Genomic DNA, 57671 nt, shown 5'->3' with positions numbered 1-57671 from the left:
ATACCCCTTTTTCTGCCCCTTCTCGATCATCTCCGCGATAAACTCAATAAACCGGGAGCGAACCCGTTCAATCTCAACAAGGACGGCATCGTCGATACCGCTTGAGATTTCATTGAAGATAATATGGGCAAGATCGCTGTGCTGGAGGTACAGCCGGACAATGGAGGTCACCAGAAGCTGAAAGTGCTCGGGAAAGGGAAGGTCGGACACCAGTTCCGTCCGAATCTGCCGGACGATGCCCTCCATCCCTTCGGTGACGGTGGCGGCAAAAAGAAGGCTCTTGCTGGAGAAATTGTAATACAAGGTCCCCTTGGCCACATTGGCCATGAGGGCGATCTCGTCCATGCGTGCCTGATGGAACCCCTTTTGAGAGAATATGGTGGCGGCGGCGTTAAGTATCTGCTTGCGTTTGATGCTGGTTTTCCCGGAATCCATGGTCCTCCGATGCGTTTGGCTCGTGGTTGCGTCCCTCACCCGGACAATTTATGCCGTCAAATATCCCGGCTAATTCAACGCCTTGAAAAGCGTTCTGTTTTTTTTGTAAAGCGTTTTAAACACCTTGAACTGCCGATCGTACATGGGCTTGAGTTCGGCCCGGGGCTCGTAGGTTTTGGCCACCTTGATCAACGGCTTGGCCGCGGAAAAAGAGGGCATGATGCCCAACCCCACGGCACAGACCACAGCCGCACCGGCAGCACCGCTGTCCTGGGGCTGTGACACGGCCTCGATGCGACGCCCCGTCACGTCACTCATGATCTGGCACCACACCTCGGACCGGGCGCCGCCCCCCACGAAACGTACCGTCTCCTGCTTTGGAATCCGGGACTCCATGGCCTCCAGCATCCACCGCTTGTGAAAGGCCACCCCCTCGAGCACGGCCCGGATCATCTGGCGTTTGCCCGTGTTCATGCCGATGTTGAAAAAAATACCCCGGGCTCGGGTATCCTCCTTCGGCGCCCGGTTGCCGTGGAGCCAGGGGGTAAAAAGAAGGTTTCCCGCGCCGGGCGGGGTCTCGTCCACGGCCCGGTTCATGAGGGCGTAAAGTTCAGCCGGGTCCACGCTCTCAGCATCCATACCCCTCTCCTTCAGGTAGACCCCGATGGCATCCACGGCCAGGTGATCCCTCACCCACTGAAGGCAGGCTCCGGAGGTCTCCTGTTCGGCCACATAATTGTAATGGCCGGGGATCGCCCCCAAGATCGCGGCCATAAAGTGGGCGATGTCCACATACCGCTTGCCCACGTTGGAGACCACCCACCCGGAGGTTCCCACATAGATGTGGGTGTCATAAAGGTCCAGGCACCCGGAGCCGATGGTCGTCAGGGTCACGTCCCCGCCCCCGCCGAACACAGGGGTCCCGGAACAGAGCCCGAGCTCCCGGGCAGCCCGCTCAGAAAGCCCCCCCACCACATCCGTTGCCCCCACCACCTTGGGCAGGTGGGCCATATCCACCCCGAAGGTCCTGCACAGACCTGGGTGCCACCCCTCTTTTCCCCTTCGCGTATCGTACACAAAGGTGATGTGGGCGGAGTCCGGGGTCATGGCGCACTCACCCGTGCAGCGCAGGATGAGATAATCCTTGACGTCCAGCCACTTGTGGACCCGTGTGAAGAGGTCCGGCTCGTGGTCCTTTACCCAGTGGTACTTCCACAAGGGGTCCTTGGCCGTGGCCGCGACGCCCCCTGTGATGCGCAGGGTGTTCAGCAGGGCAAAGGCGTTGATGCCGCTGATGCGGAACAGGCCCCTTCGAAGGTACCGGTCGATCTGCTCCGTGGCCCGCCCGTCAAGATAGACCATGGGGTTGCGCAGGGCGTCTCCGTGTCTGTCCACCACAACGGAACCCTGCATCTGGCAGCAAAAGGAAATCCCACGGATCCCGGAAGGGGGCACCCCGCCTTTGGAAAGGACCGCCCGGGTGGATTGGCACAAGGCATCCCACCACTCCTCCACGCGCTGCTCGGCCCCTCCGTCCTCCGTCACGTACAGGGGGTACTCGGCCACCTCGGAGGCCACCTGGGTCAAGGTCTCACCAATACGGTACAGGCAGGTCTTGCAGCCCGTGGTTCCGACATCGAAGGCAAGGACATGGGTCTCTTGGTCCACACTCACTCTCCCCGCAAGGTTGAGGTATGATAAAGGTGTACCGCCGCTGATTTTAAAATACATATCCGAGGAGTTGCGATGGTGTCAACAGGATAACTGACCGGTCAGTTCAAATCCTGGCAAAAAACGCCCCCCAGAGACAACCCGGCATTTAACCCATCATCCCAAGCGGTTGCACACACACCCACGCGTTGACACCCACAGAAGTCCCATGGTACATACCGCGCCAGATGCCAACCACCCATCAAGCCAAGGACGCTCCATGACACGAACGGCTGCATTTTTCGATTTCGACCGCACCCTCATCGCCGCAGACAGCCAGCGCATGGAGGCCCTTTCCCTGCTCCGGAACCATTGGCCGGGGCTCCTGTACCCCTTCAGGCTGCTCAAGGTGGCCCTGGCCGAGCCCTTTTACAAGCGAAACCTCATGGACCACGATCGTTTCAACCGCATCTACCTCACCTCATACAAGGGCATCCCCCTTTCTCACCTCCAGGCCCACGCCAGGCACCTGTATGAGGATCGATTGAAGCCCCTTCTCTTTCCGGACATGATGGCCCTCATGGCGGACCACAAAACCCGGGGCCACCTCGTCATCGTCGTCTCGGCCACCAGCGGGCACCTCCTTGCCCCCTTCATCGAGGATCATGCCCCCGACGCCTGGTTCGCCACCCCCATCGAAGCGGGCAGAGACGGTCTCTGCACCGGCCGCCCCGCAGGCAACATCTGTGTCGGCAGCGAAAAGGCCCGGGCCATAGGTGGCCTGGCACGCACCATGGGCATCAACCTGGCCGCGTCCCACGCCTACTCCGACCACCACGCAGACCTTGCGTTCCTCAGGGCCGTGGGCCACCCCACCGCGGTGAACCCCACACCGGCCCTTAAGACCGTGGCCCTGGACCAGGGATGGGACATCGCGCATCATGACCACAACGCATCCCAAAACAACCAAAACAGTTAAGGCGACTCAGCAGGCTGCCATTTCAGTTCTGTTGCGACCGGAGTCCTTGGCCCGGTAGAGCGCCTGATCCGCGGTTTTATACATGGTATCGATATCTGTGGGACTGTCCGAGACCACAAGGCCAAGGGAGACCGTCAGGACATCCGACACCTTGCTCTGGGTGTGCTCGATGGCGAGCCCTGCAATGGCCTCCCGCATGCTCTCCATAAAGGCCAGGGCCCGGTCCGGATCCCGCGCCAGAAACAGAAGCCCGAACTCTTCTCCCCCCAGCCGGAAGGAGTAGTCCGTACCCCGTTTGCACCGCCGGAGAAGAAGCGCCCCCACCCGGTTCAAGGCCTCATCGCCCATCTGATGGCCGTAATGGTCATTGTACTGCTTGAAAAAATCGATATCCATGATGGCAAAGGCGAGGTACCGCCCGCTGCGGCGGAGCCGGCTGATCTCAAGGGGAAAGGCTTCCGCGAATTTACGCCGGTTGTAAAGCCCGGTGAGGGGATCGGTCACCGCCATCACCTTTACCCTGGCCTGCTCCCTGCGAAGGGCCTCTTCGGCCAGCACCCGCACGTCGATCTCTTTTTTAAGGGCTTTGTTCACGATGGACAGGCGCCTGTTCCAATAGATGGAGACAGCCAGGACCCCCACCGCACCCACCAGAAACTGCCAAAGCAACGTGTAGTCAACCCCGTGTTCGTAGCGCAGGGTAATCCAGCGCTGATAGATGGTGTCCCGCTCTGCCTCGGAAATGGAGCCCATGGCTTTGGAAACCAGGCCTGCAAACAAAGGCCAATCCCTTCGGACCCCCATGCTGATGGCAAGGGTCCGAGGCACTGTCCCGGACACCTTGAGGTGGGTCAGCCGCTCTTTTTTGATGGTGTAATTTGCCACCGCCAGGTTTCCCACGTAGGCATAAGCCTTGCCCGTGGCAACAGCCGCCAGGGCATCCACCGTGGTGTCCGCCGAGAGCACCTTGATATGCGGATACTCCCCTGCAAGGATCTTGTGCTCGGAATAGTCCTTGACCACGGCCACCGTCCTGCCGGCAAGGGCCTCCATGTCCTCCACAAAATCCACCTGCTCGTTGGTAATCACCACCAGGGGAAAAGACAAAAAGGGCGACGTGAGCCGCATGGCCTCTTTGTGCTGTGAAATGGCCCCGATGGCGGCGATCATGTCCAGGCGCTTCTCCTTCATGGCCGTGAGCGTCTCCGACCAGGTCATCCCCCGGGTGTAGACACATCGGATGCCCAGGCGCTCTTCAAGGACCCGCACATAGTCCGCCACCATGCCGTCGTATCGTCCATCGGGCCCGAGAAACTCAAAGGGCGGCCAGTTGTCATCGATCCCCAGACGTACCGTGGGGTGGTCGGCCAGCCAGCGGCGTTCCTCTGCGGTGATCTCAAAGGCGTTTGTTTTCGGATAAAAGGTGTCCAGCAGGTGGGGAAGGTCGAAACGGTAGAGAAGGGTCGTGTTCAGGTATTTTGAAAACGCCGCAAAGTCGATGCGGTCCCAGTTGTCGGATAAAAAGGCCCTGACCTGGTCGACATTGCCGCTGTCGATGGCATGCATGCGGGTTTTAAACACCGTGCTCTCCCGTGCGAAGTCGCGGTGCCGAAGGTAGTCGTGCATCAATGTGAGGGACCAGGCCCCCTCCAGCATATGCCCGCCGATGCTCAACCGATTGGCTCCGGAGCGTATGCTCTCAACGGCAGGAGCGCTCCAGTCAATCCCCCCTGTGAGTACCGCCCCCTCATCCAGCCCCAGATCACGTATCGCATCCAGGACGCCCAGGGCGATGTCATCCCCTGCGGCCCACACGGTATTGATGTCCGGGTGCCTGCGGTATTCGGAGAGAAACACCTGCCTCCCCCGTGCCCTGCTCCACCCTTTTCCGGCATTTGCAATGCCGTAAAGCGTCACATCCCCGCGGCCTGCCACCACCGTCTTCATCCCCTTGACACGGTCCGCAGAAGACTTTTCATGGGGGTTTCCCTCGATGGCGAGCATTCGGACCTCCCCCACGCCCGAGCGTTTACCGGCCCGGATCAGCCGCTCGGCAAGGAGCCCCCCGGCGCGGACATCATCCGGCGTCATGCTGCCGATCCAATAAGGATAATGACGCCTGGGGACCATCAGGGGGTCTTCAAAGCCGGTGTTGTAGAGAAACGCCGGGACCTTGTGTTCCTCGGATATGGACAGGATCTCTTTTCCAAGGTGTTCATAGTTCATAAAAAGGAGGCCGTCGGTTCCCCGAATGCAGGCTGCTTTCACCTGAGACAGCATGGTGTCCCCCTGATTACCCGCCGAATACACCACAAGGTCCAGCTCCAGGTCATGGGCCGCAGCACGGGTCAACCTCACAAGGGACGCCCAGAACACCGTGTCGTTGCGGGGAACAAACAACGAAACCTGAAACGCTTTTGCGGGGACGGCAAGGGATAGAAAAAGGGCCCCCATGCACATCACTCGCATTACACCATTACATACAGCCATGCACCACACACTCCGGCAATCATTGTCACGAAAAGGCCCGGTTCAATCCTGCAACCGCCTTCCCCAGGGCTAAAAAAAGGAAAACAAATCCTCTTTGCCAGGCCCGGGGCGCCCCTTGATTTATCTAAACGGGAAACCTTTTATTTATCATAACACGTGACATATGAATACCTCTGAGTCTCAACGCCGCAGCTGTAAAACGGGGCTTACCCGGAGGGACAAGTCATTCCCCGATAACGGGTCGTCGTCTGCTTAATTTATGAATAGAAGTCTGAAAAAAAATGTTCTTAAAAAGGAGGGGAGGAAAGGAGAGGACCTTACACACGCACACCAGGGCCTGTCAGGTGCCCTTTACCACTTCATCATGGGAACCGGATCCAGGGGGTGCCTGACAAACCATCTCGCCGCACGTTTTGAAAGGTTCAGGTGAAACCCTGCGTTTGGGAAATGCGCCCGAACGTCCCTGATAAAGGCCTTGTCGATACCAAAACGGCACAGGCCCAATGACACGTCCACCAGGTCCCCTTTGCGAAACACCTCCACAAGGGGGTATGCCATGTCCCGGTATGGGCGAAGCTTGTGATGCTCGGAAATCATGAGAGCAACTTCATCGGACCAGGCATCGAGGTTGCGGCGTCTCAGGTACTGCATGGCAGGGGGAATGGATGCCGGGATATAGTCAAAGGTGTCTTCGATCCAGAGGCCCATGTCGTGAAACACCCCTGCGACACACAACTTTTCACGATCCGTTTCGGTACAGGCCCCAAGGGCAAAACAAAAATGAAGCATGCGGTACACATGATTTCGGTACCCCTGATACTCGGATGCCAAAGGGCCTTGCCACCTGTCAAAAAGCTCATCCACAAGGGGAATCGAATCGTAAATCACGGTCATGGGCTCTCCCTTTTTTTAATCGGTCGGTTCAGTTGGCCCCTTACGGAATCATCAGGGCAATAAAGTATGCCACAAGGGAAAGATTAAGAAAGCCGAAGGCAAGGCCCGGCTTCTTGGTGACAAAAAGAGTGTGGGCAAAAAGCGGAGTCAGAAAGCCCGCGTTGGTAAACAGCAGGAGAAGCGCCCAGTCGGAGAAATCGGCCATGAAGATAAGATGGTAAAGGGAAAGGTTGTAAAGCATCACCCACATAAGGGTCACAAAGGCCAGCTCCGGGTCCTTGAACAGCTTGGTGATGGAAGGCTGGTCGCTTTTCCTCAGCTCGTCGGCATGCTTGAGGTTCTGGATCATGGAGTGGGGAATCTGCCAGACCCCGACAACCAGGGCCGCGGACAGAGCCTCCCGGTCCATGGGAGAGCCCCCGGAAACCATCCACCCGGCAAGAAGGGCAGCCATTCCGCAAAGGGATCCGGGAAGCAGTGCCAGATGGCTCTTTTTCTTTAAAGGGGTGTACACCACGTTGTAGAAAAAAAGCCCCGTCAGTACCATGGCCGCGGGCCAGAGTCCGTCGGCGGCATCCACCACCAGCATGAGCCCCAGCACGGCCATCAGCCCCGCCCCCTTCAGCAGGGTGAGGACCCCGGCTGACTCCAGGGCCTTTCGGCGCCACCTTGTGCGTGTGATCTCCTGGTCCTGGAGGCGGTCCTGGATGTTGTTCACCAGGGCGCCGGCCATGGCCGTCAAGGTCACCCCACACCAGGCCATAACGGCCTGCACCACGCTGCCTTCGGCGTGGAAAAGGCAGCCTGCGGCAGCAGCCAGGCCGATATGTGCAGACAGGAAGGTTTTGGAAAGAAGAAAAAAAGAGAACGCCCTTCCCTTCGGGGACGCCCTGGGTGAGGGCTTCGTATCTGTCACATCCATCTCCATCTCATGGTTGAAACCGCTGCGCCCTGTGCCTTGTGTCCGGTCGCACGCCCTGCGGTCACTCATCGTCGTCCTCCTCCTCCAGAAATGCTTGGTATGCCTCCTCGGACACAATGGTCAGGGTACCGTCCATGGAGGAGTGTCCGGTGCCGCAGAACTCCGTACAGTGAAAGACAAACTCCCCCTTTTTGTCGGGAAAAAACCAGGCATAGGTTTCCATGCCCTTGACGGCATCCATCTTCACACGGAAAGAGGGCAGGTAAAAACTGTGGAGCACATCCTCTGATGTCAGGGTGATCTTGATGGGGACATTTTCGGGCACCACCAGCTCGTTTTCGGTCTCTTTGTCGTTGGGGTAGACAAAGATCCAGGAAAACATCTGGGCGTAGGCCTTGATCTCCAGGGCCCCGTCCGGTACGGAACGAAGCCCCGTATACGCCTGCCACCCCGAGACAAACATGGCAAGGGCAATGCATGTGGGAATCACGGTCCAGGCAAGCTCCAGCCATACGTTGCCCCGAATATCCGATGCGTAAGGGTTCCGGCTCCGGCGGTACCGGATTACGAACCAGATCATCACCGCCGTGATGGCAAAAAGAAAGAGAAAGGAAAACCCGATGATAAAGTAGAAGGCCCGGTCCACCAGAACCACCGGGTTGTTGTCCATGGGCATGATGCACTCCTTGAAAAGAAGAAAACGTGCCGGATCGTGACGCACTCACCACTCACTGTTCACTGCTTACTGCCCCCGAAACGCCACATCCCAGAAGGTAAATCCGATCATGATGGCCAGGAAAAAAACCGTGCTGAGAAACGAGGCCACCACCAGGCGCCCCTCAACACCGATGTGCATAAAAAAAAGCAGCACCAGGGAGGCCTTGGTGGAAGCGATCATCAGGGCGACCCAGACGTTCAAGGGGCCCAGGTCCACGTAGGAGGCCGCCACCGTGACCCCCGTCAAGACCAGAAGCGCTGCCAGCACGGCCATCAGCCGGCCGTAGGATGCGATGTGCATGGGTCTCTCCCCCACGGGCCTTCCCAAAGGAAGGCCCTGTTTAAAGGACCAGGTAAAAAAGCGGAAAAATAAAAATCCAGGCAAGGTCCACAAGGTGCCAGTACAGCCCTGCGTTCTCCAGAAACACATGGTTCCGGGATGTGATGCGCTGCCGGGCCATCAGCACCAGGGCTACGGTTAATACCGTCATGCCGATGAGAATGTGGATCCCGTGGAGCCCGGTGATCACATAGTAGAGCCCGAAAAAAATATTGCGTCCCGGCTCCCCGTAAGTCAGGCTCTCGGAGCCCGGATAGATGCCCTCATGCACCTTGTGCCCCCATTCGAAATACTTGTTGATGAGAAACACCAGGCCGCAAAAAATGGTCGCCCCCACCAGAAACAGGCTCGTCTTTTTCTGCTCCTTTTGAACGGCGGTGATGGAAGAGGCTACGGCACAGCTGCTCACCAGAAGGATCAGGGTATTGGCCGCCCCGAACAGGCGATTCAGATCCTTTCCCCCGGCAATGAAATCCACGGGATACCTGGCAAGGTAGACGGCGTAGAGCACAAACAGCCCGCCGAACAGAATGATCTCGGTGTAGAGAAAAAGCCACATGCCGAGACGCTTTCCTTTGTGATCCGTTGCCTGCCTCATGAGACCTCCGCGTCACCGCTCCGTGTCTTCATTATTTCCGTAAAGTCGTACGGGTAATCGGGGACCACCGGCTCCTGTATAAAGTTATGCAAAGGCGGCGGTGAAGGCACCGTCCACTCCAGGGTGGTCCCTCCCCAGGGGTCGGAGGCGGCAACCCTCCCCCGCTTCAGGGACACCAAAAGGTTTGCCAGCATCAACACCAGGCCCGCCAGCATGAAAGCCGCACCGAAACCCGCCACGAAGTTGCCGGTCTCATACTCCGGCAGGTAGTCGTAGTAGCGTCTCGGCATGCCCTGGAACCCCAAGATAAACATGGGGATATAGTGGAGGAGAAACCCGAAGGTCACAAGAAACGCCGCCCAGTAAGCCGCCGTAAAATCATACATCCGCCCGAACATCTTGGGCCACCAGTGATGAAGGGCCGCAAAAAAAGCAAACCCGGTGCCGCCGAACATGGTGAAGTGGAAATGGGCCACCACAAAGTAGGTGTCGTGCACATGGATGTCGGGCCCGGCAGCCCCCAGCACCAGGCCGGTGAGCCCGCCCACGGAAAAAAGATAAATAAAGCACAGGCCGAAAAAAAGCGGCGGGGTCATCAGGATGGAGCCCTTGTACAGGGTGGCCACCCAACTGAACACCTTGATGGCAGACGGGATGGCAACAAGAAAGGTCAACAGGGAGAAAACAAACACCGCCGTATCGCTCATGCCGCTGGTGTACATGTGGTGGGCCCACACCAGGGAGCCCACCACGGCAATGGCAAGGCTGGAAAAGGCCATGGCCTTGTAGCCGAAGACAGGCTTTCTGGCAAAAACCGCCATCACCTCGGAGATCACCCCCATGCCGGGAAGGATCATGATGTACACCGCCGGGTGGGAGTACATCCAGAAGAGGTGCTGGTAGAGAATGGGATCGCCACCCTTGGCCGGATCAAAGAGCCCCACCCCCAGAAACCGTTCCACCATGATGAGAAGCAGGGTGATGGAGACCACCGGCGTGGCCAGGATCTGCACCCAGCTTGTGGCGTAAAGGCTCCAGGTAAACAGGGGAAGCTGGAGCCAGCCCATCTTTTCGCTGCGCATCCGGTGGATGGTGGTGACAAAATTGATGCCGGTAAGCATGCTCGCCAGCCCCAGCACAAAGGCGGCAAAAACAGCGGTGGAGACATTGCTGTTGGTGCCCACGCTGAAGGGCACGTAAAAAGTCCAGCCGGTGTCCGGCGGCCCGCCGATAAACAGGGTGGACAGGGCCAGAAGCCCGCCTGTGACGTAGAGGTACCAGGAGAGCAGGTTGAGCTTCGGAAAAAAGACATCGTCCGTGCCGATCTGGATGGGCAGAAAAAAGTTCCCGAAGATGGCAGGGATCCCGGGGATGATAAAGAGAAAAATCATGATCACCCCGTGGAGAGTAAACAGGGCGTTGTAAGACTCGGCCCCCATGAGGGTCTCTCCCCTGAACATCAACTCAAGGCGCATCAGCCCGCCCAGAAACATGGCCACCACAAACCAGAAGAGGATCACGAAAAGATACATGAGCCCGATCCGCTTGTGGTCCGTGGTGATGAGCCAGGAGAGCACGCCGGTGAAACGGGGCGGTGCCGGTGTCTCAAAAAAAGAGGGAACTTTTTCCATCTCTGATCTCCATTCAAAGGCAATCAAAAACGTAAAGTTGCTGAAAAAAAATAAAAGAACAAAAAGCAAAACCTCGGGCGGCAAGGTGGGGGCATCTTGAAACCCTGTGGCAAATGCATGGAAGCTTTGGTTACGCATGAATTATCGGGGCATTCGCGTGAAGGATGGCATCCGGCAACCGCCTTCTGCAGGAGATACCCATTTCATTATTCAAAAAAGGACGAGGTGAGGCTTTCCTGAAATGCTTGGTTTTGGCCGAAATAACTCCCTATATCCTACCCCCTGCCTTCGGCTTCCGAACCTTCGGAGCCACCACTAGGTAGAGAAACATGAGCCCCACAAGGGTCAGGGTCACGGTGCCCATGGTTCGGTACACATTGAGCACATAGCCCCGGCTTTCGGGATCGTAATCAAAGCAGAAGGTCACCACCTTTCGAATGGACACGGACGCCACCCCGTCGGCGGCCTCCTGCAGCCCCTTTTTGATGTCAGCGGTTAAAAAATCAGGCCCGTAAAGGTACCGGATGATTTTCCCGCGGGGCGCAACGGCCAGGGCCACATTGGGATGAACATAGGCGTTGGGGCCATTCCTGGTATAGCGATAGCCCATGGAGGCACACAGCTTTTTGATGCCCTCGGGGTCCCCCACCAGAAAGGTCCACGCCTCATCCGGGTATCCGCCCCCCAGAATCTTCATGTACTGAACCTTGGCCTGTGCGGCATCGGCAGGGGTCTCCTCTTCGGAAAAACTCAAGGCCACCACCCGGTACTCCATGCCCGGGAACAGATCCAGGTCGCGAACCGCCGTTGCCATGGCCGCCAGGAGAAAGCTGCACGAGCGGGGGCAATTGTAGTAGGCGGGAATCAGCAGGGTGGGAAGGTCCAGCACCTCTTCGAGGTTGACCTGCTCGCCCTTCTCGTTCCACAACCGCCCTTCGGTGTAGAGGGTGTCTCCGGGTTTTTCATCCACCCCCACATCCACGCCCCCCCCCGTATCCTCCGTGACCATGGGGGCGTCAACAGGGCTCTCCGGTTCATGGTCCATCTCGCCATGGGAAAACCCCAGGGTGGCACCACCCAGAGCAAGGGCCAGCACACAAAGGGCGGTGGCCGCCGCCCGGATCACTTGACCTTCTCCGAGGCACCCGTCGAAAGGGTCACCTGGTGCACCGACCGGAATTTGTGGACCGATCGAAAGCTGTCCCGGCCTCCCCCCATTCCCAGCAGGACCGTGGTAACACCCCCGGGGTCAAGGGCTGTGTCGGTTGAGTCGCCGGAGTTTAAAGGGATGGTGAAAAAAATCTCTGTCACGCCTCCCTCTTCGGAGCCTGCGATGTCCGAGGTGTTGTTCGCCCCTCCGGATTTTTTGTCGGCCTTGTGGTTGCGCTCATTGTTCCCGATGTGATCCGTCACCTTGACCTTCCCGCCTTTCACGTACCCCATGATGAAATTGGCACCCTTCATCATCTTTTCCGGGTTGAATCCCACCCCTACCCACCCCGTGGTTTTTCCGGTGAGCTTCACATGGAGATTTTCACCGTCCACCGTCCAGCTGAAACTCATGGGGCCGTCGTCAATGGTATGCTGAAAATCATGGGAACTTGCCAGAGTCCAGCCGCCCCACAAAAGAACCAGAAGCATGAGCCCGAAAGCCAAGCGTTTCATAGCATCCTCCGTCAACCGTAAATGAGTTCACCCCCGGAAAAGCCCAACCCGATGACATTTGCAATACCCAGAACATACAAAAAACTTCGAAGGTCCAGGCGGGGAGTCTCGGGATCATCCAGGGCAACAATCAAAATAAGAATCACCATAAGGGTCAGGGCCAGCACCATTTTAAGCCCGATAAGAAACTCCCATTCCCCTCCATAGCGATACTGCCAGTCCATCCACCCCAGGACCACCGTGGGGGGGGTGCCCAGCAAGCCAAGAACAGCGCAATGATACCCGGTCCGTGACAGCTCTTTCATGGACGTAAAAATCGCCACCATACGAAAAATCAGGGCTCCCATCACAAGCCCCATGGGAATATGGGTTGCCGCGGGATGCAGGGGATGGGCAAACCCGACGCTCTCCAGTAAACCGTAGATGAACTCGACCATCGTAACCACCTCTCAGATTGGGTTGTGTGACGGCTGGAACCAAGGGGAATGACACCGCCTGACGATGCGGGCCGTCCGCTCACAAAGGCGGCTTCCCGGATCAGGGCATTGATAAAGGGATATCCTGCAGGCATCCCACACATGAAAAGATAAACAAGGAATGAAACATTGGACGTGGCGAGTCGGAAACGAACGCGGCGCAGAGGCTCGGAAAGGAAGGAACGAAGGCTCTAAGGCCTACGAAGATGGACATAGTTTATCAGAGTGAGCACAGGTGAGCAATACCCTTCGTACCAATAGACGGACACACAGCCATGGGAGGCATCAGAAAAAGGAGGGGCAGTCGCTGAGGACCATGGGCCGCCGTGTGGGCGCCAAGCCCTGATCGTTAGCATGAACCGACCGCTTCGCCTCCGGCTTCACGCACATTCCCACGGCATCCCCATTTGCCCCCGGCAGCTCCGCCGGGGGCTGGGTTGAACGAAGCTGTTGCTAATAGTCTTTTTCAGGAAGATCCAAGGGGAGAACGCCGCAGGGATAGCGCCTGAGAACGCCTAAGGAACCGGTGCGTTCCAGCACCTCGAACTGTCCGGAGGCCACGGCCATCTTGTAGATATGGTGAGGCGCCTGGCCCCCCTCTTCGATGGAGTCGTAGATGTCATGGATCAAAAGGTAACCGCCGGGAACCACGTGCCGGGCCCAGCAGGCATAATCGTTGTAGGCGGCCTCGTAGGTATGGCCGCCGTCAATGAAGACTAAGCTCAGGGGGGTGGCCCAGAAGCGTCCCGCCACCGTGGATTTTGACACCAGGGGAACCACGGTGTCGTTGAGCTCGGCCCGGTCCAGGACGTTTCTGAACACCGAAAAGGTATCGACTTTCTCTTCGGCGGGGTCCCAGAGGTCGGCGTCGAAAAACATCTCCCCTTTCTGCTGCTCTTCCGACCCCCGGTGATGGTCCACGGCAAAAAGAACGCTTCCTGCCTCGCGGCACGCCTCACCAATCCAGAGGGTGGATTTTCCGCAATAGCTGCCAATCTCAAGGCAGGGTCCCATCTTTGCCGCCTCGGCGGCAATGGTGTAAAGGCGCGTGCCCTCCTCAAGGCTCAAAAAACCTTTTACACTGTCGATCAATGATCTGTTCAAAGCCATACAACACCATCTTTCCTGACATGTCAGATAATAAAAACAAAAAAGCCTCCGGCAGCCCTGCCGGGGGCTAAACTTTTAAAAAGTTTAACAAACAGGTTTTAAAATAATTCTTGATTCAATTTCATTCTAAAGGCGAATGTGATTTGACCCGGAAAGCGAGGGGACAAAACGCATTCTCAGCCTGCTTTCAAGGTGGCACGCCTTACCGCCGGAAGTCCTACTCGTCGTAGGAAGCCACCAGGATTTCCCGGGACTTGGATCCGTCGGCAGGGCCGATGACCCCGTCGCGCTCCATGGCTTCGATGATGCGGGCGGCCCGGTTGTACCCGATGCGCAGGTGACGCTGCACGCTGGAGATGGAGGCCTGGCGGGTACGGGTCACAAGGGCCACGGCTTCATCGTACTTTTCGTCGTAGTCCTCATCGCCTCCCTCGGCGGCTGCGGCCTCAGGGGGTGTATCAAGGATGGAGGTGTCGTACCCCGGCCCCTGCTGCTCCTTCCAGAAACTGATGAGCTCGTTTAACTCATCATCGGAGATAAAGGCCCCGTGGATTCGCATGAGCTTTGCGGTACCCGGGGGCAGGTAGAGCATGTCCCCCATGCCGAGGAGGTTTTCGGCCCCGTTGGAGTCGATGATGGTCCGCGAATCGGTCTTGGAGGAGACCTGGAAAGAGATGCGCGTGGGAAAGTTCGCCTTGATGATACCGGTGAGAACATCCACACTGGGCCGCTGGGTGGCCAGAATGATGTGGATGCCCGAGGCACGGGCCATCTGGGCCAGGCGGGTCAGGGCCACCTCCACATCCCGGGAGGCAACCATCATCAGGTCGGCCAGCTCGTCGATGATGATCACGATAAAGGGGAGCTTCTCAGGCGGCTCCGGGGCCTCTTCCCCTTCGGCCGCCGCTTTTTTAGGCGCCCCCTTTTTGGCCTCCTGGGCGAGCTTTTCCACCTTCTTGTTGAACTGGTCGATGTTCCTCACCTTGTGTTCGGCCAGGAGCTCATAGCGGCGCTCCATCTCCCGCACGGCCCAGAAAAGGGCGTTGGTGGCCTTTTTCATGTCCGTGACCACCGGGGTGATAAGATGGGGAATCCCGTCATAGACGGAGAGTTCGATACGCTTGGGATCCACCATGATCATCCGCACGTCATCCGGGGTGGACTTGAAAAGGAGGCTGGAGATCATGACGTTTAAGCCCACGCTCTTGCCCGCGCCGGTGGCACCGGCAATGAGAAGGTGGGGCATCTTGTTGAGCTCGGCGGAGATGGGGTTGCCCACGATGTCGTGGCCCAGGCACATGCACAGCGGGGACTTGGATTTGATGAAGCTGCTGGAGGTGACGATCTCCTTGAACCAGACCTTGCTCCGAACGTCGTTGGGCACCTCGATGCCGATGGCGTCCTTGCCGGGGATGGGGGCCACGATACGGATGCTGATGGCCCGCAGGGCAAGGGCCAGGTCGTCGGCCAGGTTCACGATCTTGTTGATTTTCACCCCGGGGGCAGGCTTGTATTCGAAGGTGGTGATGACAGGGCCGGGGGACACCTCGGAGACCTTGCCCATCACCCCGAAATCTTCGAGTTTTTTCTCAAGGAGAACCGAGAGCATGCGCAGGCTCTCGTTATCGATGACGGCCCCCTCCTCTTCCACGGGGTCCATGAGAAAGGAGATGGTGGGCAGCCGGTACCCCTGGGTCTCCCCTGCAGGGCTCATGAAGCTGAACTCGGCCTGCTGGGCCACGGTGGCGGTGTGGGCTTTTTTGGGCTTGACGCTTTTGATCTTCACCTCACAGGTTTCGGCCGGGGTGCTCTTGGCCACCTTCCTGTTGGCTTTCTTCTCTTTGACCCGTGCGGTCTTCACGCTTTTTTCCAGCTCTTTTTTCACCTTGCGCTGGGCCCGGCGCTCCCGGCTCTTTTTCAGCCGGGCTCGCAAAAACTGATACAAAGCGATAAAGGAGAATCCGGTGGAGAGAATCAGGCCGATAAAAATGGCCACACTAATGATGATGAGGCCGCCGGTAAGGTTGGTGTACTTGAGGAGTGCCCCTTTAAAGACGGTGCCCACCAGCCCCCCTGCAGGGAACCGGTTCTCGAAGAGGATGTAGTAGTCAAGCCCCGAGACCATGGCAAGCAGAGTCCCGGTGGCAAAAACCAGGATCACCCCGCCGCCGGTGATGAAATAGAGGCTCTTGCCCTCGCGGTTGCTCAGAAAATGCACGCTGGCAATGAGCAGGAGCACAGGGATCCAGAAGGCCCCCATACCGGCAAGGCCGATGAGAAACCCGGCGATGTGGGCCCCCAAGAGCCCGAAGAGGTTCTTGACATGGGCCGATCCACCGGCATGGTTGATGGATGGATCGGTCCAGTTGTAGGAGACCAGGCTGATCAAGGTCAGCACGACAAGAAAAAACAGCAGGGTACCGGTGATCTCTTTTCGCATCCGAATCTAAAGCTCCATGATAACGGGAACAATGATGGGTCGGCGCTTGATGGTAAAGTTAAAGTACTGGCGCAGCGCCTTTTGAATTTTGGACCGGATGAGGTCTGTGCGGTTGGGGGCGTCCATGCCGATCTCCTCCACCACTTCCAGGATCACGCACTGGGCGTCGTCCAGGAGGTGCCCCGTGGCCGTCCAGAAGACAAACCCTCTGGAGACGATCTCCGGGCCGTACACAATGACCCCGGTCTCTTCGTCAAACACGATGGTCACCACCACCAGCCCGTCTTCCGCCAGCATCTGACGCTCTTTCAGGACGCTGCGCCCCACGTCCCCCACCCCTTTGCCGTCCACCAGCACGCGCCCTGTGGGCACCTTGCCGTCCAGGCGGGCGCCGTCGTCGTCAAAGGTGATGATGTCCCCGTTTTCGGCCAGGACCACATTCTCCTCGGGGATGCCTGCGGACTGCGCCAGGCGGGAGTGATGGACCAGGTGGCGGTACTCGCCGTGGATGGGGATAAAGTACCGGGGCCGGGTCAGGTGCATCATGGTCTTGAGCTCTTCCTGATGGGCATGGCCCGAGACGTGCACCGGTGCGGTCTTTTCGTACACCACGTTGGCGCCCAGTCGATAGATGGTGTTGATGATCCCGGCGATGGCCTTCTCGTTGCCCGGGATGATCTTGGACGAAAAGACAATGGTGTCGTCTTTTCGGATCTTGATGTGCTTGTGGTTGCCGGCGGCCATGCGGGCCAGGGCGCTCATGGGCTCTCCCTGGCTTCCCGTGGTGATAAGGATCAGGCGGTTGGCCGGGAAATCGTTGCTGCGCCGGATGTCCAGTTCCATGCCGGCAGGAATCTGGAGGTAGCCCAGTTCCCGGGCGATTTTCACGGTGAGCTCCACGGAGCGGCCGCAGAAAACCACCTTGCACCCCTTCATTTCGGCAATGTCCACGATCTGCTGGATACGCGCCACGTTGGAGGCAAAAAGGGCCACGACAATGCGCCCTTCGGCATCAAACGCGATGCGCCTCAGGGAGTCCGCCACCTCGCTGTCGGAGATGGTGTACCCATGTTTCTCCACGTTGGTGGAGTCGGACAAAAGGGCCAATACGCCCTTTTCCCCATACCGGGCAAAGCTGTTGACGTCGGTCATGGTGGACTCTTTGCCCGACAGGTTGATCTTGAAATCACCGGTATGGACAATCACGCCACGGGGTGTCCGGACGGCAAGCCCCACCCCGTCCACGGTGGAATGGCTTACCCGGATGGGATCCACTTCAAAGGGCCCGATGCGGAGCAGCTCCCCTGCGTGGAACACGTTCAGGGAAGAGGACCCCAGGCCGGCCTGCTCTTCGAGTTTCCTGCGGACCACGCCCAGGGTAAAGGAGGTGCCGTACACCGGGATGTCCACCTCTTTTAAAAGGTAGGGCAGGGCACCGATATGGTCTTCGTGTGCATGGGTCAGGATCACCGCCAGAATGCGTGAGGCGTTCTGTTTGATGTAATCCATGGACGGAATCACAATATCGATCCCGAGCATGTAATCTTCCGGGAACATCAATCCGGCATCGATGATGATCGCGTCACCACCGTACTCGATCACCATCATGTTAAGCCCGATCTCGCCCAGGCCTCCCAGGGGAATGATTTTTAAGGCCTTGTCGCCTTCCGGTGATTCGTTGTGTTCCATCTATTCACCCAGTCTCGTGATGTTGATTGATGATCTCGTTAAACGTCTAATAATGGCTATCGATATACAATATGTAATGGATTGTCCACCGTATAAGCATCTCGCCTTGCCCGGAGTGCCGTGGGCGGTGTGTGGACAATGGATGTTCAGGGAAGCTCTGCCGATCAGTTGAGGACCCCGGCAGCTTTAAATACGGCATCCACACGCCCCACCAACCAGAGGAACTGCCGGTCTGTGGCGTAGCCGATGCAGGAGCAGGTGACTTTTTTCCGTGTCCTGACAAGCAGTTCACATGAAAGGCTTGCCGGCCCAAGCTCCAGGGCAAAAACATGGGGCGCACAGCCGGTATGTTCCCGCTGCACGTCATTGAGCAGGGCGTCGTCCAGGGGAAGCCAGTAAAGGTCTCCCAGTTGCGACTGCTCCAGATTGTCGTCAAGCCAGGCCTTGATCTTGTCGTAATCCTCGGGTCTCAGTTCATCAATGACATACTGTTTCATAAACCAAACGATTCCACTTTTAAGAGATATGTATAAAAAAACGACGTATCACAAATTGCTTGCCCGGGCAAGGTGGTTGTTGAACCACTGCCCGCACCGAAAGCACAAAACCATGTGTTTTCAAAAGAGGATTTGAGAGGCGAGTCTGAAAGAGGCGGGAAAAAAAATCCCCGACAGCACCGGAGCGCGTCGGGGATTTATGAAAAAAACATCAACTAGTTTTCTTCAACAGTAATCGCGTCAGATTCGCACACTTCAACGCAGCTTTCGCAGCCGAGGCACTCTTCAGCGTTAGAAGCGGCGGACTTGCCGTCCTTCATCTCAAATACCTCAGTGGGGCATACGTCTACACACTCTTCGCAACCGGTGCACTTGGCAACATCTACTTTAGGTTCGAAACCCATCTTAAAGCCTCCTTAAAAAATATTCAGTTATATTCTCACCCAAACTAAAATCAGGCTGAAAACGCCTGAGAATAATCTGTCCTGTCGAAGTCAGATCTATTCATTATATATTTTTCAGGGGCTGTCAACATGGTTTTTAAAAAAGTAGCATCCATGAAAAGCCCCCCAACCAATCACTAGCTCCGGGCAACAGAATCAACCAAGACAAACAATATATTTTCTTTTATTTTAGACGGTTGAACAGAGGACACCCCGGGAGAAACATTTGTTCCGCAAGCAAACCGGTTAAAAAGAGCATACGGGTGTTCACCTCGAGCAATACATATCCTGACCGTGACGGGCCCACCACCTGCGTCGGCCCCTTTTTTCAAGGACGCCCCGGAGGCATCACCGGCAAGCAAAGCCGCCAGGAGAACGCTGTCCAGGCGTTCGCCGCCAAACACCCCGAGCTCTTCAAGGGAGGCGCAGCCATGCTCTTCCACAAGCTCAAGGGCCTCCCGGCTCGTGGTAACAAAGAGACGATCCGGGCAGATGTCACCCTCCCCTGTGAACAGGGTCGCCCAGGCAGACAGGCGCCTCATCATTTTCACCTCGCCGGAAGCCTCGTCAGGGGCCGGCATCTCGGGCACCTCCATGGCCTCCCCTTTCAGGGTGTCCAGAATCGACTGCTGCATGGCGTCAATCCGTGCCAGGTCACGGTCAAGGTCCCGGTTTCTCAGGTCGTATTCGGCGGCCAGACTGAGAAGGGCCCGGGCCGTCGTGGCGGCATCGGTGCCCTCGTCCCGCACCGGATCTCCTTTCACCTGGCGCTGAAGCTCGCTTTTGATCTGGGTGGTCAGCATCTCGTCCACCGGATCCACCCGTTGCCCCAGGCCCCGGGCGTAGGTGGCCGCATCCTCCCCGTGGATCCCGCTGAAGCGCCGCCAGTCGGCCAGAAGGGCACTTAAACGCGCCTCCTCTTCAGATGACGGCCCAAGGGCCGTCACCCCTTCGGGCACGGGATCGTGGCTGGAGGCCTTGGTCACGACCACGTCTTCAAACAGGTGCGTCAGCACATCGGCAACGGCATCGCTCATATGGGTATGGGGAAAGTATCGTACACGCATCATTCTGGTTGCTCCCTTGTCCTGTATTTAAAGGTGTGCGCAAGAGTGTCTTCGGGCCGTGTTCAGGCGTTCCCTGCGGCACGGGCATCACGGACGGTGACGCCCATGGCCTCCAGCCGCTCGCGCAGGGCATCGGCCCGTTCCCACGCACCGTTTTCCCTGGCCTCGGACCGCTCGGCCAGAAGGGACGCCACCTCGTCACGGCACGCCCCCTTGCCTTCGGCAAAATCAAAGACCCCGAGGACCTGATCCACATCCCGGAATATCTTAAGGAGCTCCTTGGCGCCGTCCGCATCGATCCACCCCTCCCCCAGCAACGCGTTGATCCGCCGGATGGCCCGGAAGATCACCGCCAGGGTACGCGAGACATTGAGGTCGTCATCCATGGCGTCGATAAGGCCCCGCCGAATGTCGTAGACCACCTGGTCCAGATCGGTGAAGGGGCGCCCCGACTCCCGGTTCATCAAGGCCTTGATGCAGGCATCGATCTTGGCAAGGGCCTTGGCCGCCTCTTCCAGACGGTCAGAAGAAAAATGCAGGGGCTTTCGGTAGTGGCCGGAGAGAAGCCAGTATCGCAGAACCCGTCCGTCAAAGCCCAGATCCCGGATCTCCTCCAAGGTCATCCGGGAGCCGCTGCCCTCTATCTTCCGGCCGTGGACCAGAACCCGGTCGCAGTGGAGCCAGAACCGGGCAAGGGGGTCGCCGGTAAGGGCCCGGGCAATGGCCTCTTCGTTTTCATGGTGGGGAAACAAAAGCTCCCGGCTGCTGGTGTGGATGTCAAAACCGCCCCCCAGAAACGCCATGGAGATGGCTGCGCACTGCACATGCAGCGAGGGACGCACCCGCCCCCACCGCGTGGCGATGCTCACGCCCATCTCCCGCTCCCGGCCCCGGGTGCGTTTAAAAAGGGTAAAATCCCGGGGGTTTTCTTTTTCATATTCATCAAGGTCCACGGTGGCGCCCAGGCGAATTTTCTCCAAGTCCACCCCGGACATCCGCCCGTAGGATTCCACCTGGGAAATGTCAAAATAGACAGACCGGAGTTTCTCGTAGGCCACGCCCTTTTTAAGGAGCTCTTCGGTGACATCCACCATCTTGTCCACATGATCGCTCACCTTGGGGCAGGCCTCAGGGGCCTTGATGGTCAGGGCGGCCAGGTCTTTGTGGAACAGATCGATCCAGTACCGGGTGAACTCGGCCAGGGGCACCCCTTTTTCTGCGGCTCCGGCGATGGTCTTGTCGTCAAGATCGGTGATGTTGATGACGTGACGCACAGAAAACCCCCGGTAACTCAGGTAACGGCTGAGAAGATCCGAAAAAAGGAACCGTCGCATGAGGGAAAGATCCATGCGCTGATGGACCGTGGGGCCGCAGGAGTAGAGGGTCACCACCCCGGGATCCCTGGGGGCAAACACCTCCCGGCGTCCGGTACGCGTGTTGTAGAGCATGGGCCCGGGTTTGTCCTTCACCGAAAAAAGATGGGTGGAGAGATAGCGCTCCCCCCCGTCGGGCAGGACCACCACCACGGTGCCCGATTCCATGGACTCGGCTTCCTTCACGGCGGCCACCATGGCCGCCCCGCTGCTCATGCCCACAAAAAGGCCCTCTTCCGCGGCGAGCCTGCGGGTCATCTCAAAGGCCTCGTCGTCTTCGACGTTGACCTTGGCGTCCAGGCGACGGCGTTCATAAATCGGAGGCTCGTTGGCCTCCTTCATATTCTTGAGGCCCTGGATGCCATGGCCGAGGTAGGGCTCAACCCCCACGATACGAATCCCGTCCCGGTACTCTTTCATGCGCCGGGAGAGCCCCATGAGGGTCCCGGTGGTGCCCATGGAGGCCACCACGCAGTCCACCAGGCCGTCACACTGCGCCCAGATCTCGGGGCCGGTCCCATGGTAATGGGCCATCCAGTTGGCAGGGGAGCTGTACTGGTTGCTGCGGTAATAGGCCTCCGGGTGTTCAGCCACCAGCCGGGTGACCTCATCAATGGCCCCGTCCGTACCCAGATGGCCCGGGGTCAAGACGATCTCGGCCCCGCGTGCCCTCAGGATCTTCTGGCGCTCTTCGCTCACCGCTTCGCTCATGGCAAGCTTCAACCGATACCCCTTCACCGAGCAAACCATGGCCAAACCGATGCCGGTGTTGCCGCTGGTGGCTTCGATGACCGTTTTATCCGGGGTCAGTTCCCCGGTCTTCTCCCCATACTCGATCATGGACAGGGCGGCGCGGTCCTTGATTGAACCGCCGGGGTTGACATACTCGAGCTTGGCAAGGATGCGCACACGGGGGTTGGGGTTCAGTCGCGTCACCTCCACAAGGGGGGTGTTGCCGATGGCGTCCAGTATCGTATGGGTTGTCATGGTCTCAGCTCTTTTCATCCCTTGTTCCGGGCCAGGCGATCGTCAATGGCCCGCGTAATGGCGTCGGTCACCTCATCGGGGGAGACGGTGGCATCAATAACCACAAACCGCTCGGGCTCCCGGTGGGCCAGGGCCAGGTAGCCTGCCCTAACCTTCTCGTGAAAAGCCAGGGCCTCCTGCTCGAATCGGGACTCGTCAACGGTGCGGTCCCCGGACTCAATGGCGGAGATGGCCCGCCCCAGACCCACCTCGGGGGGCAGATCCAGGAGCAGGGTCAAGTCGGGCCGCAGCCCTTTGAGCACCATGGTATGGATCTTTTCAATCACCTCAAGGTCCAGGCCCCGGGCATACCCCTGGTAGGCGGTGGTGGCATCGAAAAACCGATCACTCACCACCACGTCCCCTGCCGACAGATGGGGAAGGACCCGCTCACCCAGGTGCTGGGCGCGGTCGGCAGCATAAAGAAAAAGCTCCGCAAGGGACGTGAGTTCACTGTTCTCCGGGTCGAGGAGAATCGCCCGGATCTTCTTCCCGATGGACGTGTCTCCGGGTTCCCGGGTGGTAACACACCGGCGCCCTTTTTTTTCAAGGTGGGCCGTAATCCGTTTTATCTGAGTGCTCTTTCCCGAGCCTTCAATCCCTTCAAGGGTAATCAGCATAGTCGTTCCTCAACTCGTTTCCGATGGCTTCGTTTCCACGCAACTGGGCATGTATCGTCCCGGCCCCGAGCCATGTTCAGCTTGACTTTTCAGGGCATTCGGGGTTTATAACTCGGGTGGCTTCGCAAAGCCCCCTGCACGCCTTGGCGCGGGCAGGCTCCGGACCGACACAACAGGCAACGGCATGCGCTCCCTCACGTTCTGTCTCCGGCGCCATCGCGTCTGCACCCTCTTGACCATAAAGAACGGCGCAGGGTGCGATCCGCACGGTGACTTTTTTCGATCGCATCATACGTGATGGCCCGGGAAAAATCAAAGCCACACTTGTTCTTCGACGCCTCGACGTCGACCGGTCGCCATACGCGTCAGGTCCGCCGGGGCCACCTGAGCCGCCACCGGCCGGAGACCTCAACCCAACCCCCCATCCATTGGGGTGACAGACGACACAGGCACGCTTTAACATGGTCTTTCCGCACAGATTCACATGGTTTCTCCTGCTAAGCATCCTTCTCTTCACGGTTACACCCGCCTCTGCCGCCCCGACATCGGGCCAATCCCCGGTGAACATCACCGCAGACAGCCTGGCCCATGACGCAGCCAAAGGGGTTTATATCGCCGAAGGCAACGTCCTGGTCACCGACGGTGCCGTCACCCTGGTCGCAGATCACGTGACCTACCATATCCAGGACGGCACCGCAGAGGCCGAAGGCAACGTACGTCTCACCTCCGAAGAAGACGTGGTCACCGCCGACACCGTCACCTACGCCATGGAGAGCAAGGAAGGCACCATCACCAACGGCACCGTCTTCATCAAGAGCCGAAACCTGTGGATCCGGGGTGAAACCCTTGAAAAACGCGGGGAGAACCGGTACACGGCCGAACGAGTCACCGTCACCACCTGTGACGGGGAAAACCCGGACTGGGCCATCACCGGGCGCAAGTTCGACATCACCGTGGAAGGCTACGGCACGGCCCATCACGTGATGCTGAAAACCGCCGGTGTCCCGGTGGTCTACACCCCCTTTCTCCTGTTCCCCGTCAAGATCAAGCGGCAGACAGGCCTATTGGCCCCCCTGGTGGGGTACTCCTCCCGCAAGGGACTTGACATCATCCAGCCCCTGTTCGTTACCCTGGGCGACAGCATGGACGCCACCGTCTACGCCAACCACATGACCGAGCGGGGCACCCGCGGGGGCGTCGAATTCCGGTACATGGCAAGCGCCCTGTCCAAGGGCATCTTTTCCGCCGAGGGCCTCAACGACCGCAAGATCGACGACGGCACCAGCGAGAACTCCGACTACGGCTACGACGGCTCCCCGGACCGCACCAACACGGACCGGTACTGGTTCCGCGGCAAAGCCGACCAGGAACTCCCCGGGGGCTTCAAGGCCAAGCTCGACCTGGACTGGGTCAGCGACCAGGATTACCTGCGGGAGTTCAAAGACGGCCCCGGGGGCTTTGACGCCACCCAGGACGACATGGAAGAGTACATGGGCCGCACCATCGAAGACCACACCGACACGGTAAGGACCAACAAACTCTCCGTGTCCAAGACCACCAACGCGTTTACCGCCAGCCTTTCGGGCATCTGGAACGATGACGTCGTGGCCCGCTCCCAGGACACGGAGGATTCCACCCTCCAGCAGCTCCCCTCCCTCACCGTGAGCCAGTCCCGAAGCGCCCTGGGCACCTCGCCCTTTCAGATGTCCATGACAGGCGGGGCCACCAGCTTTTACCGCCAGGACCTCACCAGCTCCCTCTACGACGGGGAGCGCACCTACATCCTGCCCAAAGTCTACATGCCCTTTAAGGTCGGCGCCTTCTCCGTGGACCCCAGCGCAGGCGTCCGCGGCCTCTGGTGGGACATCGACACCGAGGACTCAGCCAGCGCGTTTTCCGGCACCCACTCCACCGCTGTCCCCGAGTTCACCACGGACATCTCCACGGAGTTTTACAAGATCTTCAACACGGACGCCGACTGGGCCGACAAGGCCCGTCACCGCCTCAAGCCGACCCTGACCTACGACTGGCAGGAACGCCTGGACGACACCGAGTACCCCACCTTCGACACCGTGGACGAGCTGGACGGCAAAAACCAGATCACCCTGAAACTGGACTCGATCCTGACCTCAAAGAAAAACGGGGAGAGCCTCCCCGTCTACCGCGACCTCCTCACCGCGACCATCTCCCAGACCTGGGACATTCAGGAGGACCGGGAAACAGACCCGTCCCAGTGGCGCAACGGCCTCACCAAGGAGCCGTTCAGGCCCTTTTACGCAGAGCTTATCTTCAACCCTGTCATGAACCTCTATTTCAAATTTGACGGCACCTGGAGCTGGTACGAGTCCGAAATGCTCACCCAGAACAGCGCCCTGATCCTGGGAACGGAAGAGACCAAGCTCTTCAGCATCAGCCACCGAAAGAAACGGGACCCCCTGGAGAGCATCCACGAGAGCCTCGGCATCCCCGCATCGTCAAGTTACGAGTCCACGGACAGCCTTGTGGCCAGATTGAAGATGGACATCTTCGACCGCATCACCCTTGACTGCGACTACGAACGGGACCTTGAGGAGAGCGAAGACATCAAGAAATCAGTCGGCCTCACCTACACCTCCTCATGCTGGGCCCTGTTCACCCGGTATGAAGACTCCACCGACGACACAAAAATCGTCTTCGGCGTCGAGCTTACGGGCTTAGGCGGGTTTGACAGCAGCTACGATGCCAATTAAGCGGTACCAAACACTGTGTTCTGGCCGCCCGGGACTCCGGGGGCCAGGCACACCAAACCATGACACCCTTTTGAGGATCTTCCCATGACGATTATCACCCCGACGGAAGAGATGTGGTACGCCCTTCACACGCGGAGTCGTTTTGAAAATGTGGTTTTCGACAACCTGACCAAAAAATCCTTTGAGACCTTCCTTCCCAAAATGAAAAAGCCGAGCAAGAGAAAGGACCGCCGCGTGGTTCTCGATGTCCCCCTCTTTCCCGGTTACGTCTTTGTCAAGGCAGGGCTCACCCCTGAAAATCATCTTTCCATCCTCAAGACCCTGGGCGTGGTCCGTGTCCTGGGCAGCACCCGGGGACCGGTACCCATCCCGGAGGACTCCCTCTCTTCCCTTCAGATCATGGTCTCCGCAGGAGAAGAGATCTTCACCTCCGCAGCCTTCCTGGAAGGGGAGGCGGTCATCGTCACCCGGGGGCCCTTTGAGGGAATCACCGGCATCTTTGCCAAGCACCTCGGCCAGGGCCGCGTCATCGTCAACATCGATATCCTGGGCCAGTCCGCAGCGGTCCACGTCGCCGATACGGACATCGAGCGCGTCCCGTAAATCCGGGGCATCGCACCCTGCGACCGCCCCGGCTCCGTCCCCCGGGGCCCCCTGAAAACCCGGCGATTTCACTTTTTTCCACAAACCGCTCAAAACTTCTCCATAACCCCTTGACTTGCTATGGATTTACGTTTATTTAAGAGCGATGCAACGCCTGCGTGGCGTCAAGATTGAAAGATAAGTCTTAGTATTCTAAGGAGGATGTATGAATAAACTGGAGCTGATCTCCACACTGAAAAACGAAGCCAATATCTCCAAAGCGGAAGCTGCGGAGGTTGTTCAGATCTTTTTCGATTCAATGACCGATGCCCTGACCCGGGGAGACCGCGTAGAAATCCGCGGCCTCTGTTCATTTTACGTCAAAGAGTACAAGAGCTACACCGGCCGCAACCCGAAAACCGGTGACAAAGTTCTCATCAGCCCCAAGAAGCTGCCGTTCTTCAAGTGTGGCAAGGAGCTCAAGGAACGCGTGGACTACTAACGCCTCCTTTTTCCGGGTATGGCACCGCCCGCCGATAACGGCTCGGCGGTGTCCCCGACATCCGTCGGGACTGTCAAGGCACTGCCGGGACGGCAAGCACAGGCAACCGCCTCAAAGCCGTCCCGAGTCACGTGCTTTTTTTTTGGCTAAAAAGACGCCCCACCCGGACACCCCGCGTCATCATCCACACAGGTGGCACAATTCTATGCTTGAACACTTTCGAGAACAGGAGCAGCCCCTTTCCAGCCTCCTGTCCATGACACAACACGAGACCCTTCCCCACGCCCTGCTCTTCTCCGGCCCGGCCGGAACCGGCAAAGCCGAAGCGGCGCTCACCCTGGCCCAAAGCCTCAACTGCCAAGGCCCCACAGCACCTTCGGAGCCGCCTGCCCACCCCTTCTTCTCCCTTCGCTGCGGCACCTGCCGAAGCTGCCGGAAAATTGAAGCCGGAATCCACCCGGATATCCGGGTTATCGAGCCGGACGGCGCCCATATCAAGATTGCGCAGATCCGTGATCTATGCAATACTCTGCTTGCAAAACCCCTGGAGGCAACCCATCGGGTCATTGTCATCCGGGAAGCGGGCCGCATGAACCGCGAAGCGGCCAACGCGCTTTTAAAGGTACTGGAAGAGCCCCCGGCCGGGACGTTTTTTGTCCTGACCACCTGCCAGCCTTCGGAGCTTTTGCCCACGGTCCTGTCTCGCTGCCAGCTCATCGCCTTTCGGCCCCTTGAACAAGAGACCGTGGTGCGCTGCCTCATGGCAGAAAGCGACCTGCCGCACCAGCAGGCCGAAACGGTGGCGGCCTTGAGCGACGGCAGCTTTGCCAGGGCCCGTGAGATGATCTCGGGCAAGGGCGGCGTGGACGCCTGGCTGGCACAGCGCAACTGGCTTTTTACGGCCCTTCCCCTGCCGGGACGAGGGGACCTGTCCCACGCCCTGGCCTTTGCCGAGGTCCTGGGTCGGGATAAGGAGAAGGCCATCCGGTCCCTCTCCCTCATCGGGCACTACCTCCACGACCTGATGGTCTGCAGGATAGACCCTGAGCGCGTTGTAAACCGCGATCTTATGCCGCAGCTGGAAGCCGATGCGGCTCGATTTGACATGTCGCGCCTCACCGCCATGGCCGATACGGTTCGAGACACCCTTCAGCGCATCGAAGGCAACACCGTGTTGCGGCACACCCTGGAAGTGATGGCGTTAAAGCTGATGCAGAGCTGACCATTCCCGGTTTCCCTTTGTCGTGCCCCTTTGACGCGGCAGGCCTGAAAAGCCTTCTTACGCCGTGCAAAAGGGGCATACGTGCTTTTCGCATACAGATGCGACGAGCAGCCCTTTTTCACCCAAGCAGTGTGGCACAGACCTATGGAAAAAGTAGTCGGCATTCGGTTCAAACCCGCCGGAAAAATATACGATTTCAACAGCGGTCCCTATGTCCTCAACGTGGGCGACAAGGTGATCGTCACCACCGAGCAGGGCCTCGGCTTAGGGGTGGTGGCCACCCCGCCGGAACCCCTCGAAAAAAAAGAGACCGGCAGCCCGCTAAAAAAGGTGTTTCGCCTGGCAACGGAGGAGGACGTCCGGCAACGGGAAAAGAACATTCTCCTGGAAACCGAGGCCCACGATTTCTGCCAGCAGCAGGTGGATAAACTCGGCCTGGAGATGAACCTTTTTGCCGTGGAAAGCACCTTTGACGCCAGCAAGCTCACCTTTTTCTTCACGGCCGACGGCCGCGTGGACTTCCGTGAGCTGGTCAAGATCCTTGTCCGCCAGTTCCGCCTGCGCATCGAAATGCGGCAGGTGGGCATCCGAAACCAGGCCAAAATGTGTGGCGGCCTGGGGCGATGCGGCCGTGAGATCTGCTGCTCGTCCTTCATCGAAAAATTCGAGCCTGTCTCCATCAAGATGGCCAAGGAACAGGGGTTGTCCCTCAACCCCACCAAAATATCCGGTCTCTGCGGGCGGCTCATGTGCTGCCTGACCTTTGAAGACGCCACCTACAAAAAGCTTAAAGAACGCTATCCCAAGGTGGGTAAATTCGTCACAACGGACAAGGGCCGAGGCAAGGTGATTCGTCACAATGTCATCTGCAACCGTCTCACCGTGCGGCTTGATGAGGGCGGCGAGTACGAAGCCGACCTGGACAACGTCAAACTGGATAAGCCCAAAGGATAATAAGCCTGACCCGTCAAGGGCCCCTTTAATGCCCCCGGCCGGACCGTTTTCGGTCCCGGCAGGGGCTGTGGCCCCCTTGCGAAGCCGGAATTGGCGACCACCGGCCGTCGTTCCATGGGCACGACCCTGAACAGAACCAACTTAGAGATGAGATCCATGAACCAGACCGATCCTTTTTATATCACCACGCCCATCTACTACGTCAACGCCAAGCCCCACCTGGGTCATGCCTACACCACCATCGCAGCCGACGTGGTGAGCCGGTTCCACAAAATGCTCGGCGCCGAGACCTTTTTCCTCACCGGCACCGACGAGCACGGGGACAAGATTGCCGAAGCCGCCGAGGCCAACGGGTGCAGTCCCAAAGAGTACGCCGATGAAATCAGCGCCCTCTTCAAGAACCTCTGGCCGAAACTCTCCGTTGAAAACGACCACTTTATCCGCACCACCGATGAGAGCCACAAAAAGGTGGTGGCCGACATGCTCCAGAAGATCTACGACAACGGGGACATTTACTTTTCGGAGTATGAGGGTCTCTACTGCGTGGGATGCGAGCGTTTCTATCTGGAGCGCGAGCTGGTGGACGGAAAATGCCCGGACCACAAAAAAGAGCCCAAACGCATCAAGGAGTCCAACTACTTCTTCCGCATGGGCAAGTACCAGCAGTGGCTCATCGATTACATCGAGGCCAACCCCGACTTCATCCGGCCCAAGCAGTACCGCAACGAGGTGCTCTCCTTTTTAAAGGAGCCCCTGGAAGATCTTTGTATCTCCCGGCCCAAGACGCGCCTCACCTGGGGTATCACCCTCCCCTTTGACGAGGACTACGTCACCTATGTCTGGTTCGACGCCCTCCTCAACTACGTCTCGGCCCTGGGCTACCCCGACGACGACAAGTTCGCCACCTTCTGGCCCAAGGTGCAGCACATCGTGGCCAAGGACATCCTCAAGACCCATGCCATCTACTGGCCCACCATGCTCAAGGCTGCAGGCCTCGCCCCCTTCAACACCCTGAACGTCCACGGGTTCTGGAACATGGGCGACGCCAAGATGTCCAAAAGCCTCGGCAACGTGGCAAGCCCCGACTACCTGCTGGAGACCTACGGGGTGGACGCTTACCGGTTCTTCCTCATGCGGGACATGGCCTTCGGCCACGACTCCAACTTCTCGGAAGAGGCCATCGTCAAGCGCATCAACTACGACCTGGCCAACGACCTGGGGAACCTCTTCTCCCGCGTGGTTGCCATGAGCTTCAAGTACTTCGGCGGGGTGGTCCCCGAGCCCGATGCCGCCCTCATGGGAGAGATCTCCCTGGCCGAGGACGCTGCAGCGGCCATAGAAGCCTTCCGCACCGAGATGCCTCTTTTTGCCTTTGACCGGGCCCTGAAAGGGATCTGGGGCTTTATCAGCCGCATGAACAAATACGTGGACGAGACCGCCCCCTGGGACCTGGCCAAGGACGAAGCCCAGGCCCCGCGCCTGAAAACGGTGATGTACAACCTGCTGGAAGGCCTCCGCGTGGTGGCGGGCCTCATCGCTCCGGTCATGCCGGGCACAGCTAAAACCATGCTGGAACACCTGGGCGCCGGGGACACCCCCATGGCCCTCTCCTCCTTTGAGACCTGGGGCACCCTCCCCTCGGGTGGAGCCATCACCAAGGTCAAGGCCCTGTTCCCCCGCATTGACCTCAAGGCCTTTGAGAAGGCCCAGGAAAAACCCGCTCCGGCCAAAAAGGCCCTGGCAACACCCTTGAAGCCCGAGATCAGCTACGACGATTTCCAGAACCTTGACCTGCGCGTGGGCACGGTCCTTGATGCGGAGCCCATCCCCAAGGCCAACAAGCTCCTCAAGGTCACCGTGGACTTGGGAGAAGGCACCCCCCGGACCATCGTGGCCGGCATCGCCAAAAGCTACGCCCCGGAAGAACTCAAGGGCACCCAGGTGGTGGTGGTGGCCAACCTCGCCCCGGCCACCCTCATGGGGGTGGAGTCCCAGGGCATGCTCCTTGCCGCCACAAAGCGCAAAAACTTTTCCCTTGCCACCTTTGCCGTGGAGGGGATGAAACCGGGCACACCCGTTAAGTAGCCATTCAGCCCTGTCCCCGTTGGGGGCAGGGCCCTGAATACCGTGACAGCCCGGCTTGCTGACTGCCCTACGTATTCCTTGGTTTTGGGGCGACTGTAAACACCACGACACCTCAGACGAGACCTATGCGACAGCAAAAACAGGACTGGCGAGCTTACCAGCAGAGCCTGAAGCAACGCCAAAAAATCATAGCCCGATCCCACACCTTGAAAAAGGGCGTGCTGCGCGGCCTGGCCGGAGGGGTCCTGGCAGCCCTTGTCATCGCCCTTGCGGTGACCTTTGCCCCTCGCATCAAGGCGGCTTTTGATGCGCCACCGGCCCCTTCCCGGCAGGAAAACCCCAATCGCCTCACCCAGGACAGCCTTCGCGGCCTCCTCGATCCCCGCACCCTGGCCCACCTGGATCATAAAAAACTTCAGGTCACCCAGGGGGACAAGGAGCTGACCCTCACCACAACCCTCGATCTGGAACTCCAGGCCCTTCTCATCAACGAGTTCAAACGCAACATCGCCAGAAAACGCGGCACGCCGCGGTATGTGGCGGCTGTGGCCGTGGACCCCGCCACCGGGAGAATCCTCTCCATGGCCGGATTCAGCAAGGAAGAGGACGCAGAAAACCCGAGCCTTGAGGCCGCCTACCCAGCCGCCAGCATTTTTAAAATCATCACGGCCTCGGCTGCCACTGAAAAATTGGGGCTGACCCCCCGGAGCACCCTCTCCTTCAACGGCGGCAAGTACACCCTGTACAAACGGCAGCTCAACGAGAAGAAGAACAAGTACACCAACACCATCTCCTTCCGGGACTCCTTTGCCCAGTCCGTGAACCCGGTCTTCGGCAAGCTGGGTGCCCTCAAACTTAAAAAGGAGAATCTGTCGGGCTACGCCGAACGGTTCCTCTTCAACCAGGAAATCGCCTTTGATCTGCCGGTGGAAAAAAGCACCCTCGCCATCGGTGAAGACCCCTACCAATGGGCAGAGGTGGCCTGCGGGTTCAACCGGATCACCCGTATCTCCCCCCTCCACGGCGCCCTCATCGGCGCCACCGCCGTCACCGGCGGAAACATCCCCGCCCCGTACCTTGTCGACTCGGTGGTGACAGCCGGTGGCCAAGAGCTCACCGTTCCCCGCCCGCCCAGCCTGGGGCAGGCCGTACCCCAGAAGGTCTCCTCCACCCTCAATGAGCTCATGCAACGCACCATCCGGTCCGGAACCGCCCGCAAAAGCTTTGCCGGGTACCGCAGGGACCCCGTCTTGAAAAACCTCACCCTGGGCGGAAAAACCGGGTCCATCTCCAACAAAGCCCGCGACGTTCGGGTGGATTGGTTCGTGGGATTTGCCAAGGAGAACAAAACCGGCCGCTCCATGGCCATTGCCGTGGTGGTGGGCCACCAGGCGTACATCGGCACCCGGGCAAGCGCCTATGCGAGAAAAGCCATCACCTGCTACTTCAGCCACCCCCCTGAATCACCCCGGCCCCACATCGCCGATACCCAACAGGCGAAAACACCCAACGACTCCTGACACGACCGGGTCCCGTTTTTTTGGGGGACCTCGGCCTGCAAGCTGTGGTATAACTCAAAAGTTAGCCCGGTCATGGCCAACGGGCCATCCCGGGTACCGAAAAAGAGGTTCTCGTTTGCGGGGGCCCACTGAAAAACAGTCCCCCTGCCATGCTCAGCCCAGGTGCGGAAGGTGCCGAACCATCCCACGGCTGCTGTCTCCATGGCAAGGGCACCCGGCCCATTGACATCGCCAACCCACGTAAACGACGCGTTCCGTAAGGACAACCGCCGCGGAGCCCACCCCGATACCGTGAAGCACTCATATTTACAAGACGCGCCCGGTTCCCCTCGGCGCCCGGATAACCCATTGGAGAATCTCACCATGAAAAGGACGTTTGCAACACCCTGGACCACGCTGCGCTCACTTCTCAACGCCCCCATCTGTTTCGGCAGGCGCCCCCAGGAGCACACCGGACATGCCTGGGTTCTCTTTCCCTATGCCCCCACCACCCTTCACTGCGGCCTTGCAGGCCTTGTCTCCTTTGAACGAGGGCCCTCGGACGCGCCCATGCCCTCCCTTCAAGACGCCGTAGCCGCCCTGTCCGGGCAGGGGCTCGCCGCTGTCATCGAGGCCAAGGGAGAGCTCACCACCGACTACCTCGGCGGCCGCCAGCAGGTGGCCGAGCTCTACCGTGAGGCCTGCCGGTTCAAAGAGGACCACCTTTTTTCCCAGCTTCTCCGGGACCAGGACCACCTTGAGGCCCTCACCCGTACCGCCGCATCGATCCGCGAACTCCTCGGCCGGGAAGAGGCGGCCTTTGCCGACCAGGCGGGGTTTCTCTCCCCTGCCGACACCGACGCCGTGTCAGAGGCCCTGGAAAGCCTCCGGGACATATCCTGGTCCCTCACCGAAGAGACCCTGACCAATGTCCGAAGCGTCCGGGACCTGGCAGGGGCCGAGCTCATCCAGTCCGGCAACGGCTGGGTCGTCCCCTACAAGAAAATCAACACCACCTTAAACGCCATCAACCGCCTCGAAGTCCGGGGACGGGACTCCGCCGGCATCTCCGTGATGTTCACCTTTCCTGAGGGGACCTGGACCAAGCTGAAGGCCTTCCTTCAGGCCGAAGGGCTTGAAGAGACCTTGAATGAGCGGTCCACAGGAGACACCCTCCTTAACAACACCGTTGCCGTGGAAGAGGGCGGGGCCACCACCTCCATCGCGTTTGTCTACAAACGGGCCGCAGAGATCGGCAGCCTGGGCGACAACGTCGATTTTCTCCGGCGACAGATCAGGAACGACCTGCTGCTGAAAGTCGCGGCCACCTTCAGGCGCAGCGATTTTACCGTCTCCTCCCATACGCGCTGGGCCTCGGTGGGGGCCATCACCGACGCCAACTGCCACCCGGTGGACAACCAGAACACCGACGGGCGCATCCCCCGCTCGGGCATCATCCACGTCAGCCTGAACGGGGACATCGACAACCACGTCTCCCTCAAGGGGGAGTACGAAGACCGGTTCGATACCCTCCAGAAAGAGATCACCACGGACACCAAGGTCATCCCCATGCAGGTGGAGGTCTACCTCAAGGCGGGCCATGACATCGAAGAGGCCTTTCGCCTTGCCGTCAATGACTTTCAAGGGTCCCACGCCATCACCATGCAGACCGACCTGGCCCCGGGCAAACTCTTTCTTGCCCAGAAGGGCAGCGGCCAGGCCCTTTTCGTGGGCATTGCCGAGGACCACTACATCGCCGTCTCCGAGGTGTACGGCTTTGTGGAGGAGACCTCCCGCTACATCAAGCTCAACGGAGAAAAGACCATCACCGGCAAAAACGGCGAGCCCGTCTCCGGACAGATCGTGATCTTAGACGGCACCAGGGCCCGCCTTGAAGGGGCCGAGGCCGGTATCCGCTCCTACCACTACGACGGCACCGAGGTCCCCGTTACCGTGGAGTCCGTCATGGAGACGGAAATCACCAGCCGGGACATCGACCGCCAGGATTTCCCCCACTATTTTCTCAAAGAGATCTCCGAGGCCCCGGCTTCCGTTGAAAAAACCATGCAGAACCGCTGGAAAATCGACGGTGACAAAGAGCTCTGCAGGACCATGCTCGGCAACCGGTCCATCCCGGATGACACCATTGCACGCATCAAAGACGGCAGCATCAAGCGCGTCTTCCTCGTGGGCCAGGGCACGGCGGGCATCGCCGCCCAGGCCATCGCCCACCTCTTCACCCACTACCTGGGAGATCCAGCCATCCAGGTCTGCCCCTTAAAGGCCTCGGAACTCTCCGGGTTCATGATGGGCGACGGCGACGGCGACACCATGGCCGATGCGCTGGTCATCGCCATCAGTCAGTCCGGCACCACCACGGACACCAACCTGGCCGTGGACATGGTCAAGGCCAAAGGGGCCGCCACCCTGGCCATCGTCAACCGCCGCGACTCGGACCTCACCTTCAAGGTGGACGGGGTGGTCTACACCAGCAGCGGCCGCGACATCGAGATGAGCGTGGCCTCCACCAAAGCCTTTTACTCCCAGATCGTGGCAGGGGCCCTCATCGGGCTTCACCTGGCCTCCGAGACAAAAAAACGCGACGCCCGTTTCATCTCGGAAGAGATCCGCGAGCTCCTGGCCCTTCCCCCCAAGATGCGAAAAGTCCTGGGTATGACCGAGGCCATCAAGGAGTCGGCCTTCACCCATGCCGTGAGCCGCACCTACTGGGCATCGGTGGGAAGCGGCGCCAACAAAGCCTCGGCAGATGAAATCCGCATCAAGCTCAGCGAACTCTGCTACAAGACCATCTCCAGCGACTTTGTGGAGGACAAAAAGCACATCGACCTCTCCTCCGAACCCCTGATCATCGTCTGTGCCGCCGGCACCCGGGAGAGCGTCCTGGGGGACATCATCAAGGACACGGCCATTTTCCACGCCCACAAAGCCATCCCCATCGTCATCGCCAGCGAAGGGGAGGAACGCTTCAACGACTATGCGGCAACCATCTTTCACGTGCCCCAGATCTCCGAACACCTGGCCCCTGTGCTCAACACCCTGGCCGGCCACATCTGGGGATACTATGCGGCCCTGGCCATCAACGAAGGCTCCCGGGTGATCTACGAACACCGGAAAGGGCTCCAGAAGGTCATCTCAAGCTTTGAGGCCAAGGGGATGAACCTGTATGAGATCATCCTGGAGAAGGCCTTTCGTGAAAAGGTCACCACGGTCTACAAGGAGTTCCGCACCAGCCGGCGCAAGGGAAAGCTGCCTCCCATCCTGGGGTTCAACACCGCCTCGGACATCACCCTGCTCCTGAAGTACCTGGCAGGCAAACTCCCCTCGGCGGACTTTGAGCTGGACTTCGACTGCAAGGGCACCCCGTCCAACATGCTGGACAAGCTCTTCGGCTGCTTTGCAAACGCCATCAACGCCATGGCCCGACCCGTGGATGCCATCAAGCACCAGGCCAAAACCGTCACCGTGGGCACCAGCCGCATCACCGAGACCTTCGAAGGGATCCTCTTTGACACGCTGAAACACCGGGGCGTCACCCTGCCCCAGCTCACCAGCACCAACGTCCTGGTCCTCAAGAACCTGCAAGGGGTAATCTCCGGCATCAAAGGGACCCTTCTCTACCGCATCGACGGCCTCAACCTCCTGGGAGAGGCCACCCCCGGAACCACCATCTCCCTGGTGGACAAGGACGGGATCTTTGCCAACACCACCTCCCGGGTGGAGAGCGACCCGCGGCTCAAGGGCACCAAAAGCATCATCGTGCGCGAAGGCAACGTCTTCATCGGCAAAGGGAACAAAGACGACAAGAACACCCTTATCATTCCGGTGCTCGCCAAAAATGCCAACGTCATCGAGTTCATCCTCTCCATCAACGTCACCTTCAAAGAGGGACGCATTCCCCTGCACAGCAAGACCAAGGCCCTGGGGGGCAAGCACGAGAGGATTCGCAACATTGTCCAGGAGCTGGGGCACACCTGGGATGATGCCTTCCTGGAGCTGGTCTCCATAGACGAGCTCTTTGGCCTCTCCGCCGAGAAAATCGGCGAAAAAATGGCGGCGTCCCTGGAGAATGCAGAATAACGCCACCGTTTTCCACCCTCTACCAAACCGGGGGATGCCCGTGACCCAGCGGCTCCCCCGGTCTTTCTTTTTCCACCCTCCCCCTTGCCTTCCATTGGCATCTTCCAGCCGTTGATGCCCCGTTGACACATTCCTTCCTTTTTTTTTGACTTTTTACTCCAGTTCTTTTACCCAATTGTCGATTCGTCTAATGAGAGGAATAATGCATTCGCCAAAAAGTCGGCATTGACCACCCCTCAGTCAGCAAGGCTGTGTGCGCACGTGCAGCCATTTACAAAATACAGTTTGCAGATACCGATTCATCGACTTTTTGCGAGGCCACCGGGCAGTACGGACCCGACCGGCCCATGCCCGGGAGAGCACGTGAAAAAACATCTGATTTACCTGACCGCCGCCATCCTTGCCCTGGCTGTCGTCTTTGGCGGGATCACCCAGGGCAGGCCCAAGGGCCCCCACATCGGCGTCCTGCAGTGGACCGAACAGGTTCCCCCGTTTCGCCTCACCCGGGAAGGGATCCAGGCGGGGCTCACCTCCATTGGCCTTAAGGCCGGGGACAACCTGACCCTCACCATCCACAACGCTGAGCAAAGCCGGGAAATGGCCCTGTCGGCCATCCGTGAGTTCAAGCGCCAGAAGGTGGACATCCTCATCACCCTGGGGACCGGAGGCACCCTCCTTGCCATGGAGACGGCACCTGAAATCCCCATCGTCTATACCCTTGTGGCGGCCCCCAAGGAGACCGGCGTTATCCAGGGGGTTTCCTGCTCCGGCCACAACCTCACCGGCATCAGCATGCGGGTCCCCGCCCGTGCGCAGCTCCAGGCCATCGCAACCATCATGCCCGAGGTCTCACGCCTGGGAATCCTCTACTGCACCGAAACCCTGGCTGCCGAGGCCACGGCCCATGAAGCCGCAACGGCAGCAACCGCCCTGGGGTGGCAGGTGGTTGCCACCCGCATCGAGGGCAAGGCCCTGGGCACCCTGGAAGACGAGGTCGCCAGACTGGCAGGCGCCGTGGACGCCATTTACATCCCGGCCGATGCAATCCTCAATGTCCCTGCCAAGATGCGACGCATCGCCTCAGCCAGCGATGCAGCCGGAGTTCCCCTCATCGGGGTGGGCGGTGAACAGGTCAAAAAAGGGTTCACCCTCATGGCCGTTCACTGCAACTTTGCCGAAACAGGCAAGCAGGTCAAAGGCCCCGTGGAGAAAATCCTCGCAGGCATCAGCGCCGGGGCCATTCCCTCCCAAAGCCCCCAGCTCCACGAGCTCACCATCAACCTGAAGAAAGCCAGAAAACTGAACATCCCCATCCATCGCAACGCGATCCTGATGGCAGACAATATTTACGAATAAACACATCACCGGCCGTACCATGCCGACCCCACAGTCCCCGGAGGCTGCACAACCCATGATCCAGTTGTTCCCCAAAAAATACAGCTCCCGGCTGATGGCCATTACCTTCATCGCCGGCATTCTTCCCATCGCCATCTTTGGCATCGCCATCACCCTCATCACCCGGGACCTTCCCCTTCGGACCAGCCAGACCATCCAGAAGGGGCTCGGCGATCTTCAGCAGCAGAGGGAACGGCTCCTCACCGATACCCTCGCCAAGAGTGTCCGGCAAAAATCCATGGATGTGGCCCTCCAGATCGAACTCTACCTTGAACACCGCCCCACCCTCACCCTGGCCGAGCTCCAGAAAGACCCCCGGTTTCGAAGCATCGCCCTGCAGCCCATTGAAAAAAACGGCTACACGACCCTCATCGACACCCGGGAAGGCACCACCTTGTTTCACCCCGTGACCGACCTTGAGAACACCTCTGTTTCCAGCATCTCCGAGGCCTCTGAGGAATTTCTCACCATTATCTCATCGAGCCTCGGGGGGAAATACGCCTCGGGCTACTTCTCCTGGCAGGAGACCAGCGGGCAGACACGCCGCAAATACACCTTCATCGCCCCTGTGCAGCGGACCACGGCAGACGGCCTGCCCATGGCCGTGGCCACCGTCATCAACATGGACGAGCTGGCGCCCCTGTTCCTGGAGACACAGAAAACCTCCCAGGGTACGGCCCTTTACTTTATCAACCGGGCCCAGCACCTCCTGAACACCTTCAAGCGCTTCATCCTCTTTTGCATGCTCCTCGGCCTGCCCTTCATCCTGGCCCTGGCAAACTGGGCGAGCAGCTATTTCTCCCGCTCCGTCAACCAGCTCAAAAGCGCCACCCACCAGATACGAAACGGCGACTTCACCATCCGGCTGGACAACAACGCTTCCGGAGACATCGGCGCGCTGATGCAGGACTTCAACCACATGACAAAGCGCCTTGCCGAGACCACCGTCAGCAAAGAGCGCCTGGAGGCAAACGAAGAGGAACTCACCCGCACCAATCAGGTACTGACCCATGAAATCGAAGAGCACGAACGGGTCCGCGAAGAGCTCCAGAAGCAGCATGCGGTGCTGGAAAAACAGAGGGACCATCTCCACAGCGTCAACGAAGAGCTCTCCCGGTCCCGGAAAAAAATCCAGAGACAGAACTGGCTCAGCATCGGCCAGAGCGAATTCCACAACCGCATCCAGGGGGACCTCACCCTCCATGAGCTTGGTCGGCAGATCATCCAGTTCCTGGCCAACTACTTAGACGCCCAGGCAGGACGAATCTACCTCGTTGACGACGGCGTCCTCGCCTGCATCGGCGGCTTTGCAGAGGCGGCCCCGGAAGGGGGAGCGCCCTCCATTCCCCTTGGCGAAGGCCTTGTGGGGGAAGTGGCTGTCTCCGGAAGCCGCCTGCGCATCACCGAAGTCCCTGCCGATTACCTGCCCATCCATTCGGGGCTTCTGGACGCCTACCCGTGTGAGGTGGTCATCCAGCCCTGCCCCCAGAACGAAAAAACACTGTGCGTCGTTGAGCTGGCGGGCCTTGGCCCCTTTTCCCGCCAGGACCTGAAGTTCCTCGACCTCATGAGCAAACAGATTGCCGTGGCCGTAGACTCTACCCGGGGCCGCAACAGAACCGAATCGCTCCTGCACCAGACGCGCAAACAGGCCGAAGAGCTGGAACTCCAGCAGGAGACCCTCCAGCACATCAACCAGGAACTCGAAGAGCAGACCCAGCAGCTTGAAGAGCAGAAAGAGAGCATCAAGCGGAAAAACCTGGAGCTGGAAGAGGCGGGGATCCTTATCCGGCAAAAAGCCAAGGACCTGGAGCTCTCTTACAGCTACAAGTCCCAGTTCCTGGCCACCATCTCCCACGAACTCAGGACCCCTTTAAACAGCATTCTCCTGCTCTCCCGCATGATGGAAGAGAACTCGGACGGAAACCTCAACGGCGATCAGGTGGAGTTTGCAGGCACCATCCACGCCTCCGGCTCCCAGCTCCTCACCCTCATCAACGAAATCCTGGACCTCTCAAAGATCGAAGCGGGGGGCATGACCGTGACCCTGTCTCCCACCCCCCTGTCCGCTCTGGTGGAGAGCCTTCGCCGCATGTTCCTCCCCCTTGCCGAAGAGAAGGAGCTCGCCCTGGCCTTGAGCCTGGCTCCGGATGCACCGGCCACCCTTGAAACCGACCGCCAGAGGCTGGAGCAGATCCTCAAAAACCTCATGGCCAATGCCCTGAAATTCACCGATGCCGGTTCCGTAAGCCTCAGCATCGAAAAACCCGCCCCCAACGAGCTCCCCGCCGATGCAAACCTTGAGGCCGGTTCGGCCCTTGCTTTCCGCGTCACCGACACGGGGATCGGCATCCCAAGGGAAAAACACGCCCATGTCTTTGAGGCCTTCTGCCAGGTGGACGGCACCGAGAGCAAGCAATACTACGGCACGGGCCTTGGCCTCACCATCTCGCGGGAGCTGGCCGGCCTTCTCGGGGGGTCCCTTCACCTCTCCAGCGAACAGGGCATCGGCAGCTGCTTCACCCTCCTGCTTCCCTGCCCCAAGACAGCGGAGGCACCAACCGTTCCCCCGGTGAAGCGCCCTGCCCTTTCGGCCCCGGCACCCGCCGAACCAGCAGCGGTGACGCCCCCACCCTTTGATCGCGCCCTTAAGGATCAACCCCATCCGGGAGACAAATCCCTGCTCATCATCGAGGACGACGTCACCTTTGCCTCCCTTCTCGTCAAACTGGCCCGTGAAAAGGGATTCAACACCCTGGTCACCGAAGAGGGCGAAACAGGCCTTCACTTTGCCGACTACTTTTCCCCCACGGCCATCATCCTTGATATCAAGCTCCCCCGCATGGACGGATGGGATGTCTTTAACCGCCTTAAAACAAACCCCGTCACCGCCGGCATCCCCGTGCACGTCATCTCCTCCCGGGACCAGAAAGGGAAAGCCATGAACCTGGGAGTCGCCGGGTTCCATGCCAAACCGGTGAGCCTGGAACACCTGCACGAAGTGCTCTCGGAGATCGACGAAACGCACCGGGCCATGGCACCGAAAACCGCCCTTGAACAGGCGGAAGAGTCCCCCGGCCTTGAGGCCATGCACCGGGACCTGGACGAAGCAACCCTCTTCCTCCACGAGGTGGAGTCCGCCCTCCCCAGGCCCCTGAAACAGGTCCGCCCCCTCTGCCATGACAAAGAGGCGATCTTAAGCGGTCGAAAAATCCTCATCGTCGACGACGACATGCGCAACGTCTTTGCCCTGAAACGGCTTCTCCATGAAAAGGGGATGGATGTGGTGGTGGGACGAAACGGGCGGGAAGGGCTGACGCGCCTTGCGGAAAACCCCGACATCGACCTGATCCTTATGGACATCATGATGCCGGAAATGGATGGGTACCAGGCCATGCGTGCTGTCCGAAACCAGGCCGAGTTCAAGGAGCTCCCCATCATCGCCCTGACGGCCAAGGCCATGGCCGAAGACCGCACGGCCAGTATCGAGGCCGGAGCCAACGATTACATGCCCAAACCCGTGGACCCCGACAAGCTGCTCTCCATGCTTCGGGTCTGGCTCTATGCGTAAAGGGGACCCCATGGCACCGGCCCAGCCCCTCACTGAAAACGACGCCATTGAGATGGATTGCCTGCTTTATGCCATCCACCGGAAATACGGCTACGATTTTCAGCAATATGCCCAGGGGTCCCTGCACAGGCGCCTGAAGGGGCGGTTGGAGCGTTCGGGCCTTACCTGTTTCTCGGAGATGCAGTACCGGATCCTGAACGACCGTGCCTTTTTCGAAATCGTGCTGGCCGACCTGTCCATCAACGTCACCGAAATGTTCCGGGACCCCCATTTTTTCAAGGCGGTCCGGGAACACGTGGTACCGAAACTCGCCGCCCGCCCCTTTGTGCGTGTCTGGGTGGCGGGGTGTGCCACGGGCGAGGAGGCCTACTCCATGGCCATCCTGCTCCAGGAGGAGGGGCTTGCCGGCAGGTTTCGCATCTACGCCACGGACTTCAACGAACGGGTCCTTCACACGGCAAGGGAGGGCATCTACCCCATTGAGAGCATCCGTACATACACCCGGAACCACCTGCTATCCGGAGGATGCGGGTGCCTGGTGGACCACTACACGGCCCGCTACGACAACGTCATCATGAACCGTGCCCTTAAAGAGGCCATCCGCTTTTCCGATCACAACCTGGTCTCCGACAGCCATTTCGGCGAAATGGACCTGATCCTCTGCCGAAACGTCCTGATCTATTTCAGCCCACCGCTGCGAAACCGGGTCATCGGCACCTTCTTCGACAGCCTTGCCCCGGACGGCTTTTTCTGCCTGGGAACCGGCGAATCCATGAACATCACCTCCTGGGCCGATCGTGTGACACGGGCCGTGCCCAAGGAGAAAATTTACCAGAAAAAAGAGACACCGTCCCCTTCGGGCCCCTGCTGCGATACCGTGATACCGTCAGCCGATGAGCCCGTCCCCCCCGGAGTAATGACCCCATGATGAACCATGCAACCCAACAGATTCTGCTGGTCGACGACCTGGAAGAGAACCTTCTCGCCCTGAAACACGTCCTGGCCCGTCCCCACCTCACCATCCTCACCGCCACCTCGGGCAACGAAGCCCTGGGGCTCCTGCTGGACCACCCGGTGGCCCTCATCCTCATGGATGTGCAGATGCCGGAGATGGATGGCTTTGAAACCGCTGAGCTCATCCGCGGCAACCCGGACACCTGCCGCATCCCCATCATCTTCGTGACGGCCATCAACACCGACACCCAGCACATTTTCAAGGGCTACGATGCCGGGGCCGTGGACTACCTCTCCAAGCCCCTGGACCCGGAGACCCTCGTCCGGAAGGTCAACGTCTTTCTGGAGCTGCACCAGTACCAGCAATCGCTTTTAGCCACCACCCGGGAGCTTACCGAGACGGTGGAGACCCTGAAGGAGGCCAACTCCCAGATCCAGGTCCACCAGAAGAAAAAACTCAGGGATGAACGCCTCAAGGTTCTCCTGCAGATGGCAGGGGCCATGGCCCACGAGCTGAGCCAGCCCCTCATGGCCCTGCAGGGAAACATCCAGTTGATGAACATCCACAAAGAATCCCCGGACAAACTACCCGTGTACATGGAACGCATTGACGAATCCGGACGACGCATCGCCGGAATCATCCGTAAAATACAGACCCTACACGTAGACGACACCCGGGAGTACCCCGGGGAGGGCTCCATTATCGACCTGGACCAGACCATCCGAATCCTTGTGGTGGGCCGGGACGGCCGCGAAGGCTCCCCGCTGATTCAGGCCTTGAACACCCTGGACCGCCTGGATATCGCCTGCGTCGAGGACACACAGGGGGCAAAAGAAGCCCTTGAAAAAAACAGCCGGGACCTTCTGTTTATCTCCCGCCCCCTTCCGGACGGCCTTGCCGAAGACCTGGCCAGAAACCTCACCCCCCCGGCCAATCGTCCCCTGTTCGTCATCATCACCGATGTCGCCGACGAACTCACCGTCTCACGCCTCATCCGCCAGGGCGCCCTGGAGGTGCTGGAGCGACCCCGCATCACCCCAGATCTCATCCGGACCCTCCTTCACCGAGCCCTGGACACCGTGGTGTCCGGCTCCACCCTGGCGGCCATGGATCGTGCCGACGAGGCCTCCCTCCGAGATCCCTGCACCGGCCTTTACACCCGGCACTGCTTTGAAAACCTGCTCCACCGGGAGGTCAAGCGCGCCCACCGCATGGGCCAGGGCCTTGCCCTGCTCCTTCTCCACCTCACCAACTTTGAGGAGGTCGTCACCACCTACGGCACCGAAGCCGGGGACATGGTCATGGGCAGCGTGGGGAGCCTGCTGGCAGATATGACCCGCTCCGACGACCTGGCCGCCCGGTTCGACAACGCCACCTTTGCCGTGCTCCTCAGCGGCATCACCGATCCGGAGGTCCCTCGCATCTCCCATCGGTTTACCGATGCCATCACCCAGAGGGACTTCGTCTTCAACGCCTTTCGGTTCAACCTCTCCCTGACGGCAGGCATCGGCATGCTCCCGCCGGGCATGCCGGGCACCGCCGAGGGACTGATCCGCCAGGCCCAGGGCTCTTTTTGCGAAACCGTCCATTGAGTCGCCGGTCACAGGCCGAGATACATCGCCGCATGTCAACGCCTGTGACACCATACTTCCACGAACAAACGCTTTTCCTTTATCCTTTGAATTCAGAGTGATATTATCAAAGATGTCGCGAGACGCTCTCACCGGTTGTTTTTTTTAACGCATCATTCCTTTCCCCGGAGGACACGTCATGATGGAGAAAAAAACCGTGCTGATTGTTGAAGATACCCCTGAAAATACCCAGCGACTCATGGGGTTGCTCAAGGATACCTGCACCACCCGGATTGCGACAAGCAGTGACGCGGCACTGCAACTCGCGGCCTCGGCCACGCCCCCGGACCTCATCCTCCTGGACGCCCGCGCAGCCGGCATGGAAGCCCGGAACGTAAAACGCAAACTAAACGAAGCAGAGGCAACCCGAAACGTCCCGGTCCTTATCCTCAAAGGGCCTGAGGCGGCGTCAGAACACCAGGAGACCGAGAGTCTCCGCCAGCTCGCGGCGGTAAGGGACGTGACCCTTCTGGCCATGGGCTCCCTTGCCGAAACACGGAACAACGAATCCATCAACCACATCCGGCGTACCGCCCATTTCATCAAAACCCTCGCCCGGGAGTTGATGGACACCCCCGGTTACAAAGACACCCTGACCCCCGATACCATCGAGATGCTCTTCATGGCAGCCCCCCTGCACGACTTAGGCAAGGCGGGGGTCTCGGACAGCCTTCTCCTGAAACCGGGCAAACTCACCGACGACGAATACGAACAGATTAAAAAACACACGGCATACGGCCGGGACGCCCTTCTCTCCGCCGGACGTCACCTCGACCTGTGGGCCCCCTTCCTGGACATTGCCTGCGACATCGCCGCCTCCCATCACGAACGCTGGGACGGCACCGGCTACCCCGACGGCCTCACCGGCCAGGAGATCCCCATTCCCGCGCGCCTCATGGCCCTGGCAGATGTCTATGATGCCCTGGTGACATATCGGAGCTATAAACCCGCGTTTTCCCATGAGGTGGCCATGGAGATCATCAATGGAGGGCGCGGCACCCAATTCGCCCCCGAGGTGGTGGATGCCTTCCTTGCGGCGGAATCAACCTTTCGGGAGATTGTCCTTGAGTACACCGATTTCCCGGATGAGCAGGTGGCCCTGTAGCCCGGCATCGTCCCCTTGCAAACAACAAAGCCCCGGATTCTAAAGAACCCGGGGCTTTCCTGTCTCCTCACGGCAGTGAGGTCGGCATACATCCCGTAAAAATGCCGCCATGCGTTGACCCAAGGGGCAAACACGGCGACAGCCAGCTTTCATGTTACCGCATGTTTTATTTCTGCGCCGTCCCCTGCTTCTTCGCCGGGGACACGGTCTTCTCCGTATCGATCCACGGTTTGCCCGCTTTATAAAGCGCCAGCCGCTCCTTTAAGGCCGCTTCAAGCTGAACCTCCCCGGTTTCATCGAGTTTCCGAATGGCATCCTCCTGAACATGGATGGCCTTTTCATACAGGCCATTGGCAGCATAGGCCGCCGCCAGTGTATCCAGGGCGCTGGGCTGGGTGGCCCCGGACTTCACGAGGAATTCGGCCAGCTCCAGGGCCCGTTTGCTGTCCCGGTATGTGGTGTCCGGACAGGTGGCAAGGATCCAGGCCAGGTCGTTGGTGGCAAGGAGAGAGGAGCGGGTCTTCACCTTCAAGGCCTCTTCCAGCCAGCGAATGGCGATGCCGATATCCTGGGGCACCCCAATGCCGGTGCGATACATTCCCGCCACCCTCAGCATCCCCTCGCTGTTTCCAAGCTCAGCGGACCGCACAAACCAGTTGAACGCGGCTTCCAGATCTTTGGAGACACCCCTGCCGCCGGCATACATGACGCCCAGGGCCACGGAGGCCGGGGAAAAATTCTGCCTGTCGGCCTTTTTAAACCAGAAAATCGCCAGCTCTTCGTCCCGGGGGACCCCGAGCCCTTCGGCGTAAAGCAGACCCAGGCCGTACCGGGCTTCCGCCAGCCCGCGGTCGGCAGCATACTGATAGGATCGTTTGGCCGCTTCCGGATCGGCCTTGGTCCCGTCGCCCTTCTGGTACATGAGCCCCAAAATCTGACAGGCCTGAAGATGCCCCTGGAGGGCCGCCTTTTGATACCAGGAAAAGGCCTTGGCGCTGTCCGCCTTCACAAAATCCACCACCTGGCGATGGTAGAGGTAGCCCATCACAAACTGGGCACCGGCATCGCCCTTTTCCGCCTTGGCCTTGTCCGTCAGGTACCGTTCCTTGGTATACCCGCCCGGAAAACCCTCCTGGTCACCTGCAGCAGGGGTGTCCGCCAGACACACACCGGCAAGGGAAAGAAACAGAATACAGGCCAACAAAAAGTGTCGCTTTTTCATATACATCCTCATCTTCGTCATGGATCTTTCCGTTGGAGAAAGAGACATCAAACCGTAGAATAATGACCGACCACCGCGCCTCATGCCCCCACGGGGAAAAACCGGCGCGCAATCCCCCCGGCATACCGAAGCAGCCCCACACCGCAGACCAGATACAGCACCCCCGTCACGCAGCCGCTCCAGAGCCGTATCTTTGCCGATGTCTCCAGCAGCGTCACCTGGGCTCCGTACACCGCAAAGGTGGAGCCAAAGGCCACCAGGTAGTGGAAGGAAAAACCGATCCCCACAATCCCAAGAAGGCACAAGGCCCCTTTCACAAGGGCTGTGGGGGTCATTTCAGGGGCCGACGGCAGTTCAAAGGGCATCGGGTTGAACAGGCGGGCCAGGGTATCCGCCTTGGCCAGGAGAACACCGGAAAAAAGGAGCATCACAAAGGGCAAAAACGCATTGAGCTGGGCAAAGGCGCTCATCCGCGCGGCCATGGCAAAGGCCTCGTCACCGGGGAGCATCCGAAGGGCATCCCGGGACATAAAATAATTGCCCACAACGCCGGGAATGGCGAAAAAAGCTTTGACGGCATAGAAAAGGGCCAGGAGTCGAATGGCGATACCGGTCAATTTCTGTGATTCCATTGGGGGGGACCTTTCCTCATGTTGCATTCATAAAAAAGATAAACTATTTTTTATAACTCATTTCACGCCAAAACGGTATGACCAAGATCACAGCAGAATAAAGGGTACAACCAACCCCCCAGGCAGGGTGCACCGGAGGCCTGCCCATGGCCGGGGATGCCTCAGCAAATCATTTTTGCAGCGCTCTTTTCATAATGCGCCCCGCCGGAGGCGCATTCACCGTGTCGGCGGAAGGGCCCCTTCGTCGGAAAGAAAGGGTTCAATGGCATTGCCTTCGGGTTCTTTGCGGAGCTGAAGGCCCGTCCAGAGCCCCCCGACCAGAAACACCATGCCCCCGGCCAGAAGGGTTGCAGGCATCCCTGTCCCGTCTGCAAACCAGCCCAGAAACGGCCCGATGATCACAAAGGACAAGCGAATAATGAGGCTTCGAATGGAGAGGACCGTGGCCCGGATCTCCGACGGCGTGGACTCGTTGATGTAATTTCGGAGCACCGGGGTGGCCACCCCCCTGACCATGTAAAAAAGGTAGAGAAACCCCACGGCCCAAAGGGTCGTAAAGCCGCTGAGGCAAAGGTACCCGGAACCGATGAAAAAGGCGATGAGAAGGACGGTGCGGTCCCGCCCCAGCCAGGCCTCCACCTTCCAGGCATGGGAAGACACAATACCGGTGGTGAGGTTAAGGGCGGGCAGAAAAAGGCCGTACAGGGCCAGGGGAACGGACAGGTGAACGAAATAGGGCTGGATCAGCCAGGCCATGGTGAGGGTGGCGGTGCCGATGACCGACGAGTAGATGATGCGCCACTTAAGGCCTGTGTTTTGGGTCAGGGCGTAACGGATAATTTGAAAAATCTGGGCAAAATTACCCTTATTGATGATCCGTCGCCGTTGGGGCTCATAGAGAAGCAGGGAGGCGGGAACCGCTGAAAAGGCAACCACGGCCTGGAAATAAAAGGGGGTGCGAAGACTCAGGGCGGCCAGCCCCACCCCGATGGGTGCGGCGATGGCTTCGGCATAATTTCCGATGGAAACCAGGCGTCCCTCTTCTCTAAGGTAGGAGCTTCCCAGCCCCTGCTCCTCAAGGGTGTCGTAGAGAAGGGCGGAATCCGAGCCCGAGATAAAGCTCTGGCCCACCCCCAGGATCATCTCACAGGCGAGAAAGCCCCAGAACCCTGCCGAGACGCTGTAAAGGCCAAAGCCGACGGCCCCCATGATGCTGCCGATGACCAGGGATACCTTGCGCCCCCAAATGTCCCCGAAGTACCCCGAGGGGATCTCCATGAGCACAACGGCAAAGGAGTACGCCGCCTTCAACAGAAACAGGTCCCGGGTGCCCAGCCCATTCTCCCGATAAAAAAGGAACACGATGGGCACGGTGAGCATCAGCCACTTGGAGACCTTGATCACATACAACTTGAAAATATTCGACTTCACATCACGGCGCATCGCCTGACCAACCTCTTCCCCTTGCGGGCATCATTGACCGGAGGATCATTCCCCCGGCGCCTCCGACGGTGCCGAACGCAAAAAAATGAGGAGCGCAGGCCTGTGCGGCAGGTGAAGGGAAGGTGTAGTCGATTCACGTGCTGATTTCAAGGAGATTCATCCTACTCCACCTTGTGCAGGACCTCGGCCATGACGACGAAACTCTTGATGATGATGTAGCCCCCCACGATCAGCCCGACCACGGGGAGAAAGGTGAGACCGGTAAGGAGAAAAAAGAGCCCCACGGCCAGAAGGGCGATGCCGTTGGTGAGGCTGCTGATGCGCTCGAACAGGCGATCTCTGGCGGACAGCACCTGCTTATGACGCCTCTCGGCCCCCTTCCTGCGATTCGCAGGTATCGCTGTGCCCTGCGGTTCCATGCTTCGCCGCTCGGACCCGGCGCGACGCCCTTTCAAGGTAACCACCCGTTTCTCGTCTCGTATCGTATACATATCTTCCATAACACCCCCAGCATCGGATCGCCGCCTTTCAGAGGCGTTTCCGATTCATTGAACATCCAGTGTTCCTGACGGGGCAAAAACCGCCGTCGTTTATATCAGGGGAGAGCCATCGAAACCCATGGGAGGGCAAGGGGAATAAACGTGGGGGAAATCCGGTGCCAAAATCGCCGGGAAGGGGAATGAACACTTTGTTAATCCATGGTGTTACTATACCGCGACCGACGCGGGGTGTCAATTCGGGCGCACCCCGGAAAAGCGCCCCGTCGAAGGCATCTTTAACTTGGCTGCCTCCGACCACAAGGCGAGGGGCCGCAAAAAAAACCTCGACCTTTGAGGCCATATTTTTAAAAAAGGGATGTCATGAACCGAAACGAGTCCACCACGGAGTCCAGGGGAACGGCGTCGTCAAGGGAGGTGATGGCCATCCAGTTATCATGAATCTCTTCGGGGGTTATCTCCCGTTTCGCGTCTCCGATGCAGAGTCCCGGGGCGCAACAGATGGCGGTCCGGCTGAACCAGCCGGCGGCACAATTAAAAATCATCCCCGTCTCCCGGTTAACCTGGGAGGCAAGGAAAAGCACCAGGGGCGTGATGAACTCGGCCTTCAGCTTTTCAAGGATTTCAGCGGGCATCACGTCGTCGGTCATGCGGGAAGCCGCCACCGGGGAGATGGCGTTGCAGAGGATGTTGTGCTTGCTCCCTTCGGCCACCACGCTGTGCATCAGCCCCACCACCCCCATTTTCGCCGCCATGTACGCGGCTTGGCCGAAGTTGCCGTATAGGCCCGAGCCGGATGTGGTGTTGATGATCCGACCGTACCCGTTTTTCTTCATGAGGGCAAAGGCCGGACGCGTTACACAAAAAGCCCCCTTGAGATGGACGTTCACCACAAGCTCCCAATCCTCCTCCGTCATTTTCAACAGGCTCTTGTCACGCAACACCCCCGCATTGTTCACAAGGACGTCCACCCGGCCGAAATGGTCCTCGGCCGTGGCGATAATCCTTTCTCCCCCGCTGACGGTGGCCACGGAGTCGTAGTTTGCAACAGCCCCACCGCCATACTGTGCCAGCTCGGCCACGACGGTGTCTGCGGCTCCCCGTGCCTCTCCCGTACCGTCCCGGTTGCCCCCCAGGTCGTTGACCACCACCCGGGCTCCCCGTGAGGCAAAGGCGTGGGCATAGGCCCTGCCAATACCTGAGCCCGCCCCGGTAATCACCACCACCTGATCATCAAATCGGATCTTGCCCATACACGCCTCCTTCTCATATCGTAAAAGGGTCCATGGTTGACACTCTCGGTCGAAAGATGGGTTGTCACCGGAACAACTCCGGTGGAAAGGCTAAAGATGAGGGCTGCCAGAGACACAACGGCAGCGAAGGTGAAAAGTAGTAAGGGAACTGTCTCAACACTAGTGGGGAACCATTCTGCTTGTCAAGGTGAATTTGAAAGGTACATCTTAAAAGACAGGCAAAAAAGAAATTGAACGGGGACCACGACGGGGCATGGCCGGGCGGCCCATGATTTCATTTGTCATTTCCTCTGTCGCCCTGTAAAAGAGGAGCTTTGCGCAAAGCCCATGTCAGGGACAGCTCCCGGGCCTGAGGTTGTTTTTTAATGCGGGCCCCTGTGATATCCTGACACCCGGGGTTCCTGAGCATGGGCCTGGATTTTGCCACCGGACGCCGGAGGCTGTTTTCTTACGATTATTTCACAACGACCTTCATGGCGCCACACCATGGCCATGAAGACAAAGGATACACACGATGATTCCCTGGGAGTTTCTGGGAGAGGCTGAGGTACCGGGGGGTGGCACCCTTCGGCTGACCAGGCGGCAGGATGAATTTTCCATCCGCACCGACGGGTACGAATTAATGAACAGCCGGGCTCACGGCTCCGAGGAGGTCCTGGCCGAAGAGGCGATCAAGCGCCTTGGCTCCTGCGACGGATGCCGCATCCTCGTGGGGGGGCTCGGCATGGGCTATACCCTGCGCGCAGCCCTCGACCATGCTGGAGACGGGGCTGCTGTCACCGTGGCGGAGCTGGTGCCCGAGGTGGTGGCGTGGAACCGGGACCATTACGGCCACCTGGCCGGCCACCCCCTGAGCGACCCACGCACCACTGTGTTTGTGGGGGATGTCGGCGACGCCATCAAAGAGGAGGGCCCCTGGGACGCCATCCTCCTTGACGTGGACAACGGCCCGGACGGCCTGACCCGAAGCGGAAACGACAGCCTCTACAGCAAAGCAGGCATCCTGTCCGCAAAAAAACACCTGGTCCCCGGCGGGGTCCTGGGTGTCTGGTCGGCCCACGCCGACCCGGTGTTTACCAAGCGACTGGCCGGTTGCGGCCTCGCCGTGGAAGAGGTCCATGTCAAGGCACGGCTCAAGCGAGGCGGGAAACACACCTTGTGGTTTGCGAAAAAAACAAAAGAAAGGGGGATATGATGAGTGAGGATCGGTTGATGGACATCGAAACCAAGCTGGCCTTTCAGGAGAACACCATTGACGAACTCAACAGCGTGGTGATTGAGCAGCAAAAGGAGATCGACCGCCTGAAAAATACGGTGGCGTACCTCCTCGACAAGATGGAGCAGGTCGCGGACACACGCATGGAGCGTGCTCCCTCAAACGAAAAACCGCCCCACTACTAAGCAATGAGGAAACACCAATCGCCGGGTGGTGCCCCAACGGATCGGTCGATACCGCCCGATCCGTCGGTCCCTCTTAACCCCAAGGGCTCCGTGGCATAACGAAACGATACACGCACCGAGCGGTAAACCAGGAACAAGCACCATAAACGGCATGTGGATCGCCATCAGCGTTGAAACGGTCGCCACCGCTCAATGACACAAACACTTTTTGCCCGAGCCTACGCGTCCTCACCCGGGACCTGGTCCGCCGCCAGGGTCATCACCTCGCCGTCCACGGTCATGATCAGCCACTCTCCGGAGGTATCCCGGGCCTTGACCAGGCAATCGATGGCCGTGCCGTCAACGGTCTCGATGCGGCACTCCACGTGGGTATTGAGATCAACGACAGTCACAAACTCCCGGCCTTCGGCAGCCTCCTTGAACGCCGCCGCAGCCCCTTCGAAACGGATCATGCGATCGTACTCATCCGGGTCCAGGGCTTTGATCTCCAGGCGACAGGCATCGATCTTTCCCTTGATGTCGGCAATGGTCCCCAGGACCTCTCGGCCCTGCTCTTCTTCACCGCTGGGAAGGGCACGCAGGATGTGCTTCTGGAGGTCCAAATCTTTCTCCAGGAACGTAATTTTCTGCATAACCTCTGTGATCTTTTCTCTCATTTAGCCCATCTCCTTGAGAATCTCCTTAACCTGATTGCCGTCGGCCAGCTTGCCGAAATGCTTCATCACCTGGCCCATGGCCTGCATGGGACTCTTCACGGATGAAAAATCTACGTTGGCCTCGATCCAGGCCTTGATCTCGGCTTCACCGGCCATGCCGGGGAGGTAACTCTGGAGCAACTCAAGGTACGCCGATGTGGCCTCGCCCTGCACCTCCAGCACCACCTTCTCCGACTTGACGAGGCTGCGGATGATGTTCTGGAGGTCTTCATCGGTGATCTCATCGGGGTTCTTCACCCGAGTGGTCTTCTTGCCACTCTCAAGGGTGATGGCCACCGTCAGCTTGGGGTACTCCCCCATAATCAGACGAAACGTGTCCCGGGCAGCGCTGTCCTTTGTTTTCATAGCTGTCTTGAGATCTTCTTTGATCTTGTTGTAAAGGGAGACGCCGTCCCCCTCACTCCAGCCATACGGAGACTTGTCGTTTTCAGCCATTTCACACCTGCATTCTTCTCTTCCTCACCGAAGCGAGGCATCCTTTGTGGATGGATTGGTTATGAGTCCCCGCAAAACGCCCTTTGTGACAAGGGCACCGCGTCACATGTCATCCTTGCGGCCTGCACGAAGCAGGAGCGCACCAGCGGCTGTTTCAGTTTGCATGGGAATCTTTGACAGTCTAAACTCTTTACCCTATTTTTTGTGTTTCGTGAACATGAAAGTGGTTCACGCTCCGTACAAAACGACCGCTCACCCACCTCTGATCCCCTTGCACCTTTCCATGACCGGAACAACTAGCCGGGTGTTCCGAAGGCTCTCGACCATGGCACGCCGCAACCATTCCTTTACAGGGAACATCAAGCACGTAGAACTTGTTTTTCAAGGAACATAATGACTCAAATCCTAATTTAGGATTGAATTTAAAAGGCTGTTCCCATATCTACTATCGATGTCAGGTTCGAACCATTTATTCTACTATTGGGGATAGTGTAATGAAAAAAACAGCTCTACTCTTTTCGGTTATTTCTCTTATTTTAATGGCGTCAGCCTCTGCATTTGCCGGCACCCTGGAGGACGTAAAAGCCAAGGGAATCTTGACCTGCGGCATCAGCGAAGGCGTTCCCGGCTTCTCTATTCCGGACTCCACCGGTACCTGGGTCGGCTTTGATGTGGACATGGCCCGTGCCGTGGCCGCAGCCGTCCTCGCAGACCCCTCCAAGGTGAAATTCGTCCCCCTGGCTTCCAAGCAGAAGATCGTTGCGGTCTCCTCCGGCCAGGTGGATTTAACCAGCCGAACCACCACCTGGACTCTCAAGCGGGACGGCAAGCAGGGCGTGGACTTTACCCACGTTGTTTTCTACGACGGCCAGGGGTTCCTGATCCCCAACAAACTCGGCGTACGCTCCGCCCGGGAACTTGACGGCGCCTCGGTCTGCGTCACCGCCGGCACCACCACCGAACTCAACCTCGCCGATTTTGCCCGCGCCAACGGCATCAAGGTGGAAGCCGTGGTCTTCGACGGTAAGAAAGAAGCCCTCAACGCCTACGCCTCCGGTCGCTGCGACTGCTTCACCACCGACATCAGCCAGCTCGCCTCCCTGCGCTCCACCCTGAAAGACCCCAAGGCCCACTCCATCCTGCCCGAGGTCATCTCCAAAGAGCCCCTGGCCCCCCTGGTCCGCCACGGAGACAACCAGTGGAAAGACATCGTCACCTGGGTCATCAACGGCCTGGTTGCCGCTGAGGAAAACGGCATCACCGCAGCCAACGTGGACAAAATCATGGCCACCTCCCAGAACCCCGTTGTCAGGCGTATGCTGGGCACCTCCGGGGACACGGGCAGCTACCTTGGCCTCGACAAGGAGTGGCTGGTCCGTGCCATCAAGGCCGTTGGCAACTACGGCGAAATCTACGACCGCCACTTCGGCCCCGGCACCGCCCTGGACATTCCCAGGGGCGTGAACAACCTCTGGCTCCGAGGCGGCCTGCAGTACGCCATGCCCATCCGCTAAGGGACCTTGCGAGCCCCCGTTGCGCATCTGCACCTTTATGTAACGTCCGCGGACAGGAATCATAGGCCGGAAAGGGCTGTGTCAGCTTTCTCCGGCCATAGTCACCCTGGGTTTCGCCCTTCGCGCGCCCTGCGTGAATGAGGTGGCTATGCTTCCGCAGTCCCTGACCTGACAGCTCTATCTCAACGTGCAGGCAACACTCTTGATCAACAAAGCCTCCGGTATCTGTTTACCGGAGGCTTGCGGGTTACGGCAGAGACGAAACCGGCTCTTTCTCGCCCGGCGACAGCCACCACCATCGTACAAAGATGTCATTTACATGAAACAACCACAGCTCTCCTTTACAAAGGCCCAGGGCCGGACCCTTCTCGTGCAACTCCTTGTCATGGGAGGGATTCTCTGGTTCTGCCACCTTCTTTTTGTGAACACCCAGGCAAACCTTGCGTCGCGGAATATCGCCTCCGGATTCGGCTTCCTGGCCTATGAAGCGGGCATGCCCATCAGCGACGCCCTGATGCCGTACACCCCCGCCGACACGTACGGCTACGCCTTCTTCATCGGAGTCTTAAACACCCTGTACGTCTCCGCCGTCAGCATCGTGCTGGCCACCCTCATCGGGGTGGTGGTGGGCGTGGCACGGGTGTCGAGCAACTGGCTCGTGGCACGGCTCGCGGAGATCTACGTGGAGGTGCTTCGAAACATCCCCCTCCTGCTGATCCTCTTTTTCACCTACGGGGTGGTCCTTGCGGCCCTGCCCTCCCCGCGCAGGAGCCTGCACTGGGGCGTGGGACTCTTTCTCAACAACCGGGGCATCTACTTTCCCAAGATCCTGCCGGAAAGCGGTTTCTGGTTCATCCCGGCCGCTTTGGTCCTGGGCCTTGTCATCTCGGTTATCGTCCACCGCAAGGGAACGAAAAGACGAAAAGAGACCGGACGCGCCCTGCCGTCCATACGCATCGGTCTGGTCCTGACCTTGGGCCTTCCCCTTCTTGCCGCCCTGCTCCTGGGCCTGCCGGCCAGCCTGGAACTGCCCGTGCTCAAAGGGTTCAACTTCAAGGGCGGCTCCGTCATCCGACCCGAATTCTGCGCCCTGCTCATCGGCCTTGTCCTCTACACCGCCGCCTTCATCGCGGAAAACGTTCGAAGCGGCATCCAGTCCGTTGCCAAAGGGCAACTGGACGCTGCCCACGCCCTGGGCCTTCCCGAGGGCCTCATCATGCGCCGGGTGATCCTGCCCCAGGCCTTGCGGGTCACCATCCCCTCCACCACCAACGACTACGCCAGCCTCGTGAAAAACAGCTCCCTGGCCGTGGCCATCGGCTACCCGGACATGGTCTCCGTGGGGGGAACCATCATCGGCCAGAATGACCAGGCCATCGAGATCATCGTCATGTGGATGTCCGTCTACCTCTGCATCAACCTGCTCATCTCCCTGTTCATGAACTGGCTCAACGCAAGGGTGCAGCTCATCGGGAGATAATGTAAGGGCTAAGGGCTAAGGGCTAAGGGCTAAGGGAAAATAGCCCCGGGCTCGGATGTGTCAATGCATTTTGGTTTCCGTTTATATGCATGTCTAAAAAGTAAGAAGTGATGATTATGATACCCGCAGAAGCAGAAAAGATAAAAACATTCACCCCGCAACCGGACGAGGCGCCGCCACTGGACGTGGCCGGGCCCATCGGCTGGGTACGGCAGAACCTGTTCAACGGCAAGCTCAACTCGGTCCTTACGATCCTGGCCCTTCTCTTGCTGTTTAAAACCATCCCCGCCCTTCTCTCCTGGGCGCTGGTCAAGGCGTCCTGGGTCCCGGGAGCCGCCTGCGGCACGGCCCGGGAAGGGGCCTGCTGGGCCTTTGTGGTGGAAAAATTCCGTGTCCTCATGGTGGGCATCTACCCCGGAGAACATCTCTGGCGGCCGGTGGCCTCCCTTGTGCTTCTCATGGCCGTGGTGCTCCTCACCCTCTTCCGGCTGGTGAGCGCCCGCACCCTGGCTATCCTCTGGTTCTCCCTGCCCCTGCCTGTCTTCTGGATCATCAACGGCGGCATGGGCCTCGCCCATGTGGACCAGTCCCTCTGGGGGGGCCTCATGCTCAGCATGGGCCTGGCTGTGGTGGGGATTCTCTTTTCCCTTCCCCTGGGCATGCTCCTGGCCCTGGGACGGCGCTCCGAGATGGCCGGGGTCAAAGCCATGTGCGTGGGAATCATCGAGCTGATAAGGGGCGTCCCTCTTATCACTATCCTCTTCATGGCCTCGGTGATGCTTCCCCTCTTCCTTCCCGAAGGAGTGACCATCAACAACCTCTTAAGGGTCCAGATCGGCGTAATCCTCTTCTCCTCGGCCTACATCGCCGAAGTGATCCGTGGCGGCCTCCAGGCCATCCCCCCCGGACAGATGGAAGCCGCCGTCTCCACGGGCCTCACCAAGTGGCAGGCCACCCGCCTCATCGTCCTGCCCCAGGCATTGAAGCACGTCATTCCATCCATCATCGGGCGCTGCGTGGCCCTGTTCAAGGATACCTCCCTTGTGATCATCGTGGGCCTGCTCGATTTTCTCGGCATGATCAAAGCCTCCACCCAGGACCCCGAATGGCTCGGATACGAAGCCGAAGCCTATGTCTTCTGCGCCCTGGTCTACTGGGTAATCTGCTTCTCCATCAGCCGATACGGACGATCCATTGAAAAACACAACGCCTGGTAGCAAAGGGGCATTTGCCATGACTCAAGACACCGTCATTGAGATACACGACCTCAACAAGTGGTACGGCCACTTCCACGTACTCAAGCACATCAACTTAAGCGTCCACCAGGGAGAGCGCATCGTCATCTGCGGTCCTTCCGGGTCCGGCAAGTCCACCCTGATCCGCTGCATCAACCGGCTGGAAGAACACCAGCAGGGCACCATTGTCGTGGAAGGAACCGAACTCACCCGGGACCTGAAAAACGTCACGGACATCCGCAAAAACGTAGGCATGGTCTTTCAGGGGTTCAACCTCTTTCCCCATCTCACCATTCTGGAGAACCTCACCCTGGCCCCCACCTGGGTGCGCCAGATGCCGGAGAAAAAGGCAAAAAAAATGGCCATGGACTTTCTGGCCCGGGTCCACATCGACTCCCAGGCCCACAAGTACCCCGGCCAGCTCTCCGGCGGTCAGCAGCAACGGGCCGCCAT

The 57671-nt window shown here is 59.1% G+C and carries 47 protein-coding genes (2 of these 47 cut by a window edge); 20 read left to right on the top strand and 27 right to left on the bottom strand.

All coding sequences use genetic code 11. The features are described 5' to 3' along the window. On the bottom strand, positions 1-435 hold the 5' portion of the coding sequence (locus BLQ12_RS16350; protein WP_092211980.1) for a TetR/AcrR family transcriptional regulator. Its footprint begins 162 nt before the window's first position; the window shows 435 of its 597 coding nt (coding positions 1-435); its start codon is at positions 433-435; the stop codon falls past the left edge of the window. Positions 436-504: 69 nt separating this feature from the next. Then, positions 505-2103 carry a xylulokinase gene (locus BLQ12_RS16345; protein WP_217640333.1) on the bottom strand — a complete coding sequence of 533 codons (1599 nt, stop codon included), beginning with the start codon at positions 2101-2103 and terminating at the stop codon, positions 505-507. 262 nt (positions 2104-2365) lie between these two features. Between BLQ12_RS16345 and BLQ12_RS16340 the strand changes: the two genes are divergently transcribed. Further along, positions 2366-3064, top strand: a complete 699-nt coding sequence (locus tag BLQ12_RS16340) for an HAD family hydrolase (RefSeq protein WP_175469868.1) — start codon at positions 2366-2368, stop codon at positions 3062-3064. Positions 3065-3070: 6 nt separating this feature from the next. Here the strand turns inward: BLQ12_RS16340 and BLQ12_RS16335 are convergent, their stop codons facing one another. The 18 genes from BLQ12_RS16335 to tmk all read right to left on the bottom strand — a co-directional run bounded on the left by BLQ12_RS16335 (position 3071) and on the right by tmk (position 23062). Then, complete coding sequence (locus BLQ12_RS16335) at positions 3071-5554, bottom strand: diguanylate cyclase (protein WP_092211974.1); 2484 nt, start codon at positions 5552-5554, stop codon at positions 3071-3073. Positions 5555-5905: 351 nt separating this feature from the next. Next, entirely contained in the window at positions 5906-6448 is a 543-nt protein-coding gene (locus tag BLQ12_RS16330; protein WP_092211972.1) for an HD domain-containing protein, read from the bottom strand. 40 nt (positions 6449-6488) lie between these two features. Further along, on the bottom strand, positions 6489-7439 hold the full coding sequence (locus BLQ12_RS16325; protein ID WP_092211970.1) for a UbiA family prenyltransferase: 951 nt from the start codon (positions 7437-7439) through the stop codon (positions 6489-6491). Further along, positions 7432-8046 carry a cytochrome c oxidase subunit II gene (gene coxB / locus BLQ12_RS16320; protein WP_226860181.1) on the bottom strand — a complete coding sequence of 205 codons (615 nt, stop codon included), beginning with the start codon at positions 8044-8046 and terminating at the stop codon, positions 7432-7434. The genes BLQ12_RS16325 and coxB overlap by 8 nt, the downstream gene beginning before the upstream one ends. Before the next feature lie 66 nt (positions 8047-8112). Further along, positions 8113-8388: a cytochrome C oxidase subunit IV family protein gene (locus BLQ12_RS16315; RefSeq protein WP_092211968.1), complete on the bottom strand. Its 276-nt coding sequence runs from the start codon at positions 8386-8388 to the stop codon at positions 8113-8115. Positions 8389-8428: 40 nt separating this feature from the next. Then, a complete protein-coding gene (locus BLQ12_RS16310) occupies positions 8429-9025 on the bottom strand; it encodes a cytochrome c oxidase subunit 3 family protein (protein ID WP_092211966.1) in 597 nt (198 codons plus the stop codon). Further along, positions 9022-10656 (bottom strand): cytochrome c oxidase subunit I, encoded by a 1635-nt coding sequence (locus BLQ12_RS16305; protein ID WP_092212112.1) that lies wholly within the window; start codon positions 10654-10656, stop codon positions 9022-9024. Before BLQ12_RS16305 ends, BLQ12_RS16310 begins: the two co-directional genes overlap by 4 nt. Before the next feature lie 268 nt (positions 10657-10924). Then, positions 10925-11782: an SCO family protein gene (locus BLQ12_RS16300; RefSeq protein WP_092211964.1), complete on the bottom strand. Its 858-nt coding sequence runs from the start codon at positions 11780-11782 to the stop codon at positions 10925-10927. Then, entirely contained in the window at positions 11779-12321 is a 543-nt protein-coding gene (locus tag BLQ12_RS16295) for a DOMON domain-containing protein (protein WP_092211962.1), read from the bottom strand. The genes BLQ12_RS16300 and BLQ12_RS16295 overlap by 4 nt, the downstream gene beginning before the upstream one ends. A gap of 11 nt (positions 12322-12332) precedes the next feature. After that, entirely contained in the window at positions 12333-12758 is a 426-nt protein-coding gene (locus BLQ12_RS16290; protein ID WP_092211960.1) for a DUF2231 domain-containing protein, read from the bottom strand. A 492-nt stretch (positions 12759-13250) separates the two neighbouring features. Further along, on the bottom strand, positions 13251-13907 hold the full coding sequence (locus tag BLQ12_RS16285; RefSeq protein WP_092211958.1) for a class I SAM-dependent methyltransferase: 657 nt from the start codon (positions 13905-13907) through the stop codon (positions 13251-13253). Between the two features lie 217 nt (positions 13908-14124). Continuing rightward, positions 14125-16347, bottom strand: a complete 2223-nt coding sequence (locus BLQ12_RS16280; RefSeq protein ID WP_092211956.1) for a DNA translocase FtsK — start codon at positions 16345-16347, stop codon at positions 14125-14127. Between the two features lie 6 nt (positions 16348-16353). Continuing rightward, entirely contained in the window at positions 16354-18036 is a 1683-nt protein-coding gene (locus BLQ12_RS16275) for a ribonuclease J (RefSeq protein WP_092211954.1), read from the bottom strand. Between the two features lie 164 nt (positions 18037-18200). Beyond that, positions 18201-18533, bottom strand: coding sequence for a hypothetical protein (locus tag BLQ12_RS16270; RefSeq protein ID WP_092211952.1), 333 nt, complete (start codon positions 18531-18533; stop codon positions 18201-18203). A gap of 215 nt (positions 18534-18748) precedes the next feature. Continuing rightward, the gene (locus tag BLQ12_RS16265; RefSeq protein ID WP_092211950.1) at positions 18749-18937 is read right to left on the bottom strand and encodes an ATP-binding protein; all 189 of its coding nucleotides are present in this window, start codon (positions 18935-18937) and stop codon (positions 18749-18751) included. Positions 18938-19113: 176 nt separating this feature from the next. Continuing rightward, positions 19114-20046, bottom strand: coding sequence for a hypothetical protein (locus BLQ12_RS16260; protein ID WP_092211948.1), 933 nt, complete (start codon positions 20044-20046; stop codon positions 19114-19116). A 59-nt stretch (positions 20047-20105) separates the two neighbouring features. After that, positions 20106-22421 carry a cysteine synthase gene (locus tag BLQ12_RS16255; protein ID WP_226860180.1) on the bottom strand — a complete coding sequence of 772 codons (2316 nt, stop codon included), beginning with the start codon at positions 22419-22421 and terminating at the stop codon, positions 20106-20108. Next, positions 22418-23062, bottom strand: a complete 645-nt coding sequence (gene tmk, locus BLQ12_RS16250) for a dTMP kinase (RefSeq protein WP_092211946.1) — start codon at positions 23060-23062, stop codon at positions 22418-22420. Before tmk ends, BLQ12_RS16255 begins: the two co-directional genes overlap by 4 nt. A 461-nt stretch (positions 23063-23523) precedes the next feature. Between tmk and BLQ12_RS16245 the strand changes: the two genes are divergently transcribed. The 13 genes from BLQ12_RS16245 (at position 23524) to BLQ12_RS16185 (ending at position 45390) form a co-directional block, all read left to right on the top strand. Next, on the top strand, positions 23524-25791 hold the full coding sequence (locus tag BLQ12_RS16245) for an LPS-assembly protein LptD (RefSeq protein WP_092211944.1): 2268 nt from the start codon (positions 23524-23526) through the stop codon (positions 25789-25791). 84 nt (positions 25792-25875) lie between these two features. Continuing rightward, positions 25876-26394 (top strand): transcription termination/antitermination protein NusG, encoded by a 519-nt coding sequence (gene nusG, locus BLQ12_RS16240; protein WP_092211942.1) that lies wholly within the window; start codon positions 25876-25878, stop codon positions 26392-26394. A gap of 205 nt (positions 26395-26599) precedes the next feature. Beyond that, complete coding sequence (locus tag BLQ12_RS16235; RefSeq protein WP_092211940.1) at positions 26600-26875, top strand: HU family DNA-binding protein; 276 nt, start codon at positions 26600-26602, stop codon at positions 26873-26875. A gap of 205 nt (positions 26876-27080) precedes the next feature. Next, complete coding sequence (gene holB / locus BLQ12_RS16230; protein ID WP_092211938.1) at positions 27081-28097, top strand: DNA polymerase III subunit delta'; 1017 nt, start codon at positions 27081-27083, stop codon at positions 28095-28097. A gap of 144 nt (positions 28098-28241) precedes the next feature. Then, positions 28242-29051, top strand: coding sequence for a PSP1 domain-containing protein (locus tag BLQ12_RS16225; RefSeq protein ID WP_092211936.1), 810 nt, complete (start codon positions 28242-28244; stop codon positions 29049-29051). A 156-nt stretch (positions 29052-29207) separates the two neighbouring features. Further along, positions 29208-31136 (top strand): methionine--tRNA ligase, encoded by a 1929-nt coding sequence (gene metG, locus BLQ12_RS16220; protein WP_092212108.1) that lies wholly within the window; start codon positions 29208-29210, stop codon positions 31134-31136. Positions 31137-31261: 125 nt separating this feature from the next. Beyond that, positions 31262-32656: a penicillin-binding transpeptidase domain-containing protein gene (locus tag BLQ12_RS16215; RefSeq protein WP_092211934.1), complete on the top strand. Its 1395-nt coding sequence runs from the start codon at positions 31262-31264 to the stop codon at positions 32654-32656. 363 nt (positions 32657-33019) lie between these two features. Beyond that, positions 33020-36733 (top strand): SIS domain-containing protein, encoded by a 3714-nt coding sequence (locus BLQ12_RS16210; RefSeq protein ID WP_092211933.1) that lies wholly within the window; start codon positions 33020-33022, stop codon positions 36731-36733. A gap of 363 nt (positions 36734-37096) precedes the next feature. Next, the gene (locus tag BLQ12_RS16205) at positions 37097-38089 is read left to right on the top strand and encodes an ABC transporter substrate-binding protein (RefSeq protein ID WP_175469867.1); all 993 of its coding nucleotides are present in this window, start codon (positions 37097-37099) and stop codon (positions 38087-38089) included. Between the two features lie 55 nt (positions 38090-38144). After that, the gene (locus tag BLQ12_RS16200; RefSeq protein WP_175469866.1) at positions 38145-41699 is read left to right on the top strand and encodes a response regulator; all 3555 of its coding nucleotides are present in this window, start codon (positions 38145-38147) and stop codon (positions 41697-41699) included. Positions 41700-41709: 10 nt separating this feature from the next. Further along, the gene (locus BLQ12_RS16195; RefSeq protein WP_092211927.1) at positions 41710-42627 is read left to right on the top strand and encodes a CheR family methyltransferase; all 918 of its coding nucleotides are present in this window, start codon (positions 41710-41712) and stop codon (positions 42625-42627) included. Next, on the top strand, positions 42624-44246 hold the full coding sequence (locus tag BLQ12_RS16190) for a response regulator (protein ID WP_092211926.1): 1623 nt from the start codon (positions 42624-42626) through the stop codon (positions 44244-44246). Before BLQ12_RS16195 ends, BLQ12_RS16190 begins: the two co-directional genes overlap by 4 nt. A 178-nt stretch (positions 44247-44424) precedes the next feature. Continuing rightward, the gene (locus BLQ12_RS16185; RefSeq protein WP_092211924.1) at positions 44425-45390 is read left to right on the top strand and encodes an HD domain-containing phosphohydrolase; all 966 of its coding nucleotides are present in this window, start codon (positions 44425-44427) and stop codon (positions 45388-45390) included. Positions 45391-45556: 166 nt separating this feature from the next. On the opposite strand, the gene BLQ12_RS16180 is transcribed toward BLQ12_RS16185, so the two are convergent. From BLQ12_RS16180 to BLQ12_RS16160, 5 genes are all read right to left on the bottom strand, one after another. Beyond that, entirely contained in the window at positions 45557-46612 is a 1056-nt protein-coding gene (locus BLQ12_RS16180; RefSeq protein ID WP_175469865.1) for a tetratricopeptide repeat protein, read from the bottom strand. A gap of 80 nt (positions 46613-46692) precedes the next feature. Then, the gene (locus BLQ12_RS16175) at positions 46693-47244 is read right to left on the bottom strand and encodes a hypothetical protein (protein ID WP_092211920.1); all 552 of its coding nucleotides are present in this window, start codon (positions 47242-47244) and stop codon (positions 46693-46695) included. A 216-nt stretch (positions 47245-47460) separates the two neighbouring features. Next, positions 47461-48675, bottom strand: a complete 1215-nt coding sequence (locus tag BLQ12_RS16170; RefSeq protein WP_175469864.1) for an MFS transporter — start codon at positions 48673-48675, stop codon at positions 47461-47463. Positions 48676-48848: 173 nt separating this feature from the next. After that, positions 48849-49187 (bottom strand): sugar porter family MFS transporter, encoded by a 339-nt coding sequence (locus BLQ12_RS27075; RefSeq protein WP_139164005.1) that lies wholly within the window; start codon positions 49185-49187, stop codon positions 48849-48851. A 344-nt stretch (positions 49188-49531) separates the two neighbouring features. Next, positions 49532-50437 carry an SDR family oxidoreductase gene (locus BLQ12_RS16160; RefSeq protein ID WP_092211914.1) on the bottom strand — a complete coding sequence of 302 codons (906 nt, stop codon included), beginning with the start codon at positions 50435-50437 and terminating at the stop codon, positions 49532-49534. Positions 50438-50951: 514 nt separating this feature from the next. Between BLQ12_RS16160 and BLQ12_RS16155 the strand changes: the two genes are divergently transcribed. Further along, complete coding sequence (locus BLQ12_RS16155) at positions 50952-51632, top strand: spermidine synthase (protein ID WP_092211912.1); 681 nt, start codon at positions 50952-50954, stop codon at positions 51630-51632. Further along, on the top strand, positions 51629-51838 hold the full coding sequence (locus BLQ12_RS16150; protein ID WP_226860179.1) for a SlyX family protein: 210 nt from the start codon (positions 51629-51631) through the stop codon (positions 51836-51838). The genes BLQ12_RS16155 and BLQ12_RS16150 overlap by 4 nt, the downstream gene beginning before the upstream one ends. A 218-nt stretch (positions 51839-52056) precedes the next feature. Here the strand turns inward: BLQ12_RS16150 and BLQ12_RS16145 are convergent, their stop codons facing one another. Together BLQ12_RS16145 and BLQ12_RS16140 are read right to left on the bottom strand one after the other, a co-directional pair. Further along, positions 52057-52494, bottom strand: coding sequence for a hypothetical protein (locus tag BLQ12_RS16145; protein ID WP_092211908.1), 438 nt, complete (start codon positions 52492-52494; stop codon positions 52057-52059). Beyond that, positions 52495-52989 (bottom strand): GatB/YqeY domain-containing protein, encoded by a 495-nt coding sequence (locus BLQ12_RS16140; RefSeq protein ID WP_092211906.1) that lies wholly within the window; start codon positions 52987-52989, stop codon positions 52495-52497. A 494-nt stretch (positions 52990-53483) separates the two neighbouring features. On the opposite strand from BLQ12_RS16140, the gene BLQ12_RS16135 reads away from it, so the two are divergent. The 4 genes from BLQ12_RS16135 to BLQ12_RS16120 all read left to right on the top strand — a co-directional run. Beyond that, positions 53484-54503, top strand: coding sequence for an amino acid ABC transporter substrate-binding protein (locus BLQ12_RS16135; protein ID WP_092211904.1), 1020 nt, complete (start codon positions 53484-53486; stop codon positions 54501-54503). 319 nt (positions 54504-54822) lie between these two features. Next, positions 54823-55983 carry an amino acid ABC transporter permease gene (locus BLQ12_RS16130; protein WP_092211902.1) on the top strand — a complete coding sequence of 387 codons (1161 nt, stop codon included), beginning with the start codon at positions 54823-54825 and terminating at the stop codon, positions 55981-55983. Between the two features lie 116 nt (positions 55984-56099). Beyond that, a complete protein-coding gene (locus BLQ12_RS16125; protein WP_092211900.1) occupies positions 56100-57200 on the top strand; it encodes an amino acid ABC transporter permease in 1101 nt (366 codons plus the stop codon). Between the two features lie 16 nt (positions 57201-57216). Further along, on the top strand, positions 57217-57671 hold the 5' portion of the coding sequence (locus BLQ12_RS16120; RefSeq protein ID WP_092211898.1) for an amino acid ABC transporter ATP-binding protein. The gene runs 289 nt beyond the window's last position; only the first 455 of its 744 coding nucleotides appear in the window; it begins with the start codon at positions 57217-57219; its stop codon lies beyond the right edge, outside the window.

It is taken from the genome of Desulfoluna spongiiphila (genome assembly GCF_900101345.1).
Lineage (GTDB): Bacteria > Desulfobacterota > Desulfobacteria > Desulfobacterales > Desulfolunaceae > Desulfoluna > Desulfoluna spongiiphila.
The sequence above is the reverse complement of the archived record's forward strand: the minus strand, read 5'-3'. Positions and strand labels throughout refer to the sequence as shown.

Excerpts from the sequence above, each read along its gene's own strand:
- BLQ12_RS16340 (WP_175469868.1), top strand. The coding sequence starts at position 2,366 with ATGACACGAACGGCTGCATTTTTCGATTTCGACCGCACCCTCATCGCC.
- BLQ12_RS16335 (WP_092211974.1), bottom strand. The coding sequence starts at position 5,554 with ATGGCTGTATGTAATGGTGTAATGCGAGTGATGTGCATGGGGGCCCTT.
- BLQ12_RS16330 (WP_092211972.1), bottom strand. The coding sequence starts at position 6,448 with ATGACCGTGATTTACGATTCGATTCCCCTTGTGGATGAGCTTTTTGAC.
- BLQ12_RS16325 (WP_092211970.1), bottom strand. The coding sequence starts at position 7,439 with ATGAGTGACCGCAGGGCGTGCGACCGGACACAAGGCACAGGGCGCAGC.
- coxB (WP_226860181.1), bottom strand. The coding sequence starts at position 8,046 with ATGCCCATGGACAACAACCCGGTGGTTCTGGTGGACCGGGCCTTCTAC.
- BLQ12_RS16315 (WP_092211968.1), bottom strand. The coding sequence starts at position 8,388 with ATGCACATCGCATCCTACGGCCGGCTGATGGCCGTGCTGGCAGCGCTT.
- BLQ12_RS16310 (WP_092211966.1), bottom strand. The coding sequence starts at position 9,025 with ATGAGGCAGGCAACGGATCACAAAGGAAAGCGTCTCGGCATGTGGCTT.
- BLQ12_RS16305 (WP_092212112.1), bottom strand. The coding sequence starts at position 10,656 with ATGGAAAAAGTTCCCTCTTTTTTTGAGACACCGGCACCGCCCCGTTTC.
- BLQ12_RS16295 (WP_092211962.1), bottom strand. The coding sequence starts at position 12,321 with ATGAAACGCTTGGCTTTCGGGCTCATGCTTCTGGTTCTTTTGTGGGGC.
- BLQ12_RS16290 (WP_092211960.1), bottom strand. The coding sequence starts at position 12,758 with ATGGTCGAGTTCATCTACGGTTTACTGGAGAGCGTCGGGTTTGCCCAT.
- BLQ12_RS16285 (WP_092211958.1), bottom strand. The coding sequence starts at position 13,907 with ATGGCTTTGAACAGATCATTGATCGACAGTGTAAAAGGTTTTTTGAGC.
- BLQ12_RS16280 (WP_092211956.1), bottom strand. The coding sequence starts at position 16,347 with ATGCGAAAAGAGATCACCGGTACCCTGCTGTTTTTTCTTGTCGTGCTG.
- BLQ12_RS16275 (WP_092211954.1), bottom strand. The coding sequence starts at position 18,036 with ATGGAACACAACGAATCACCGGAAGGCGACAAGGCCTTAAAAATCATT.
- BLQ12_RS16270 (WP_092211952.1), bottom strand. The coding sequence starts at position 18,533 with ATGAAACAGTATGTCATTGATGAACTGAGACCCGAGGATTACGACAAG.
- BLQ12_RS16265 (WP_092211950.1), bottom strand. The coding sequence starts at position 18,937 with ATGGGTTTCGAACCTAAAGTAGATGTTGCCAAGTGCACCGGTTGCGAA.
- BLQ12_RS16260 (WP_092211948.1), bottom strand. The coding sequence starts at position 20,046 with ATGATGCGTGTACGATACTTTCCCCATACCCATATGAGCGATGCCGTT.
- BLQ12_RS16255 (WP_226860180.1), bottom strand. The coding sequence starts at position 22,421 with ATGAAAAGAGCTGAGACCATGACAACCCATACGATACTGGACGCCATC.
- tmk (WP_092211946.1), bottom strand. The coding sequence starts at position 23,062 with ATGCTGATTACCCTTGAAGGGATTGAAGGCTCGGGAAAGAGCACTCAG.
- BLQ12_RS16245 (WP_092211944.1), top strand. The coding sequence starts at position 23,524 with ATGGTCTTTCCGCACAGATTCACATGGTTTCTCCTGCTAAGCATCCTT.
- nusG (WP_092211942.1), top strand. The coding sequence starts at position 25,876 with ATGACGATTATCACCCCGACGGAAGAGATGTGGTACGCCCTTCACACG.
- BLQ12_RS16235 (WP_092211940.1), top strand. The coding sequence starts at position 26,600 with ATGAATAAACTGGAGCTGATCTCCACACTGAAAAACGAAGCCAATATC.
- holB (WP_092211938.1), top strand. The coding sequence starts at position 27,081 with ATGCTTGAACACTTTCGAGAACAGGAGCAGCCCCTTTCCAGCCTCCTG.
- BLQ12_RS16225 (WP_092211936.1), top strand. The coding sequence starts at position 28,242 with ATGGAAAAAGTAGTCGGCATTCGGTTCAAACCCGCCGGAAAAATATAC.
- metG (WP_092212108.1), top strand. The coding sequence starts at position 29,208 with ATGAACCAGACCGATCCTTTTTATATCACCACGCCCATCTACTACGTC.
- BLQ12_RS16215 (WP_092211934.1), top strand. The coding sequence starts at position 31,262 with ATGCGACAGCAAAAACAGGACTGGCGAGCTTACCAGCAGAGCCTGAAG.
- BLQ12_RS16210 (WP_092211933.1), top strand. The coding sequence starts at position 33,020 with ATGAAAAGGACGTTTGCAACACCCTGGACCACGCTGCGCTCACTTCTC.
- BLQ12_RS16200 (WP_175469866.1), top strand. The coding sequence starts at position 38,145 with ATGATCCAGTTGTTCCCCAAAAAATACAGCTCCCGGCTGATGGCCATT.
- BLQ12_RS16195 (WP_092211927.1), top strand. The coding sequence starts at position 41,710 with ATGGCACCGGCCCAGCCCCTCACTGAAAACGACGCCATTGAGATGGAT.
- BLQ12_RS16190 (WP_092211926.1), top strand. The coding sequence starts at position 42,624 with ATGATGAACCATGCAACCCAACAGATTCTGCTGGTCGACGACCTGGAA.
- BLQ12_RS16185 (WP_092211924.1), top strand. The coding sequence starts at position 44,425 with ATGATGGAGAAAAAAACCGTGCTGATTGTTGAAGATACCCCTGAAAAT.
- BLQ12_RS16180 (WP_175469865.1), bottom strand. The coding sequence starts at position 46,612 with ATGAAAAAGCGACACTTTTTGTTGGCCTGTATTCTGTTTCTTTCCCTT.
- BLQ12_RS16175 (WP_092211920.1), bottom strand. The coding sequence starts at position 47,244 with ATGGAATCACAGAAATTGACCGGTATCGCCATTCGACTCCTGGCCCTT.
- BLQ12_RS27075 (WP_139164005.1), bottom strand. The coding sequence starts at position 49,187 with ATGGAAGATATGTATACGATACGAGACGAGAAACGGGTGGTTACCTTG.
- BLQ12_RS16160 (WP_092211914.1), bottom strand. The coding sequence starts at position 50,437 with ATGGGCAAGATCCGATTTGATGATCAGGTGGTGGTGATTACCGGGGCG.
- BLQ12_RS16155 (WP_092211912.1), top strand. The coding sequence starts at position 50,952 with ATGATTCCCTGGGAGTTTCTGGGAGAGGCTGAGGTACCGGGGGGTGGC.
- BLQ12_RS16150 (WP_226860179.1), top strand. The coding sequence starts at position 51,629 with ATGATGAGTGAGGATCGGTTGATGGACATCGAAACCAAGCTGGCCTTT.
- BLQ12_RS16145 (WP_092211908.1), bottom strand. The coding sequence starts at position 52,494 with ATGAGAGAAAAGATCACAGAGGTTATGCAGAAAATTACGTTCCTGGAG.
- BLQ12_RS16140 (WP_092211906.1), bottom strand. The coding sequence starts at position 52,989 with ATGGCTGAAAACGACAAGTCTCCGTATGGCTGGAGTGAGGGGGACGGC.
- BLQ12_RS16135 (WP_092211904.1), top strand. The coding sequence starts at position 53,484 with ATGAAAAAAACAGCTCTACTCTTTTCGGTTATTTCTCTTATTTTAATG.
- BLQ12_RS16130 (WP_092211902.1), top strand. The coding sequence starts at position 54,823 with ATGAAACAACCACAGCTCTCCTTTACAAAGGCCCAGGGCCGGACCCTT.
- BLQ12_RS16125 (WP_092211900.1), top strand. The coding sequence starts at position 56,100 with ATGATACCCGCAGAAGCAGAAAAGATAAAAACATTCACCCCGCAACCG.